This window comes from Meiothermus luteus, from assembly GCF_003574085.1.
In the GTDB taxonomy this organism is placed as follows: Bacteria; Deinococcota; Deinococci; order Deinococcales; family Thermaceae; genus Meiothermus; species Meiothermus luteus.
In genome coordinates this window covers 1-48,352 of sequence record NZ_QWKZ01000005.1, presented here as the reverse complement: position 1 = coordinate 48,352, position 48,352 = coordinate 1, and the positions used below count along the sequence as shown (strand labels likewise).

The window sequence follows — 48,352 nt, the reverse complement described above, 5'->3', positions numbered from 1 at the left end:
GAGGAAATCCGCAAGGCCCTGGAGACCCTGGCCTCTTCCAGCCCTACCCCGCGTAGAAAACCCCGCTATTAGGAGGTAAAACATGCCCACCACCCCCAGACCCCGCATTGAGTTCATCCCCCGCAAGCCTGCCGTGCAAAGCGACGCCCCGACCCGCCTCGAGGCCCTGCTGCGCCTGCATGCCCCCGAGGCCTCCCTGCCCGAGCGGCCCCGCCTGAACCTGGGCCTGGCCCTCGACCGCTCGGGCAGCATGGCCGGCGATAAGATTCGCAAAGCCCGCGAGGCCGCCATCTTTGTCGTCAAGCAGCTCACCCCGCAGGACCGCGTCGCCATCGTGGCCTACGACAGCGAGGTGGAACTGGTGCTGCCCTCCACCCCTGCCACCGACAAAACTGCCATCATCGCGGCCATCGAGCGCATCCACGATCGCGGCAGCACCCACCTCTTCGGGGGCTGGAGCGAGGCTGCCCATCAGGTCGCGCAGCACCTTGACCCCGCCGCCCTCAACCGGGTCCTCCTGCTCACCGACGGCCTGGCCAACCAGGGCCTCACCGACCCCCAGGAGATCGGCCGCCACGTGGGCGAGCTGGCCCGGCGGGGGGTCTCCACCAGCACCCTGGGCATCGGGCGGGACTTCAACGAGGACCTGCTGGCCTTGATGGCCGACCGGGGCGAGGGCAACTTCTACTTCATTGAGAGCAGTGCCGACCTGCCGCGCATCTTTGCGCTTGAACTCTCGGGCCTCTTGGCCACCTTCGCCAAGCAGGTGCGCCTGGAGCTCGAGGGCGCCGGATGGCAAGTAGAGATGCACAACGAGTTCAACCGCGACCCCCACGGGGCCTACCGGCTGCCCGACCTGACCCACGGGCTGCCCCTCGAGCTGGCCGTTACCCTCAGCGTTCCGCCCGGCCCCCTGCAGGGCAAGCTCAAGCTGAGCTGGGAGGACAGCGCCGGCAAGCGCCGGCAGATGAGCCTACCGCTGCGTTTAGAGGCTGTGGATGCCGCCACTTTCGCGCAGTTGCCCGAGCGCAAGGAGGTGATGGCCTACCTGGCCAAGCTCGAGGCCACCCAGGCCCGGCGGGAGGCGATGGCCTACTTGGATAGGGGAGAGCTGAAACGGGCCGGGGAGGTGCTTATGGCTGCTGCGCCCATGATGCTCAAGTTCGAGGACATCTACCCCGAGGAAACCCAGGAACTCCAAGAGCTGAGAAAGCTCATAGAGGAAGACTACTCCACCGCCCGCAAGCGGATGTCGGCTCAAAGCCTGCGCAACCTCAAAGGCAAGCGCTGACCCTTTGTTCAGTAAGCTACGGTGGTGGAGGGTCTTCTCCGCCTGGATCGCAAGGCCTTTGGGGCTTTTGCCGAGGCCCTTGGGCTTGATCCCAAGTACCTCTGTACGACCTGCTTCCCATAACAAAACTGCCCGAGGTTTTGCGAAAAGCCTTGCGCCAGGGGCTTCCCCTAAGGGAGGCGCATAGGCTCTACCGTCCTCTCCGTCGAGGTATCTTGACCCTGGCAGACCTCCAGGGTAAACCACCCAGCGCCCTGGCTGCCCTTCCCTATATTCAGGGGCAGGCTTTTCCACATATGCAAGCGGTCTCCATTCCCAGTCCACTACCCTATCTAGCCCAGATACCCGACCCCCGCGAGCCCTTGAGGACCCAACATCAATGGCAAGACCTGCTGCTCATCTGCTTGATGGCGGTGGGTTCGGGACGGCACAACATCCTGGCCATCCGCCAGTGGGTGAAAGACCACCGTGCTTTCCTGCTCAACCAGGTGGGTATCCGTACCCGTCTGAACCAGCGCAAGCCACCATCTACCGCTTCTTTTGGTTTTTGAGCGAGCAGTTGGAGCCCCTACAAGTGGCCCGTGTTGCGCTCGGTCAGGAGGTTCTCGGCTAATCCTCACCCCCTGCTCAAGCTAATTCGAGGGTCGTGATAAAAGCCTGTATGCGAGCTTGACCTATCTGGAAGCCCCGGCTATACTCGTTTCGCTGCGGGGGCGGTTAGCTCAGCTGGTTAGAGCGCACGCCTGATAAGCGTGAGGTCGGTGGTTCAAGTCCACTACCGCCCACCAGCGCCAGGACGCAAAAGCTCCGGGGCCAACTTACCCCGGAGTTGTGCTTTTGACACCTTACTGACACCTTATGTTCTCAGCTCGGTGTACCCGTTGGCCCAGTTGATGATTTTCTCGACGTAGGCGTTGTTGCGGCGGCCTTGCTGATAAGCGGTTGGCCCTACGTTGTGGGCGTGAAGCGCTGCACGCCAGGTACCAAACCGATTACGCTGCTTGGTCAGGTAGCGTGCTCCGGCCTCCACCGCATCGCGCAACCGGGCTGGGTGTTTCCAAGGCACAGGGTCACCTGGCCAACGGGCCGGGCTGGCCAAGCCTACCTCGGTGAACACAAAGGGTTTGACCTGGAGCGGCCCCACAGACCACTGGTTTTGCACCGCTTTGCGGATTGCGTCGTCTGTCCAGCCAATGGCCTCGTAACGATTGGTGGTCACGGTGGGGACAAAAGCGCTTTCTGCCCGGGTCAGCGCTACCAACAAATCCAGCGGCACTTTGTTTTTCAGGGCGGATTCCACCAGATACTCTGCCAGATATTTGGCGTAGGTCTTGCCTATTACATCCGGCACAAAGCCCATCGCGTTGGCGGTGTCGTTGATTTTGCCGTTGTAGTCTAGGATGATTCGCCAGACGCGGTTTTGCAACTCCCCAACCGTCTTAGCCGGCGCGGGCGGCAGGTTTGCAGCAGGATACCCGCATCCTGCGCCGGTTGTAGGTGTGGGACCCACGGTCTTTGATTCCCGGCAACCCACCCGACAACTCAAGGACATCAGCATGAACCTGCAACAAAGCAACTACCGTGAGGAAGGTATCCCCACGGTAGCGGTAATACAGCTTGGCCATGGGTTACAGCTTAGCCAGGGTTTTCAAAGCTTTGGCGTTTTCCTTGAGCACTTCGGCAAGCATTTTTTTGGCCTGAGCATCGCTGGTCACCTTGTCGATAACCCGACCGATACGGGCAGCGCGGGTCTTCCGGTTTTTCACGGTAGTGCGCATATTCGTTCTTCCCCTCGAGCTAAGGGTATCACATCACGTAAGAGGAGTTAACATGCCCCGACGCGGCAAAGGCGAAGGCAGCATCTTCCAGCGCAAGGATGGTCGGTGGGCGGCTTTTGTCACGGTGGGCTATGGCCCGGATGGCAAGCAGCGCAAGAAGTGGGTCTATGGCTCAACCCGGCGGGAGGTAGCCGAGAAGCTGGCCCGGCTACTGCCCAAGGCGGGGTACGCGGTGCTGCCGGCCACGCCGCGCTTTACCCTGGGCCAGTGGCTGGCCCACTGGTCTGAGGAACGGGCCCGCTCCAAGGGGTTGCGCCCGGCTACGGTAGCCAACTATCGCCAGTACATGCGGCACCTGGAACCGCTGGCCCACCTGCCTCTGGCGCGCCTGACCCCGCTTGCCTTGCGCCAACGCTTTGCCGAGCTGGCCCACCTGTACCCCTCGGTGCGGGGGCACTTGTACCAGTTCTTGCGCGCCGCCCTCCGCGACGCCCTGCGGCTGGGGCTGATAGAGAGCAATCCCATGGACGCGGTAGACCCCCCCAAGGGCAGCAGGGTGCGCCCCGCCCGGGCGTGGCGGCCCGAGCAGGCAGCCCGCTTCCTGGAGGTTGCCCGGTCCCACCGCCTATACCCCATGTTCCACCTCATGCTCACCACACATTCGCGTCAACCTCCCAGCATTTGGGCCAGACTATTCGGCCTGCTTGGGCCTGCTTTTGCAAAAAGGCCCAGGGGTCTGTGTAGTGTTTCAGCAACCGGGCTCGGTCGTGCCCAGGCCAGTCGTCCCAGCGGTCGAGCCGCTTTTTGAGAATGTCCAAGTGCAAATGCGCCAGCCACCGGCGGTTGTGGCCTTTCCCTACAGTGCCTACAGGCTGGCCCGCATTTCAGTAGTACTCAAGGGAAATGGGGTTGTGGCTTAGGTAGCCAAGTCTTGGGGGCAAACCCTCAGGTGTGTGGGTAAGCAGGATAAAGAAGCTGTGTTGGAAGCAACAGGATTTCGCCTTTTTTGATGTCCGTGTCCATCAGGTCACCTCAGGTCCAAGGGAGGACAGCCATCAAGCTGCACCGCTGTGGCCGGGCCGGGGGTGCGCACCCGGTACTCCCCAGCGCTGCCGGCCTCGGTGGTGGAGGCGGTCACGGTGCCCTGGTCGGTGTAGACCAGGATGGTGTTGGCCGAACCCGAAATGCGCAGCCGCACCTCGTAGGTGCTTATGCCCACCTGCTCAACCCTGGCCGAGCAGGCCGAGGGTTCAGGCTGGCTCTGGCTGGTGGGCCTCGAGGCCGGCGCGGGTGGAGCCTTTTGGGCCTCCGTCTGCGGGCTGGGCTGGACAAAGAGCCAACCAAAGTAACCCAGGATGCCCACCGCGATAAGCAGCCGCAAGGGGTTCAGCTTCCTATCGTCCATAGCGAATCTCCTCCAGGGTAGCAAACGCTTCGGGGGCAGCGGGTCAGGTGGCAGTAGGAGCAGCCGCAGACGTAGGGATTGTCGCCTTTGCGATAGCCTCTCAGGGTAGGGCGTACCCCTGCCCTTTGAAATGTGAGCCAGTTCCCCCCTCGAGCCCGAGGCTGTTTTAGGGTTTGGGTATGCTGCGCTGGTTGGTGGGCTTTCTTTGGGTCTCTTCCCTAGGCCTGTCCCAAACCCTCACCATAGACCAGCTCTCCCGGCAGCACTACGGTGGCGGAACCCTGAGCGTGGAGAGGGTTTTGGAGCGGACCCAGGGATTTACCCGCTACCTGGTGCGCTACCCCTCGCAAGGGCTCCGGATGTACGGCTTTATGAACGTTCCCAACGGAGCCGGTCGGTTCCCGGTGATCATCCTGATTCACGGCTACGTGAACCCTTCTACCTACCGCACGCTCACCTACACCACCCGCTACGCCGACCATTTGGCCCGCTCCGGGTTCGTTGTTTTGCACCCCAACCTGCGGGGGCACGGCCTCTCCGAGGGTCAGCCCGAGGGGAGCCCCTGGCGCATCCTTTATGCGCAGGAAATCCTGGATTTGGCAGCCATCGTGCGGGCGCAGGCGGGCCGTGGAGCGCTGGAGAAAGCCCTTCCTCGAATCGGCCTGATGGGCCACAGCATGGGGGGCGGCGTGGCCCAGCGGGTGGCGGTGGTGGACAACCAGATACGGGCGGTGCTTTTGTACAGCAGCATGCACGGGGACGACCTGAAAAACGCCCAGCAAATCTGCTACGTCTTTACCAATGGGGCTCGAGGCTGCGAGGAGGCCCGCAACCCCCCTCCCAACCTGGCCCAAATCTCGCCCATATACCACTATCACCGCCTGCGGGCTCAGGTTCAGGTCCACCATGGCACCCGCGACGCCCAGACCCCTCATGCCTGGGCCGAAGAGATATGCACTGCGCTTCGGAGGAACCGGGTGCCCCACCGGTGCTTTAGCTACCCGGGGGCGGGCCACACCTTTCGCGGCCAAGACTACGCCCTGCTCATGCAGCGGGCGGTGGCCTTTTTCCGCGCGGCACTAAACTGAAGCCGGTGGAACACCTCTACGTTCACGTACCCTTCTGCCCCACCCTCTGCCCCTACTGCGACTTCCACGTGCTCCGGCGGCACCCAGGTAGTGTGGAAGCCTACCTGGAGCGATTGAAGGAGGAGGCGCGGGCCCTATACGAGCGTTGCCCCACCCCCCTCAAGACCCTCTACCTGGGCGGCGGCACCCCGAGCTTTCTTCGGGAGCCTGAGCTGGAAGCCCTTTTTGAGGCCCTGCCTTGGTCCCTGACCGAAGGGGCTGAGGTGACGCTCGAGGCCAACCCCGGCACCCTTAGCCCAGCCCGCCTGCGGCTCTTACGGGAACTGGGGGTGAACCGGCTCTCGCTAGGGGTGCAGAGCTTTCAGGAGGGGGTGCTTAGGCTCCTGGGCCGAGCCCATGGGCGGAAAGGGGCCTTTCGGGCGGTGGAGATGAGCCTGGAGGCGGGCTTCCGCACCTCCATAGACCTGATTTTAGGGCTTCCTAGCCAGGACGTGGAGGCCGACCTTCGGGAGGCTGCCGCCCTCGGGGTGGGGCACATCTCGGCCTACACCCTGCAGATAGAGCCGGGCACACCTTTTGCCCTCTCGGGCTACAGCCCCGACCCCGACGCCGAGGCCCTGGCCATGGAGCGGGCTGTGGTGATGCTGGGCGCTGCTGGGTTTTACCGCTACGAGGTCTCCAACTTTGCCCGCCCCGGCCAGGAGAGCCAGCACAACCAGGCCTACTGGAAGAACGCCTTCTGGGGAGCCCTGGGCCCCAGCGCGGTCGGGCACTACCAGGCCCAGGGACAGGCCTACGCCCTTCGCACAAGGCAGCCTCCCCTGCCCCGGTGGTTGGCGGGCGAGCCCCCCGCTGTGGAGGAGGTGGGCCCCCTCGAGCACGCCAAGGAGTCCCTCATGCTGGGCCTCCGGCTGGCCCAAGGGGTGGATGTGGAGGGTATTGAGCGGCGCACGAACCTGCCCCTATGGGCCCTTCTGGAGCCCAAGGTGCGGGCCTTTGCTGCGGAGGGACGGCTCGAGGTGGAAGGAAAGCGCATCCGGGCCACCGACCTCAATACCCTCCACCCCCTCATCCTGGGCCTCTGGGAAGCCTTAGAAAAGGAAACCGGCCCCTCCTGGGAGGGGCCGGTCGCAAAGGGGTGTTAGAAGTCCATGTCGCCGCCCATGTTGCTGCTCGGGCTGGAGGCAGCCTTCTTCTCCTCGGGCTTCTCGGCCACCACCGCCTCGGTCATGAGGATCAGCGAGCCGATGGAGGCGGCGTTCTGCAGGGCGGTGCGGGTCACCTTGGCAGGGTCCACGATACCGAACTCCATCATGTCGCCGTACTCGCCGGTGGCCGCGTTGAAGCCGTAGTTCTTCTCCTTCTTGCTCAGGATGTTGTTGACCACCACACTGCCCTCATACCCGGCGTTGGCAGCAATCTGCCGGGCAGGCTCTTCCAGGGCCCGCAGCACGATCTTGGCCCCGGTAGCCTCGTCGCCCTCGAGCTCCTTGATGAGGTCCTTCACCGCAGGAACCGCCCGCAGCAAGGCCACCCCACCCCCAGGCACGATGCCCTCTTCCACCGCAGCCCGGGCCGTGGAGAGCGCGTCCTCATAGCGGTGCTTCTTCTCCTTGAGCTCGGTCTCGGTAGCAGCACCCACGCGGATCACCGCCACCCCGCCGGCCAGCTTAGCCAGCCGCTCCTGCAGCTTCTCCTTGGAGTACTCCGAATCGGTGGTCTCCAGCTCCTTCTTGATGCCGTTGATACGGGCCTCAATGTCCTCCTTCTTGCCCTTGCCACCCACGATGGTGGTCTCGTCCTTGTTGATGCGCACCCGCTCGGCGCGGCCCAGCATGGAGAGGGTAGCGTTCTCCAGCTTGAAGCCAAGCTCCTCGGAGATGACGGTGCCGCCGGTGATGGCCGCGATGTCCTTGAGCATCTCCTTGCGGCGGTCGCCGAAGCCCGGGGCCTTCACCGCGGCGATGTTCAGGGTGCCGCGCAGCTTGTTGACCACCAGGGTCGCCAGGGCCTCGCCTTCCACATCCTCGGCGATGAGCAGAAGGGGCTTACCGGTCTGGGCCACCTGCTCCAGGATGGGGAGGAGTTCGCGGACGTTGGAGACCTTCTTCTCGGTAATGAGGATGTAGGGGTCGTCGAGCTGCACCTCCATGGTCTCGGGGTTGTTGACGAAGTAGGGGGAGATGTAGCCCTTGTCAAACTGGTACCCCTCCACGAAGTTCAGCTCGGTCTCCAGGCTCTTGGACTCCTCTACGGTGATGACCCCCTCGCGGCCCACCTTCTCCATGGCGTCGGCAATCAGGTTGCCGATTTCGGCGTCGTTGTTGGCCGAAACGCTCGCCACTTCAAAGATGGCCTTGCGGTCATTGACGGGCACGGCCAGCTCCTGGATGCTCTTGACCGCCACCTCCACGGCCTTCTCAATGCCCCGCTTGAGGGCCAGAGGGTTGGCCCCAGCGGCCACATTGCGCAGGCCCTCCCGCACGATGGCCTGGCCCAGCACGGTAGCGGTGGTGGTGCCATCGCCGGTGATGTCGTTGGTCTTGGAGGCGATCTCGATCATCAGCTTGGCGCCGATGTTCTCCAGGTGGTCCTCCAGCTCCACCTCCTTGGCTACGCTAACCCCGTCTTTGGTGATGGTGGGGCTGCCAAACTTCTTCTCCAAGACCACGTTGCGGCCCCGGGGGCCCAGGGTCACCTTCACCGCGTTGGCCACAGCGTTCATGCCGCGCTCGAGGCTACGGCGTGCAGCTTCGTCAAAGACCAGCATTTTAGCCATAGTGTTGCCCTCCTTATGGATTACAGGACAGCCAGAAGATCGCGCTCGGAGAGGATGATGTACTCTTCGCCGTCAATCTCAATCTCGGTCCCGCCGTACTTGGCAAAGACCACCACATCACCCTCCTTGACCTCCAGGGGCACCTTAGTGCCGTTGTCTAGAGTACGACCACTGCCCACCGCGATCACCTTGCCCTTTTGGGGCTTCTCCTTGGCGGTGTCGGGCAGCACAATGCCCCCCTTGGTCTTGGGCTCCTCTTCAATCCGCTTGACCACCACACGATCGCCGAGGGGTCGGAGCACGGTTGCCGTTGCCATTGTGTTCCTCCTGTAAAAGGCCTTTGACAATCTTGGGTTTAGAGTGTCAACCCGAGGCTATATTATTCCGCCCTGCCCGCAAGATTGTCAAGAGGGCTGGGTCACAGGACCTAAGACAGTTGAGTGCGGTTTTGTCAAGACGGGCTACCTGCGCCGATAGCGCAGCACGTAGCCCTCGAGCCCAGCCACCAAGGCGTACAGGGCGATGCCCAGGCCCACCGTGACCATCACCGCAGCGAAGGCGTTGGCATAGCGGAAATTGAGCCGCTCGGTGTTGGCCATGTACCCAAGCCCCGCCCCCCCGAACACGAACTCCGCCACCACCGCCCCAATGAGGGCCAAGGAGAGGGTGAGCCGCAGCCCTCCCAGCACCACCGGGAGGGCCCCAGGAAACTCCAGCTTGCTGAACACCCCCCAGGCCGTGGCCCCCATGGTCTGAAAGACCTCGCGGTAAACCCGGTCCACCTCCCGCACCCCCACCATGGCGCTCACCATTACGGGAAAGACCGATATGAGGGTTACCGTGATGACCTTGGAGACCAGGCCATAGCCGAACCAGATGATGAGCAGGGGGGCGATGATGATGGTGGGCACCGCCTGCAGGGCTACGATGAAAGGCGAGAAGAGCCGCTCCAAGGCCCGGCTGCGGCCCATGGCGTACCCTAGAGGGAGCCCGACCGCCAGCGAAACCAAGGTGCCCAGCAGGGCAGCCTCGAGGGTGGCCAGGGCGCTTTGGGCCAGTAGAGGGGCGTTGTCCACCATGGCCCTCCAGACCTGGGCTGGGGAGGGCATGAAGAGCGGAACCCGAGCGGCCAGAAGGCTCCACAGCAAAAAGAACACCCCCCCTAGGCCCAGAACCCCGAAGACTTCCCAAGGGGGGCGCATGGGAGGGGGTGGGGGCTCAATAAAGGTGGAGTCGGCCACCCCCAGGCGCTCCCGCAGCTCGGCCTCAATGCCGTCGGTGAAAGCGGTCAGGCGGCCCTCCCCTTTCGTCTCCAGCACAGCCTCAACCCGGCCTCCGGTGAGCACCACCACCCGGTCGGCCAGGTAGACCGCCTCCCGGATGCTGTGGGTCACGAAGAGGATGGTCTTTCCAGTGCGCTCGTGCAGGCGTTTGAGCTCGAGGTTGAAGCGCTCCCGCACCAAGGCGTCCAGGGCAGCAAAGGGCTCGTCCATCAACAGCACCTCGGCGTCTTGGGCGAGGGCCCGGGCAATGGCCACCCGGGCTTTCATGCCCCCCGAGAGCTGGTGCGGGTAGAGCCCCGAGTAGGGCTTCATGCCCAGATAGGTCTCCACCTTGCCCCGCCCGGTGAGCTCAATCGGCAGCCGTATGTTCTGCTCCACGTTGCGCCAGGGCAAAAGCCGGTAGTCCTGGAAGACCATGGCGGGTCGGCCCAGCACCTCTACTGTGCCGGCCTGGGCTTTTAGGAGCCCCGCGATCACCCTCAGGAGGGTGCTCTTCCCGCCCCCCGAGGGCCCGATGATGGCCACGAACTCCCCTTTGCGAACCTCCAGGTCCACGCCTTTGAGTACCTCCCGTCCCTCAAAGGCCACGGCGATGCCCGAAAGACGGATGGCGGGGGTGGTGGGGAGGGCCTGAGGCTCGGGAAGGACCGGCGGATTCATGCCCCTAGCATACCCCCTGGGCCAAAGCCGCAAAAGCGAGTCAGGCCAAACACGCCGGGGCATCCTGAAAGCACCGGCTAGAGGGAGAAGCGCCCCCATTCCCCAGCAAAGCTCAGGGGGTCTGCTTCCCACCCATTCTGGAACCCTGGAACCGGACCCGGCAGGAGGCGGCCTAGGCTTCTTCACCGATCGACCGGTGGAGGGGTGGAGGCGCAAAGCGGCTGCGGCAGCCGCAAGGTTGCCCTCGGTAGGCTTAGGGAAAAGCTGCTTAGAAGTGCCTGAGGCAAGGGATCGGATCACCCATATTTCTCGGCTAGGGGTATGATGTAGGGCGTGTTTGCCTACACCGTTCGCCGTTTGCTGCAGATGATTCCGCTGTTGTTCGCGGCCTCCGTGGTCATCTTCACCCTGCTGGCCCTCCAGCCGGGCGACCCATTGGACGAGCTGCGCCAACAGAACCCCCGCATCACCGCGGAGCAGCTCGAGCAGCTCCGCCGCGCCTACGGCTTAGACCAGCCCATCTATGTGCGCTACTTCAAGTGGCTGGGCAGGGCCCTGCAAGGCGACTTCGGTCAGTCTCGCACCTACGCCACCCCCGCGGCCCAGATCATCTTCGCCGAGCGCCTGCCCCGCACACTGGTCCTCTCAGGGGCCGCCCTTCTGCTGGCCCTCTTGGTGGCCATCCCAGTGGGCATCTTCTCAGCGGTGCGCCAGTACAGCGCCGCCGACTACATCATCACCTTTCTCTCCTTCGTGGGCTTCTCCATGCCCATCTTCTTCCTGGGCATCCTCCTTCTGTTCCTTTTTGCCTTCTGGCTCCCCGAACAAATTCCCGGGTTTCCTAAGTTCCCCGTCCAAAGCGTCTCCGACCTGCAGTGGTACCAGGTACAAACCGGCGAGGTGAGCTTCTTCCAGTACATCGGTGACTGGGCCTTTAAGCTCATCCTTCCGGTGCTGGCCCTCTCCACCATCCAGATGGCCTCCTGGACCCGCTACATGCGGGCCAGCCTGCTGGAGGTATTGAACCAGGACTACATCCGCACCGCCAGGGCCAAGGGCTTAGGTGAACGGGTGGTGCTCTACAAGCACGCCCTGCGCAACGCCCTCATCCCCATCATCACCCTGGTGGGGCTGGCCATTCCCGGGGTGTTCGGCGGGGCAGTCATCACCGAAACCATCTTCTCTTACCCAGGCATGGGCCGGGCCATCTTGGACTCCCTTATTGACAAGGACTACAACGTGGCCATGGCCGCGCTGGCTTTTCTGGCCATGCTCACCGCCCTGTTCAACCTCCTGGCCGACCTCATGTACGCGGTGGTAGACCCGCGCATCCGCTATAGTTAGGGGGCTTTATGGCTGCCGTTGCGAGCGCATCCCGAAACAAATCCCAGTCCACCTGGGCCCTGGCCTGGCGTCGTTTTAAGAAGCACAAGGCCGCTATGGTCTCCTTGTGGGTGGTGGTGGCCCTGGTGCTCATGGCCCTGCTGGCCCCCTGGATCGCCCCCTACAGCCCCACCGCCCAACCCACAGGCGAAGACCTGGCCACCAAGTACTTCCAGGGGCCAAGCCGCGAACACCTCCTGGGCACCGATGACTTGGGGCGTGACGTGCTCTCCCGCATTATTTACGGGGCCCGCATCTCGCTTCTGGTGGGCTTCGTCGCGGCCTTCGCCGCCGCCCTGATTGGGACCACCCTGGGGGTCATCGCGGGGTATTTCTCAGGCCGCCCCCTGCGCTTCTACCTAGGGCCGCTGGCTCGAGCCGCCGACGGCTGGAAGCCCTGGCCGTTCGCCCTCTGGCGGGTGACCTCCTGGGTCATCCTCTACGGGCTCCTCCTCTTCCTGGCCGACCTGGCCTGGCGTCTGGCCGGCCCCAACGTACAGGCCCTTTTCTCCGGCGCAACCTCGGTGAACAACATCCTCTCCCTTCTGGGGCTGGTGGCCGCCTGGGGAGCCTTGCTGGCGGTGGGCGTCTGGGGGCTTTTCGGACAGGGCAAGGTGGACCTGGATGTGGTTATCTCGCGCTTCATGGACTTCATGCTGACCATCCCCGAGCTGCCCCTGCTGCTGGTGCTCTCGGCCCTCCTGCGGGACACCCAAGGGGCCGCCGGCCGCTGGGCCCAGGCGGTCTTTGGGGAAGCGGCCTCGGTCTTCATCATCATCGCCATCATCGTCCTGTTCGGCTGGGTGGGCACCGCCCGGCTCATCCGAGGGGCGGTGCTGAGCCTACGGGAACAGGAGTTCACCACCGCCGCCCAGGCCCTGGGGGCCAGCGACGCCCGCATTATGTTCCGGCACCTGGTGCCCAACGCCCTGGCCCCCCTTATCGTGAACGCCACCCTGGCCATCGGTGGGGCCATCATCACCGAGGCCACCCTCTCCTTCCTGGGCTTTGGCATTCAACCCCCGGTAGCCACCTGGGGCAACATGCTCAACAACGCCCAGGTCTACGTCTTTGACGCGCCCTGGCTGGCCCTGGCCCCCGGCTTCATGATTTTCATCACCGTGCTGGCCTTCAACTACCTGGGCGACGGGCTGCGGGACGCCCTTGACCCGCGCAGCCGGCTCTAAGGCTTTTAGCGGTGGCATGAAGCCATGCGGTTGTTGCTCATCGCCGCAGCCCTTTTGCTCGCCCCCTCGCCGGCCCAGGAAGCCCCGCGGCTCGAGCCGGCCTGCCCGACCCCAGAAATCTGCCTCGAGCCCTCCTTTCGCCTCCAGCTCGGCCTGGCCCAGGCCTTTGCCCCACCCTGGGCGGCGGGGGCCCTCCTCACCCTGCGGGCCCTGGAGGGTGGCGTCCACTACCAGCTAGGGCTCGGCCTATGGTACGAGGGGGGGTTGCAGTGGGGCCTGCTGGAGGCCTACGGGGCAACCCGGCTGGGCGTCCTCGAGCTCGCCTACGGCAAGCGCACCGAGCTTGCCGGCCCTTGGAGCGAAACCTTCATGGGGCAGGACGGGCGCTGGGGGGTGTGGGCCCGCTACCAGGACCTGGAGGCCGCCTACCTGCCCCACCCGGCCCTGGCCGGGGGGCAGCTCTACGTGGGGGCCAGCAGCGGTGGCCTTCGGGCGGGCGCCTTCGTAGAGGCCGCGCGGGGAACCCTCGAGCTAACTCCCCGGCTGGGCTGGCGGGGAACCCTGGGCGAGGCCTTCTGGCAGCCCGACCAAGGCCTTTGGGGCCGAGTGCGCCTCCCGCTGCCGGCCCCAAACGGCCACCTGGAGGGTTGGGCTTGGTGGAACCCGGAGTGGGCCTACTTAGGGCCAAGCAGCCCTCTTTCCCCCCAGGAGGGCCTGCAGGCCTGGCTGCTCAGGCCTAAGAAGCTCATCCTCGGCATCGCCTACGCCCAGGAGGGGTGGCAGCTCGGCGCAGAGGTTTCACGGGCTCCGGTAGAGGCCGCGCGGGTCTACATGCGGCTTCACCTGCGGTAAGGCTCGTAGCCCGCCCGTACAAAGTAGAGGCCCTGGGGAGGAGCGGTGGGGCCCGCCTCCTTGCGGCTGCCCCCCCGGAGCAGGGCCCGAACGGAGTCGGAGTCCCGCTTCCCCAGCCCCACCTCAACCAAGGTGCCCACCATGCTGCGCACCTGGCCCCGCAGGAAGCCGGAGCCGACGAACTCCAGCCACACCTCCTGCCCCCCCTCCACCGGCCAGACTTCCAGGTGCGCTCGGTATATCTCCCGCACGGTGTTCCGTTCCTCCTTTACCGCAAAGGCCCTGAAGTCGTGAAGGCCCACCAGGTGCTCCAAGGCGTGCCGGATGGGGATTAGGTTGAGGGAATGGGGCATCCACCAGACCCGGTGCCGCTCCAGGGCGGGCGGCATCCGCCGCAGCAGAATCCGGTAGCGGTACTCCCGCCAAAGGCAGCTCTTTCGGGCGTGAAAGGAAAGGGGCACCTCCCGAGCCCGCAAGGCCCGAATATCGGAGGGCAGCAGGCTGTTTAGGGCGTGGGGAATCCTCTCCACTGGAATGCGGTCTTGGGTATCGTAGTGCACCGGCATCTCTAAGGCGTGCACCCCGGCGTCGGTGCGGCCGCAAGGCCAGACCTTGGGCCGGGCTCCGGGAATCCGGGCTAGGGCCGCCTCGAGCTCCTGCTGCACGGTGCGCTCCCCCTGGGCCTGGGTCTGAAGGCCCGCAAAGTGGGTGCCGTCGTACTCAACGAAGAGCAGAATACGCCGTAAACCCAGATTTTCCTCCAGCGCCCCCAATTCGGCTGCCATTCTAAGGAGCCCTCGGCGGGTTTTCCAAATTTCCCGCTCAGGTGCCCTCCTGGCGCCCTTGGCCCACCACCACCGCCTTGGCCCGCACCAGCACCCGCACCCTATCCCCAGCCCGAAAGGGGCTTTCGGGCCCCTCCTGCACGGTGAGCTCGCGGCTGCCCAGCCGCACCCGGTAGGTCAGGTCGTGGCCCTTGAATTCCCGCGCAACCACCACCCCCTCGAGCTGCCGCTCGCCCAGGTGGCCCAGCGGCGCCGCCAGCCCCAGCCCCTCAGGCCGCAGCGAGAGCAGCACCGGGCCGTGGGCCTCCTCCACCAGGGAAAGGCGGCCCAGTGGGGTTTCAGCCCAGCCGCCCCGGCCCTCTCCCGGGATCAGGTTGGTGCGGCCCAGGAACTGGGCCACAAAGGGGGTTCTGGGGCGAAGGTAGACCTCCTCGGGGGTTCCGGTCTGCTCGAGCCGCCCCCCCCGCATCACCGCCAGGCGGTCGGCAAAAGAAAGGGCCTCCTCTTGGTCGTGGGTGACCAGCACCGCCCCGATTCCGGCCTGCTTCAGCATGGCCCGCACCTCGTCGCGGGTGGTCTGGCGCAAGGCCGCGTCCAGGCTGCTGAAGGGCTCATCCAACAGGACCAGCCGAGGACCTGGGGCGATGGCCCGGGCCAGGGCCACCCGCTGCTGCTGCCCCCCCGAGAGCTCACCGGGCTTGCGGTCCTTGAAGACGGTGAGCCCCACCAAGCCCAACACCTCCTCCACCCGGGCCCACCGCTCCCTCCCCTTCAGGTGGCGCAGCCCAAAGGCCACGTTTTCCCACACGCTCAGATGGGGGAAAAGCGCGTAGTCCTGAAAGACAAAGCCTATCCCCCGCCGCTCCGGGGGCCAGCGGGTCACCTCCTGGCCCATCAGCCAAACCCTCCCCTCATCGGCCCGCTCAAACCCGGCGATAAGGCGCAGGGTGGTGGTCTTCCCACAGCCCGAGGGGCCCAGCAGGGCGAAGATCTCCGCCGGAGCGACCTCAAAGCTCACCCCGTCCACCACCGGGGGGCCTCCTTTGAGGTAGCGCTTGGTCAGCCCCTCCACCCGAAGGAGGGGGATTTCCCCTTTTGTAAAAGCCGTCTCCATCATCGTTCTTGGGTCAACAGAAGCCCCACAAAACCCGCCGAGAGCAGCACGACCAGCAGGGCGTAGGGGGCAGCCTCCGCGAACAGGGCCTCCGAGGTGTAACCCCAGATGCGGGTGGCCAGGGTGGAGTAGCCCACCGGGGCCAGCAGGAAGGTGAGGGGCAGCTCCTTCATGGCCGATAGGAAGACCAAGGCCATGCTGGCCAGCATCCCCCGCCGCAGCAAGGGAAAGGTGGCCCTAAAGAAGGCCTGAAAGGGGCCAAAGCCCAGGCTGCGGGCGGCCTCCTCGAGCCGGGGCGGGGCCTGGTAGAGCGCGCTGCGCACAGGCCCGATGGCCTCGGCCAAAAAGTGCAGGGCGTAGGCCAGCACCAAAAGGGCCAGGGTCTGGTAGAGGAAGGGGGCCCCCCGCAGGCTGAAGAAGATGAGGGCCAGGGCGAAGGCCAGGGGAGGCGTGGCGTACCCCAGGTAGGCCACCCGCTCCAGCGCCCGGGCCAGCCGGCTGGGGTAGCGCACCCCCAGGTAGGCCAGGGGCAGGGCCATAAGCGCCGAGAGCAAAGCCGCCGGGGCCGAGGCCCGCGCTGAGTTCTCAAGAGCCTGAACAACCCCTTCCCAGCTCAGGTAGCCGCTGGGGTACTGCAGCACCCAGTAGCCGATGGAGACCAGCGGCACTACCAAGGCCCCCACCACCGGCAGCAGCAAAAAGGCGTAGGCCGGCAGGGCCCCGTAGCCCAGCGGGGTGCGCTGGGGCAGCCTGGAGCTGCCCAGACCCACCCGGCTGAGGGAGAGGTTTTTGAGCAGCCGGGCCTCGAGCCAAAGCAGGCTCCCGGTGAGCAGCAGAAGCATTAAGGAGAGCCAGGCCGCGTACACCCGGTCAAAAGCCGAGGAATACTGTAGGTAGATGGCGTAGCTGAAGGTCTCAAAGCGAACCAGGCTCACCACGCCAAAGTCGCCCAGCACGTGCAGGCCTACCAAAAGCCAGCCTGCGTAGAGGGCCGGCCGGAGCTGGGGGAGCACCACCCGGAAGAAGACCTGGTAACCCCGGTAGCCTAAGCTTCTCGCCGACTCCTCGAGGGCGCTGTCCAGCCCGAGCAAGGCCGCGCGCAGGTTCAAGAACAAGTAGGGATAGGTGAAGAGGGTGAGCACCCCCAAAGCCCCTAGGTAGCCCGTGGGCCTGGGCCAGGTGAACCCCAGCAGCCCGCTCAGCCAGCCGCTGCCCCCCGTGGCCCCAAAAAACCCGAACACCCCCACATACCCCGGCACCGCCAGGGGCAGGGTGAGGAGCAGGGTCCAAAGGCGCCTGCCCCGCAGGTCGGTGCGGCTGGTGAGCCAGGCCAGGGGCAGGGCCAAGAGGGTGGTCAGGGCGATGACCCCCAGCAAGAGGGCCAGGGTGTTGAGCAAAAGCTGCAGGTTGCGGGGCCGCAGCACAATCTCCACAAGCTGGCCCGGCTCGGCCTGGGCCGCCCGCAGCCCGAGGTAGGCCAAGGGGAGCAAGACCCCCAGCCCCACCAGCAGGGCCACCGCCAGCAGGGGTAGGGGAATGGGCCGGAGCGTCTGGGCTGCCATAGGGGCGGGCCGCAGCCCGCAGAGCCTCAAGCTAGCAAGGCTCGGGGAGTAAATCAAGTATTTTTGTCGGAATTTAGGAGTTATCTGCGAATGGTTCCTACTTCCACATAGAGGCGTAACGCAAAGGGGGGCCGGCTGGGTCAAATTTCACATCCTTCCTCCGGCCCGGCGCTATACTAACCCCTGGAGTCGGGAATCGGCCCGCTCCCATGAGGCCCTAAGCCCTCTGCACTACCCCATACCGCGCCAATACCCATATCCCGGCGCGGAACCCTAGGAGAACACCATGAAGAAGTCTGGTTTCACCCTGATTGAGCTTCTCATCGTCATTGCCATCATCGGCATCCTGGCTGCGGTGCTCATCCCCAACCTGCTCAACGCCCGCCGCACCGCCGTCGACCGCGCCGCCCAGGCCTACGGCCAGAACGTCTACAAGGCTGCCCTGGCCTATGTGGCTGAAGACCCCAACAGAAGTTTGATTACGGGTAGCTGTAAGACCGGTTATAGCGCTGGCAGCTACAGCGTCGCTAACCCTGGGACTACGGTTTCTGACTGCAATGTTACTGGCAACGCCAACGCCCCTGTTGTTACCGTCATCAGCGCCAATAATACAGTCTTCACCATCGGCCAGTAAATCCACATAGCCTCACACTTTGTGCCAGGGGATCGGCCAAGCCGAATCCCCTGGTTTCGGTAAGGAGGTGCCGATGCGTGACAAGGGTTTTACGCTTGTTGAGCTCTTGATTGTAATTGCCATCATCGGCATTCTGGCTGCGGTGTTGTTGCCCAACCTGATACAGGCACGCCGGCTCAGTATTGATCGGGCGGCACAAGCCTACGGCCACAACGTATACAAAGCCGCCAATGCATACATTGCAGAAGACCCAAACAATAGCCTGGTTACTGGCGATTGCACCAGCGGCTACTCGGCTGGCAGTTATGTAATCACAAGCCCTGGAGCAAGCACGGTGCAGTCCTGCACGGTTAGCAGTCTGGGCGGCAATATTGTCCAAGTGGTCGTATCCAGTGCTGCTGGCCGAACCTTCACCCTCCCATAAGAGCAATGTTCTGATTAGGGAAGCCCCTCTCGCGAGGGGCATTTTTGTTTTTAGGTTGATGTCAGGAGGGCTATAGTAAATCTAATGAAAACATCGAAACAGCATCGTGCTGCGATTGCTCTAATCGCATTTGCCATCTTGTTTCCAGTGGTCTTAGCTCCTGGGGCTCTGTTTTGGAAACCCGGTCTCATCTTTGATACGGAACTCGCCCAGGCGCTGGAAATGTTTCAGCTTTTTCCAAAGGTGCTTGTTTTGTTGTTGATTGGCCTATTGGGAATGCTTAGTCTCAGGGAAATACGGTGGCGCGAACCCTTTGTTTTTCTGCTATTGACTCACTTACTACTTGTATTGGTAAGCAGCTTCAATGCACGCGACGATTGGAGCTATGTTCTACTTGGGCCGCAGCGACGGCTTGATGGCTTGCTGTACCATGTGGGTTTAGTTCTATACGTCATTGTGGCCTATCAGTTAGTCTTGACGTTGCCAGGACTAGGCAACAAGCTCCTGCTGGCACTGTTCGCTGGTGGCACCCTTCAAGCAGTCCTGGCCCTTCTACAACGCCTGCAGCTTGACCCCATTGGGCCATTGGTGAAGTGGAGCATGTATGCCACCCCAGTTGGCAGCCTCAGCCACCCGGGCATGTTGGCTGGCCTCCTCTTGCCCACCATAATGCTGGGGATATGGCTATTCACTCAGCAAGCCAATAGAAACTACCGCTACTTGCTGATACTTGGGGTTTTTTTATCCGCGTTGGCCCTTGGCGCAACTACCAATCGTGCGGCCTTGATCGCCCTGATTGTTGGCTTGGTGGGCCTGATTCTAGCTTATCGTACCTGGAGTGTGTTCTTTCTTTCTGGGTTTGCTATCGTCTGTGTACTTTGCGTCCAGTTCATTGTGCCAAACCGCCTAGGTTTTACGCGGGAGTATACTGCGACCAATACCCTAGAAATTCGTTTCCAAATCTGGGCACTAGCCTATCAAAGCTTGGGCAAAATTCCAGGTGCACCCTGGATTGGTGGTGGGCCGGATGCCTTCAGGCTAGCCCTGTTGCGAGACCCACCTGTAACCGATTTACTAGACTTGATCAAACTGGAGCTTGCCTGGCCACAGGACGCACGTGTGAGCAAGGTTACGGTTGTGCTGCCCCCAAAAGAGCAGATTCGTAGCAAATATCTTCAGGTGGAGTTTGAGCAATTTGGAGGTCAAACCAACATCAAACAAAGCTACCCTATCATCCTCGACAAGGCCCACAACCTCTGGCTAGATCGCCTGGTGGCTTTTGGTGGTTTGAGCATGATGTTGTGGTTGTTATTGTATTTGTATCCAATATGGAGAAGCTGGAGAAACCGAAGTCTCGCCTGGATTTGGGTATTGACAGCTTTGACGATCTACTACCTTGCCTGGTTTCCGGTCATCGGAACCGAGCCCTTGCATCTGTTAATTGCAGCTATTGCCTGGGCCTCGATTCATTCTGAAGCTTCAAATGTTATCCGTTTTTCGTCCAAGTAGGCTTCCTGTAGCGCAGGCGCCTCCAAGAACAGCCCACAAAGTTCCCTCGATGTGAAAAGGGGCGAACCAAAGGAACAAAAATGCGTGATAGGCAATTAGCCCCATTGCCAGCGGAGGGAATATATGCACGGAACGAAACACATACCAAAACAATGCTAGATAACATAACAAACCCACTAGACCACGCAACAAAGCGATATCCAAAAACTGATTGTGGGCTTTCCAAACAGAAATTCCTTTGATTGCCACTGTGCCATCGGTTTGCTCCACAAGGAGTACCGGCGAGGCTTTGGGGGTTAGAAAAACATCCTTAACGCGTTTGACGCCCCACTCCATCTGAGCATATTTGTCAAGTTCCTCTTTAGACAAAAACCTTGGCCAAATCGTATCAAACTGGCCTGCTCCCCACCCCGTCAGGGGTCGTTCCAAAATACCCCCTATGGCGGCTTTCCAGATGTAATAGCGGGTTTGCGCAGTCGTATTGTTTGTAAGTTGGCGCTCACCTTCGGAATTGAGTGTACGAACCATTAGCCAGCCTATTGAGAGTCCCAAGCAAACTATCAGGGCAGCCACAAGCATCTGCCGCCATTTCCCCGCCAACCACAGTCCACCGATACTCACTGCTAGCAAAGCTGCCCGATTATAGGTCGCGCCCAATGCGATGCTTAAGACGAAAAGAGCAGGTATCACAACTCCACTTGATTGTCGTAAAAAACCGAGCAAAATTCCAACAACCAAAACAAAAAATCCTGCCAGGTGCCCTTTTTGTGGGAAGGTTACCATTGGTAAGCTTGCGGGATGGATCGGATAGAAAACCCCCTGGCGGGTAGCTATTTCGATTATAGCAAGTGACGCCATCAAGACACCCGAGAGCACAACAGACCAGGCCAAGCGCTGTGGAAGCCCCGGATCGCGCAAAGTTTGCAAATAGACCAGCACGAAAACCCCAACCAGAGCTAGTCCAAAGAATGCGCCATCGCCACTACCAAAAAACGAACCTGTAAGCGCTGCTATTGGCTCCAGTGTGAAAAAGGCTGCTATCAAAGACCAGAACCCGTATAGCAAAGCCAGCGCAACGGCCGGGTGTTGACGTAGCGCTTGCGGCAAACGGCGAGCATCGCGAAGCCGCAAATCAGAATGTACCGACCACTCGAGAAGAAAACCGACTCCCAAAAAAAAGACTGTGACATATGCCCTTACCAAATAACCATCGGAGAGCACATTGCCCAGACTGGCGCCTGGGTTTACCAGAAAGGTCGGATAAAACAACAATACATAGATAGCGGCATAAATCGGCCACCACCATTGATGCAAAAAAACGCGACCAGTCATAGCTCGAACTCTACAATAAAGCCGTGCTCGAGGCCGGTTATATTCGTACTTTGTTGGCCGCACTCGCTTTACTTGCAACGCTTTTGTGGGCTTGGCAGCAAGTCTTCTCGCATTACGACCCTCCACCTCTTTGGTTGGTATGCACGGCGATTGGAACTATATTTTTGCTGCCATCGAGAATTCCGCTGGCCCTTTGGGCCTGGTGGGGCCTGGGCCTGCTCACCCTCTTTTGGAGCCTGACCCCGGGCAACACCCTGGTGCTGGGCCTCTGGGAGCTCGCGTACCTGGCCGCCTTCGCCGCGGGGGGATGGCTCCTCGGCCTGGTGGGGCTGGGCCTGCTCCTGCTGGGCCATGGGCTCCTCTCCACGCTGAGCCTGGCTTGGGCGGGGCTGGTCATGTACTTCTCGGGCTCCGTCCACTACGTGACCGGCGCCCAGGCCTTGGGGCTCATCCCCCTGGCCGCGGTGTGGACCCTTCGCTCCAGGTGGCCCCTTCTGGGCGGGCTCCTTCTGGCGGCGGCGCTGTTCGCGGCGCTCCAGTCGGGGGCTCGAGCCGTCTACCTGCCCCTCCTGCTGATGGGGCCCCTGCTGGTGTGGCGGCTTTGGCGCGAGGGGGTAGGGCTGGGGCGGATCGGGATAGGGCTGGGGGCGGTGGTGCTCGCGGTCTTCGCCCTGGACCGCGCGCTCCCCTTCTCCCCCATCCAGAACGCCCTCGGACTGAAGGCCAGCCTGACCAGGCAGCTTCAGGACACCCGCGAGGAGGGCAGCATCGGCAGCCGCTGGCTCATGTGGCGGCAGACGCTGGGCATGGCGCTGGAAGCCCCCCTGGGAACGGGCAACGGCAGCTTCCGGGATGTCCTCCCGGCCTACCAGCGGTACCCTGGGGTCCTCTTCGCCAGCGCGCACAACTACTACCTCGAGACCGCCGCCACCGGGGGCTGGCCGCGCCTGGTCCTGCTGATGGGGGCGCTCGGGGCCATCCTCTGGCGGGGCTGGCGCTCGGCGGCCTGGCCCTGGACCCTGGGGGCCGCCGGGCTCTGGGCCACCCTGGCCTTTGACGCAACCGGGATGTACCCCAGCGTGATGATGCTGGCCTTCGCCGCCCTCGGGGCGGTCCACGCGCAGACCGCCCCATCGGCCAGCCCCCTGGCCCCCCGTCTCCCCGGCCTGGGGCTGGGCCTGGCGCTGGCCGCCTGGTGGTACGCCCCCTGCGGGCAGGACTGCGCCATAGGGCGCCACCTGGGCCACCGCCAGGCGGTCCTGGCTGAGCTGAAGGGGTCCTCAGCCCAGGAGGCCCGGGCCCTCCTGGAGAGGGCCGCCGGGCTCAACCCCAAAAGCCTCTGGGTCTACCGCGCCTGGCTGGGCTACGCCCAGACCCCGGCCGAGCGGGAGCGGCTCCTGGAGAGGATTCTAGAGGTCTTTCCCCTGGCCAACCCCCTGGACTACCTGGAGCTGGCCAGGCTGAAAGCCGCCCGGGGGGAGAAGGAGGCCGCCATCCGCACCCTCCAAACCGGTCTGGCCCGGTTTCCTCCCGGGTTCCAGGGCTACCAGGCGGCCAACTTCTTCGGCCGCCTTAGCGCCATCTACGACACCTGGGAACGGGAGGCCCCGAGGCTCCTGCGCGAGCTGCACCGGGGGCGTTAAGACCGACTTAAGGGCAGTTTCACTACCCCATCCACTGGAGCATCCAAGCTCCAGGAGGTCAGGATGAACTCTACGCAGAACGTAGCCCTTTCGGCCCTGCTGTTTTTGTACAAGACGGTACTCGAGCACCCCCTACCCAAGAACCTCGAGGCGATTCGGTAAGACCAGCCAAGCGCTCCCCCATCAAGGAAGGAGGTCCAGGCTATATCGGCAACACATGGGGTTCACCATCTGGTTTGTCGCTGCTTTACGGAACCGGAATGCGCCTGATGGAAGGGTTACACTTGCCCGTCGTTGACCTCGATCTGCTGGCCTTGCGCAAAGCGCATACCAGGGCGGTAGCCCAGGGGATGCCAAACAGCCCATCTCGGCCTGCCAATCCTCCAGAAGGGGCCGGTAGGGGGCTTTGAGAAAGGTGGCCGGGCCGGTGAAGGCTAGTTCCGCGCGACGCATGGCCTTCCTGGGAAGCCCTCGAGGGTCGGCACAACGACAACGGGTTTTAGAGCTTTTCGGTCTCCAACGCTTTTTGAATTTTGTGCCCTACCTCGCGTATCAGGTGAATAAGGGCGGCAAAGCGGGCGTCCTGGGTGAGACCCTTCTGGTAGCGGGCATAAATCTGCTGCATAATCACCCCCACCTTGAAAAGACCAAACACGTAGTAGAAGAGTATCCCCGAGACATCCCGACCGGTGCGCCGGGCGTAGGCCTGCACCAGCTCGGCCCGGCGGTAGTTGCCCGGTAGGTGGGTCAGGCCAAAGTCCCTGAGGCCCGGCGGGTCGTTGGCCTCGGCCCAGTAGGCCAGGGTGGTGCCCAGGTCCATCAAGGGGTCGCCTAGGGTGGCCATCTCCCAGTCCAGCACCGCCACTACCCGCCGTAGCCCCGGATCAAACATCAGGTTGTCGTACCTGAAGTCGTTGTGGATGAGGGCCGCAGGCTGGGGCGGGGGCAGATGGGCTGGAAGCCAAGCCATGGCCTGCTCCATGCCGGGGACCTCCTCGGTGCGGGCCTTCAGGTAACGCTCCGTCCAGCCCCGCACCTGCCGCTCCACATAGCCTTCGGGCCTGCCCAAATCGGCTAGGCCTGCTTTGGCGTAGTCCAGGCCGTGCAGTTCAACCAAGGCATCCAGCGCAGCCTCGCAGACCCTCCGCATCTGGGCAGGGGTCAAGCCCTCCGGGGGCTTTGTGCGCAGAATTACCCCATGGAGGCGCTCCATCACGTAAAAAGGCGCCCCCAGCACGCCTTCGTCGTCGCAGTAGAGAAGGGGCCTCGGCACCCTAGGGTAGACCGGCCAGAGGGCCTTGAGAATCCGGTACTCCCGGCCCATGTCGTGGGCGGTCTTGATGTTGGCCCCAAAGGGCGGACGGCGCAGCACCAGCTCCTGTTCCCCCAGGCGCAAAAGGTAGGTGAGGTTGGAGTAGCCGCTAGGAAATTGCAAGACCTCGAGCCGCCCCCCAGCCCCCGGCAGGTGGTCCTTCAGGTAGGCCTCCAGCGCCGCAACATTTAGCTCCTCGCCCTTGCGCACCGGTACAGCCTGGTCCATCGCGCCCTCCCCAAAAGCCTCAGAGCGAGACCTCTACCCCGTGGGCCTTGAGTAAGGCCCGGGCCACCACGGTTTTGTGCACCTCATCGGCCCCGTCGTAGATGCGAGCGGCCCGCTCATGCCGGTAAAAATAGGCCAGGGGGGTGTCGTCGGACAGGCCAAGCCCCCCGTGCACCTGGATGGCGCGGTCCAAAACCCGCTGCAACACCCCGGCCACAAAGAACTTGATCGCCGATATCTCCATCCGGGCCTGCTCCGCTCCCAGTTTTTCCACCTTCTCGGCCGCGTCCAACACCATTAGCCGGGCCGCGTGGACCTCGGCCTGCGACTCGGCAATCAGGTGCTGCACGGCCTGGCGCGAGGCCAGGGGTTTGCCCGGGGCCAGCTCCCGCCGGGCGGCGTAGGCGCAGGTGAGCTCGAGGGCGCGCTGGGCTATGCCCACCCAGCGCATGCAGTGATGGATGCGGCCGGGGCCGAGCCGCTCTTGGGCAATAGCAAAACCCCGCCCCCGCTCCCCCAGCAGGTTCTCCCGCGGCACCCGCACCCCCTCAAAGCGAAGCTCCGCATGGCTGGCCCAGCCCTCCCCCTCCTCCCCCATCACCGCTATCTTGCGCACCTTTTTGAGCCCCGGGGCATCGCTCGGCACGATGATCAAGCTGGCTCGAGCGTAGGGGTTGGGGTGCTCGGGGTCGGTCACGCACATCACAATGCAAAAAGCCGAGCCCTCAAAACCGGTGGTGTACCATTTGTGTCCGTTAATAACCCACTCGTCCCCCTCGAGCACCGCCGTGGTGGAGAGCCAGACCGGGTTAGACCCCGCGTGCTCGGGCTCGGTCATGGCAAAAGCGCTGCGCACCTCCCCGGAAGCCAGCGGCCTCAAGAAGCGCTCCTTCTGCGCCTCGCTGCCATGCCTCAGAAGCACCTCCATGTTGCCAATATCGGGGGCCTGGGTGTTGAAAGCGTAGTGGCCCAGCGGGCTGCGGCCCAGTTCCTCGCTCCAGCGGGCAAACTCGCTCAAGGAAAGGCCCATCCCCCAGGGCTTGGGTAGGGGGGGCAGCCACCAGCCCAAGGCCCTGATTCGCTCACGAAGCGCCCGCAGGGCCGGTTCCACCGCCGCAAAGCCGTCCCGAAAGAAGCGGGGCTCCAGCGGCCGCACCTCCTCCTCCACAAAGGCCCGTACTTCACGGATCAGGTTCGGGGTCATCGGCCTAAGCTTACCGCTTGGGCCAACGGGAGCAAAAGAGCCCCGGGTCATCTACAAACGGAGGAGGACGCGGCTGTTACCCCCGGAGCCAAGGGCGGCAACTGAAAATAGGCCCGCCCCAAGGCGGGCCTCCAAACACCTCCGACGAACAGCCAACCTGCCGAATCCAGCTAGGCCTTGGGCTGGGGGTACCCTTCCGCTTCCAAGACCCTAACGGCAATCCGCCGGCGCAGGGCCACTAGATCCAGCAGCTCGTGTTTGGTCAGGCGGCGGGCCGCGGAGGCCATGAGCCGCATCTCGTCGCCCTCGGCCAGCCGGGGCAGGATGGAGAGGGAGGCGGCCTGGGCCCGGTCAAGCGCCTGGTGCAGGTAAAGCTGGGCCATCTCGGTGTAAACCGGGTCGGCCAGCCTGCGTGCGCGCAGTAGGGCGCTCTCAGCGGCATAGATGTCAATCAGGATGTCGGCTGCTACCGCCAGCACCTCCTGCTCCTCTTCCACCTTCGGGCCAAACCGGAGCGCGGCTAGGCCCAGCACCGCCAGGGCCAGCTTTTTGAGCCCTTGCAGGGCGGCCACTTCTTTGTCCTCGGGATCCTCAAAGGAGGGCTCCAGCAGCTCCTTCTGAAGCTTCGTGGCCGCCTCAAAGAGGGGCAGCTCCCCCTTCATAGCCCGGCGCAACAGCATACCGGGAATCAGCAGGCGGTTAATCTCGTTGGTGCCCTCAAAGATGCGGTTGATGCGGCTGTCGCGGTAGGCCCGCTCAATCTCGTACTCGGCGGAGTAGCCGTAGCCCCCGTGAATCTGCACCCCCTCGTCTACCACGTAGTCCAGCACCTCCGAGCCCAGCACCTTGATGATGCTGGCCTCCACCGCGTATTCCTCAATGCCCCTCAGCACCGCCTCGGCAGCATTGGCCTTATCCAGCCCCGAGAGCGCCTCGTCAATCAAGCCCATGGTGCGGTAAACCGCGCTCTCCCCGGCGAAGATGCGGCTGGCCATCTCGGCCAGCTTCTGCTGGATGAGGCCAAAGTTGGCGATGGGCTGACCAAAGGCCACCCGCTCCTTGGCGTACTTGGCCGAGAGCCCCAAGGCCCCTTTGGCCCCGCCAATGGCGCCCGCCCCCAGCTTGTAGCGGCCCACGTTGAGCACGTTGAACGCAATCTTGTGCCCCTTGCCCAGCTCGCCCAGCACATTCTCCACGGGGACCTTGACGTCCTCCAGGAAAACCTGGCGGGTGCTGCTGGCCTTGATGCCCATCTTCTTCTCCTCGTTGCCAAAGCGCAGCCCCGGCGTGTCGCGCTCCACCAGGAAGGCGGTGAGGCCCTCCTTGGTCTTGGCGAACACGGTGAAGAGGTGGGCAAAGCCGGCGTTGGAGATCCACATCTTGGTGCCGTTGAGGATGTAGTGCTTGCCGTCCTCAGAGAGCTCCGCGCGGGTCTTAGCCCCCATGGCGTCGGAGCCAGACTGCGGCTCGGTGAGGCAGTAGGCTGCGATGAGCTCACCCGAGACCAGCTTGGCCAGGTACTTGTCCTTCTGCTCCTTGGTACCCCAGTAGACCAAAGGCAGGAGCCCGATGCTGGTCTGAACCCCGTAGGTGACGCTGAAACCCCCGGTCCCCGCGAGGGCCTCGGCAATCACCGTGCTGACCGTCTTGGGCAGGTCAAGCCCCCCGTACTCCTCGCCCACTTCTACACCCAAGAGCCCCAGATCACCGCACTTCCGCAGGAGGGGGATGTTGTGCTCCAGGGCCCCGTGCTCCATGGCCTCAGCCACCGGGCGGTACTCCTTCTCCACAAACTGCCGCACGGTCTCCTGGATCATGCGGGTGGTGTCGTCAAAATCCTCGGGGGTGAAGACCTTCTCCGGAGCCTCGAGCAGCCAGCCTCCGCCTTTGCTGTAGAGCTTCCTGTCCGCAACCATCTTCGCACCTCGGGGAAACTTGTACTAAGTCAAAGTTTATCAGCCGCCCACTCCCACGTCAACGCCAGCTATATTAGCCTGGCATGAGAGGCGCGGCGTTGTATCTGCTTGGGGTGATTCGCAGTCTAGGGTGGCAGGTCTTGGTCCTGGCGTGGTACCTGATTCAAGTGCTGGTGGGCATTCCCGCGTTTTTACTCTCCTTGCTGGGGCTCATCTACCTGGGGCTGCGGGTGGTCCCCGGTGGGGTGGAGTTCCTCAACTCCCTTCAGGCCACGCCCCTCTCCCTTTCTCAAGCCCTGATGCTGGCCTACCTGCCGATGGGGCTAATCACCCTCTTCCGCTACGGGGTGGATAAGTGGCGGGCGGTGCAAAACGAAAAGCTGCGGCTACGGGGTTGGGCGGAGGTCTACTGGAGGGTGCCGGAGAAGCAGCTCCACCTGATGGAATTTTTCGGGGGCTGGCTGGGAGGGCTCTTGGCCCAGCAGCTCTTCCGCCACAAAAGCCGCAAGGAGAGTTTCCAAACCGACTTTTGGCTCATCGGATTCTTCCACCTGGCCCTGGTGGGCAGCGCGCAGTACCTCCAGAATAGCTGGGTAGGGGTCGGCCTGGTGGGCTTTCTGGGAGCCGTGGCCTGGTTCAAGGCCTGCCAATAGGGCTAAACTTAGTTCATGCGCCTTTCCAAAACCGATATTTACGCCCTAAAGACCCTGGGCTACCTGGGCGCCCAACCCCCAGGGCGTTTTGTGGGCAGCGAGGAGTTGAGCCGGGCCACCGGGGTTAAGCACACCTACCTGGTGCGCATCCTGGCGGCGCTGGTGGGGCACAACCTGGTGGTCTCCAAAAAGGGGCAGGGTGGGGGGTATGCCCTACCCCGCCCACCCGAGGAGATTAACCTGCGCGACGTCATCCGGGCGGTGGACGGTCCCATCGCTCCCCTGGCCTGTGTCAGCCTCAACTGGCCCAAGCCCTGTGTGGAGGAAGGGCGTTGCTGGGCCCGTGGGCGGGTTTGGCTCAAGGTGCGGGACGCCGTGCTGGAAAGCCTGAGCCGGGTCAGCGTGGCCGACCTGGCCGCCGACTTTATGCAGGGCATAGACTACACCGAGTGCCTAGGACACCTGCTCCCTGCGAGCGAGCTGCTCACCCGACCCAGCCAGCGGCGGAAGGAAAGCCAGGCCCGGCCTACTCGAGCCCCCGCTGGCCCCTAAGCCAGTCCACCACCACCCGCGACCAGCCCTCGAGCCGCTCGTAGGCCGCGCAAACCTCCTCCAGGCTGGCCAGCCGGCCCTCCAGTTTTTCGGTCTCCACTACCCGGGGTTCGTCCTCGGCCTCCACCAGGAACACCACCCCGGCGTGCACCCGGCTCACCGGCGTATCGGACATCACAATCAGGCCCACCGGCTCGGCGGTGTAACGCCTTATCCCCACCTCTTCCAGCAGCTCGCGGCGCAGGCCATCCAGCAGAGGGTTGGCCTCCGGGCCGCGGTGGTCTTGGGGGTTGATATGCCCCCCCACCCCCAGGGTGTAGAGGTTGTGCAGCCGGGCCTCGCCCCCTCCCTTGGTGCGCCGCATCAGCAAGTAGCGGCCCCCGTGGCGCACCAAAGCGTAGGGGATAACTTGGCGATGGGTGGGGTCTTCTTCGGCCTGGGCGCGTTCTAGGAAGAAGCCCTCGAGCCCTATTTTCCTGAGCAATGGGGCTTCGAGGGGCATCAGCTTTGCCTGCGCGGGCGGAAAGGCCGAGGCGGGAAGCACATAGACCCGTTCCACGCGGCCCAAGATACCATCAGTCCAGGGGCGCTTCCCGCCCGTCCAGCCAGACCTTTTGCACCTTGGCCTCGCCGTGCAGGGTAAAAAGCGAGCCCAGCAAGTCTTCTACCGAGTCCAGGTGGCGGAAGTGCACCTCCAGGGTGCTGCCTGGCTCCGGCTTAATCCAGACCACATCGGCGGCCTTGCCCGGCACCAAACTACCGACTTCCTCACCCAAGCCCAGAATTTCGGCGCCCGCCTGGGTCGCCAGGTAGAGCAGGTGGGCCGGGGTCAGGTTCACCCCGTCCGGGGCGTGGCGCTGGGTCAGGTAGGCCATCAGCCCTTCCTTGAGCAGGCTGAAGCCGGTGCCACCCCCCACATCCGAGCCCAGCCCGAAGCGCACCCCGTGCAAAAGGTGCCGCCGCATGGGGAAAAGGCCGCTGCCGATGAAGGCGTTGGAGCTCGGGCAGTGGGCCACCGCGGCCCTGGTCTCGGCCAGCCGAAGGAGCTCGGCCTCGGTGGGGTGGACGTTGTGGGCGAAGACCGAGCGCTCCCCCACCAGGCCAAAGCGGTCGTAGGTTTGGAGGTAGTGCTCGCTCCAGGGGAAGAGCCCGGCCACGGTGCGGATTTCCTCGAGGTTCTCGTTGAGGTGGGTGGTGAAGTGCAGGTCGGGGTGTTCTTGCAAGAGGGTCTGGCAGACCTCGAGCAGCCCCTCCGAGGCCGAGAGCGAGAAGCGCGGGGTGACCGCGTAGCGCAGCTTGCCCCGGCCATGAAAGCGCTGGATGAGCATCTTCTGCTCGGCGTAGCTCCGCTCGGGGGTGGTGTGGAGCGCGGGGAGCAGGAGCCGGTCTGAACACACCTGCCCGGCGATGATGCGGAGCCCCACGTCCTCGGCGGCCCCGAAGAGGTTGGCGGTGGCCCCCTGGAAGTGCGAGCCGAAGACCAGGGCGGTGGTGGTGCCGTTGCGCAGGAGCAGCTTTACGAACTCCCGGGCCAGCTCGCGGGCCAGCTTGTTGTCGGAAAGCTGGGCTTCTAAGGGCAGGGTGCGCTTTTGCAGCCAGTCCAGCAGGCTGTAGCCCATGGCCCCAATCACCCGGGTCTGGGGGTAGTGCACATGGGTGTCCACCAGCCCCGGCAGCAAGATTCCCTCGCGGCAGTCCTGCACGCTGGCATTGGGAAACTGGGCCCGCACCTCAGCGAAGCTGCCCAAGGCGAGGATGCGCCCTTCTCGAAAGGCCAGGCCCCCATCGGAAAAGGCCTGCAAAGCGCCGGCCTCACGGAAGGGGTTCTTGGGGGTGTGAACGATTAGGCCGCGCAGGATGACCATGCCGACCTATTCTACAAAGAGCCCCACCAAGGCCCCCTGCCGCACGTCCACCAGCCCGTGGTCGGTCAGGCGCAGCTCAGGGATGACCGCCAGCCCCAAAAAGGAAAGCGCCATGTAGGGGTCGGGCAGGCTGACCCCCAGCCTCCGGGCGGCGGCCTCGAGGGCCTGGAGCTTGGCGTCCACCGCCTCCAGGGGCTCGTCGGTAATCAGGCCCGCGATGGGCAGGGCCAGCTCGGCCAGCACCTGGCCGTCGGCCACCGCGATCATGCCGCCCCCCAAGGCCTCGAGCCTCCTGGCAGCCCGCACGATGTCGGCATCCGAGACCCCCACGGCCATCAGGTTGTGGTGGTCATGGCCCACCGTGCAGGCCAGGGCCCCTTTTTGCAGGCCAAAGGCCGTGACCAGCCCCTTGCCGATCCGCCCATTTTTGCCGTGGCGCTCTATGCAGACCAGCTTGGCCAAATCGCGCGTGGGGTCGGCCACCACCTCGCCGTCGCGAACGGTGGGCTCGAGGCGCTCCTCGGCGGTCAGCACCTGGTGGGGGATGGCCCGCACCACCCGAACCCGGCCCCCCTGGGCCGGAATCCGCAGGTCGTGGGGTCGCAGCTCGGGCAGTTTTACGGTGCGGGCCACCGCCGCCGAGACCTTGGTCTTGGGCAGTTCAACCCGGAGCCGCCCCTGTTCGGCCACCAACCGGCCCCGCTGGTAGACCTGGGCCGCCACAAAGGCCTGCAAATCGTCCAGGACGACCAAATCGGCCTGGAACCCCGGGGCCACCGCGCCCCGCCGCCGCAGGCCGAAGTGCCGGGCCACGTTGTAGCTCCCGGCCCGCACCGCGTAGGCCGGGTCTACCCCTAGGGCGATGGCCTTGCGTACCAGGAAGTCCACCCCGCCCTCACGCAGCAAGTCCGAGGGCAGCCGGTCGTCTGTCACCAGGCCGATGCGGTCGGCGTGCTCGGGGCGGAGCAGGGGGGCCAACGCCGCCAGGTTGCGGGTGGTGGAGCCCTCGCGCACCATCAGAAAGCAGCCCGCCTCGAGCTTGGCCCGCCCCTCCTCCAAGGTGGTGCTCTCGTGGTCGGAGGCGATGCCGGTGGCCAGGTAGCCTTGCAGGGACCGGCCGGTCAGGGTGGGGGCGTGGCCCTCGGGCGACTTGCCGAAGCGCTCGGCCCGCCGCACCTTCTCGAGCTCACCCGCCTCGGCGGCCAGAATGGCTGGGAAGCTCATCAGCTCGGCCACCCCCACCACCCGCGGGTGGGCCAGCAGCCGCTCTATCTCCGCCAGGCCCAGCGCCGCTCCACTGGTCTCCAGCGGGGTGGAGGGCACCGAGGAGGGCACCGTGACCCAGACCTCCAGCGGCAGCCCTTCGCTGGCCTCCATCAGCCACTCCACGCCCGCCACCCCGGCTACGTTGGCGATCTCGTGGGGGTCGGTCACCACCCCGGTCACGCCCCGGGGCACCACCCCCCGGGCGTACTCGGCGGGGGTGACCAGGGAGCTTTCCAGGTGCACGTGCCCGTCAATCAGCCCTGGGGCCACCACACGGCCCTCCAAATCCACCACCTCTTGGGCCTCGGCGCCGGCATACTCCAGGCCCACCGCCGCCACCAGGGGGCCGGCCAGCAGGATGTGGGTGGGCTGGAGGGTCAGGCTGAAGACGTTGAGCAGCCGGGCGTTCTTCAAAAGTAGGGTACCAGGCCGGCGGCCTAGGGCCACGTCCACCGCGTACTGGAGATCAGCCGTTGTGGGTTGCATTTTGGCTGCATGCTAACGGGAAAGGCCGCCCGGCCGCAAGCGGCCCCTTTGGTATACCCTGCCCTAGAATAGTCCTTGTGAGCGCAAGGGCACCCCGAGACTTCTTCGCCGAGCAGGGCCTGGAGCCGCTGGACGCCCAGGGCTACCGGCGTGAAGCGCGCGTTGAGGCCTTCCCTTACTTAAAGGCCCTATCGGAGCGGGTCCTGGTCTTCGATGGGGCCATGGGTACCGAGATATTCAAGCACAACCTGACCGAGGCCGACTACGGGGGGGAGGCGTACAGCGGCTGCCCGGAAATCCTAAACCGCACCCGTCCCGACGTCATCGCAGCCATCCACAGGAGCTACCTCGAGGCCGGCGCCGATGTTATAGAGACCAACACCTTCGGCTGCTTACCCCACGTCCTCTCGGAGTACAACCTCGAGGCCGAGGCCGAGGACCTGGCCTTTGAGGCCGCTCGGCTGGCCCGCCAGGTGGCCGATGGCTACAGCCGGCCGCAGAAACCCCGCTTCGTGGCCGGGGCGCTGGGCCCCGGCACCAAGCTCATCTCCCTGGGGCAGATCGGCTGGGCTGAGATGTTCGCCTCCTACCGCACCGCCGCGCGGGGCCTCCTGCGCGGTGGGGTGGACCTGATCCTGCTGGAGACCTGTCAGGACATCCTGCAGGTGCGCTGCGCGGTGCTGGCGGTACGCCAGGCCATGCGGGACGTGGAACGGGAATTGCCGCTGCAGGTGCAGGTCACCGTGGAGTCTACCGGCACCATGCTCGTGGGCACCGACGACGCTGCGGCCCTCACCGTGTTGGAAAACCTCCCTGTAGACGTGGTGGGCATGAACTGCGCGGTGGGCCCTGACCTGATGGACTCCCACATCCGCCACTTCTGCCAGCACACCACCCGCTTTACCGCTTGCCTCCCCAACGCCGGCCTGCCCCGCAACGAGGGGGGTCGGGCGGTCTTTGACCTGACCCCGGCCGAGCTGGTTCGCTGGCAACAGAAGTTCGTGCAGGAGTACGGATTGAACGCGGTGGGAGGGTGCTGCGGCACCGGCCCAGACCACATCAGGGCCCTGGCCGAAGCCCTTTCGGGGGTGAAAAGTGGCCATCCGGCCTGGCCAGGCCGGCGGGAAAACGCCTTTGCCCAGGTGGCGAGTCTCTACCAAAGCGTGCCCCTACGGCAGGAGACCGGCATCCTGCTGGTGGGCGAGCGCACCAACGCCACCGGGAGCAAAAAGTTTCGCGAGCTCCTGTTCGCCGGCGACTTTGACGGAATGGAGGCGCTGGCCCAGGAGCAGGTGGCCGAAGGGGCCCACGTGCTGGACGTCTCGGTGGCCTGGACAGGGCGCGACGAGGTGCGGGACATGCGGGAGGTCATCCGGCGTTTCGCCACCAGCGTGCCCATCCCCATCATGGTGGACACCACCCAGCCGGAGGTGATGGAGGAGGCCCTCAAGCACCTAGGAGGGAGAGCCATCCTGAACTCGGTCAACCTCGAGGACGGCTTGGAAAAGTTTGACCGAATAGCGGCCTTGGCCAAGCAGCACGGGGCCGCCCTGGTGGCCCTGACCATAGACGAGGACAAAGAGGCCGGGATGGCCAAGACCCCTGAGCGCAAGGTGGAGATCGCCCTAAGGATGTACGAGCGGCTCACCCAGGTCCACGGCATCCCTGGCAGCTCCATCCTCTTTGACCTGCTCACCTTCCCCATCACCCAAGGCGACGAAGACACCCGCAAGCTGGCCATGTGGACGATTGAGGGCATCCGACGGGTACGGGCCCTGTTGCCCGAGGTGGGCTTCATCCTAGGCATCTCCAACGTCTCCTTCGGCCTCTCGGCCCAGGCCCGGGTGGTGCTCAACTCGGTCTTTCTGGACGAGTGCGTGAAGGCTGGCCTGACCGCAGCCATCCTGAACGCGGGCAAGATTCTGCCCATCTCTCAGATTCCCGAGGAGGCCTACCGGCTGGCCCTTGACCTCATCTACGACCGGCGGGTCTTCAGCCCCGAGGGGGAGGTGCTGCACGACCCCCTTTTCGCCTATGTGGACTACTTCGCCAAGCACAAGGCCGAAAAGGGCAGAAGCCAAGACCCCCTGGGCGGGCTACCGGTGGAGGAGCGGCTCAAAAAGCGTATCATTGAGGGGCGCAAGGTGGGCCTCGAGGCCGACCTCGAGGAGGCCCTGCAACGCTACAGCCCGGTGGACATCATCAACAAAATCCTGCTGGAGGGGATGAAGGTGGTAGGGGACCTCTTCGGCGAGGGCAAGATGCAGCTCCCTTTCGTGCTGCAGGCCGCCGAGACCATGAAAGCCGCGGTGCGCTTCCTCGAGCCGCGCATGGAGCGGCTGGAGGGGGTGCACAAGGGCACCATGGTCCTGGCCACGGTCAAGGGGGACGTGCACGATATAGGGAAAAACCTGGTGGACATCATCCTCTCCAACAACGGCTACAAGGTGGTCAACCTGGGCATCAAAAAGCCCATTGAGGAGATTCTGGCCGCGGTGGATGAGCACAAACCCGACGCGGTGGGCATGAGCGGGCTTCTGGTCAAGAGCACCGTGGTGATGAAGGAAAACCTAGAGTACATGGCCGCGCGCGGCTACAGCATCCCGGTAGTGCTGGGCGGGGCCGCCTTGAACCGGCACTACGTGGAAAACGACCTGCGCCAGACCTACACCACCGGCCCGGTCTACTACGCCTCCGACGCCTTTGACGGCCTGCAGATTATGGAGGAGCTGACCGGTCATGCCCCGCCGCGCCTCACCAGCCGGGAAGTAAGCGGGCACAAGTACAAGACCGCCTACGAAATTTTGCAGGAGAAGCTTATGGCTGGTTCCGAATACATCCCCTCCAACACCCCGCCCGCCCCCCGCATCCCTAGGCCGCCCTTCTGGGGACGCCGGGTGGTGGACAAAAGCGAGCTGGAGATCGGGGTTATCTCTCGCTACGTGAACAAGAACGCCCTCTTCCGGGGCCAGTGGGGGTTCCGCCGGGGGGAGATGAGCCCGGAGGAGTACCAGGCCTACCTCGAGCGCCTGGCCGAACCCATGTTTGAGGAGATGGTGCTGCAAGCCATCGGAGAGGGCTGGCTCGAGCCCGCGGTGGTCTACGGCTACTGGCCGGTGGCCTCGGACAAGAACGACCTGATCGTGTTTGACCCCGAGTCCGGTCAGGAGCTTTTCCGCTTCAACTTCCCCCGGCAGATGGGCGCGAACTCCCGCCATCTGTGCATCGCCGACTTCTTCCGCCCCCGCTTTGCCGAGCCCATCGGCGACGAGCAGGCCTGGTTCCCCCCGGCGGCCTGGGAGAACGGCGCGCGCGATGTGCTGGCCGCCCAGGTGGTGACCATGGGCCGCAAGGTCTCAGAGGTGGCGCAAAAGCTCTTCCAGTCCGACGCCTACCAGGACTACCTCTACCTGCACGGGTTCTCGGTGGAGATGGCCGAGGCCCTGGCCGAGTACTGGCATAAGCGCATCCGGCAGCAGCTAGACATCGCCCAGGACGACGCCACCAGCCTGGAGGAACTCTTCCGGCAGGGCTACCAGGGCAGCCGCTACAGCTTCGGCTACCCGGCCTGCCCCCGGCTGGAGGACCAGAAGTACCTCCAGGAGCTTCTAAAGTGGCAGGAGGTGGGCATAGAGCTGAGCGAGGAGTACCAGCTCATACCGGAGCAGTCCACCAGCGCCATCATCGTGCACCACCCCAAGGCCAAGTACTTCAACCTGTAGCCCCCTCGAGCCTCAGTTCGAGGCCCTCCTGAGCCGGTCCATAATGGCCCGGCCCAGGCCTACCTCTGGCACCGGCTCAGCGTAAATGGCCTTCAAGCTGAGGCGGTCAAGCTGGTGCAAGGCCTCAAACAGGTGCGCCGCGGCCTCCCGCAGGTCGCCGGTGGGGGAAAGCACCTTGACCACCTTGAAGCCCTTGGGCACATCGCGAAAGGCCAGGTAGCCGGCCTCCTTGCGCTCCTCCGGGGCGACCTCATGGGGGTAGGCCAGGCGGATTGGGGTGCGAGGGGCGTAGTGCTGGGGAAGCTGGCCCGGTACCAAGGGGCGCTGCTTCGGCCCCACCTGTAGTTCCACCGGCCCCAGCACCTCCTCCAGCGCTTCCAGCGGCACCGCGCCGTGCCGCAGCAGCAGCGGCCGTTCACCCAGCCAAAGGATGGTGGACTCCACCCCAAACTGGGTGCGCCCCCCATCCACAATCAGGTCCACCCGGCCGCCCAAGGTCCGCTCTACGTGCTCCGCTCGGGTGGGGCTCAGATACCCGAAGGGGTTGGCGCTGGGCGCGGCCACCGGCACCCCCGCCCGACGGATGAGCTCCAGCGCTACCGGGTGGGCCGGCATCCGCACCGCCACGGTGGGCAGGCCCGCAGTGACCAGGCTGGGAACCCGTCCGGACTTGGGCAGCACCAGGGTCAGGGGGCCAGGCCAGAAGCGATCCATGAGTTCCTCTGCCAGAGGGGGCACCGCCTCCACTACCTGGGGCAGCATCCCCCTCTCCGCCACGTGAACAATCAGAGGGTCAAAGGTAGGGCGGCCTTTGGTCTCAAAAATCCGGGCCACCGCCTGCGCGTCCAGTGCGCTGGCCCCTAGGCCGTAAACCGTCTCGGTGGGAAAAGCCACCAGCCCGCCCAAGCGCAGTAGGGCCGCAGCACGCTGGAGGTTTTCCTCGGTTGGAAGCACCACCATACAACCCGGCCATCATAGCAAACCCCCTTCGCAGACCAACCCTGGGGGCCGCTCGAGCCCCTGGAAAACCCGGCGGGCCTCCTCGCCAAGGGCCTGGGCCACCGGCCGTCTCAAGGCTCCCTCCCGACAAACCAAATAGACCGTGCGGCCCGCCCCCGGCGGAGCCAGGGGGCGCAAGCGGGTCCATCTGGCCTCTCCCAGCGTCCAAAGGGCCACCTCGGGCAGGAGGGTCAGCCCCCCCACCTCCTCCACCAGGTGCACCAGGGTCTCCAGGTCGCCGCTTTGGAACTCCACCCGCCGCCGGGGCAGGCCAGGCCGGCAGACCGCGAGAATCTGCTCGCGAAAGCAGTGCCCCTCGGAGAGGACCCAGGTGTCCTCGAGGGGTATCTCCAAAGGGTGGAGCGCCGGCTGGGCGTAGAGCGGGTGGCCCGGGGCCACATAGGCGACAAAACCCTCCTCAAAAAGCGGGGTGAACTCGAGGCCCGGTAGGCGCTCTGGGGTGCCGATCAGGCCGCCGTCCAGCCGCCCTTCCAAAAGGGCCTGCAGAATTCCCGGGGTCAGCTCCTCCCGCACCGAGAGCTCGAGCCCGGGCCACCGCTCGGCGAGCCGGGGCAGCAGGCGGGGCAGAAGGTAAGGGGCCAGGGTGGGAATAACCCCCAGCCGGAACGGCCCCTCAAAAAGCGCGGCCTGTCCTTCGGCCAAGGCGCGTATTTTTTCCACCTCCTCCAGCACCCGCCGGGCCTGGGCCACCACTGCCCGGCCCACCTCGGTAGGCTCCAAGGGCCGCTTGGCCCGGTCAAAAAGCCGCACCCCAAGCTCCTCCTCGAGCCGCCGTACCTGCACGCTTAGGGCGGGCTGGGTCAGGTAGACCCGCTCCGCTGCCCGGGTAAAGCTACCCTCCTCGGCCAGGGCCACCAGATACCGGAGCTGCTCCAATGTCATAAATCTAGTTTATACTGGGAAGGCCAACAATCTATTGGACTTATTCCACAGGCCCCTTTAGGGTAGAAACTGCTCGGTTTTGCCGGGCAGGAGGTTGGAGATGTTCCTGAGAATAGACCGGTTGCAGATTGAGTTGCCCATGCCCAAGGAGCAGGACCCCAACGCCGCCGCGGCGGTGCAGGCCCTTCTGGGTGGGCGCTTTGGGGAGATGTCCACCCTGATGAACTACATGTACCAGTCCTTCAACTTCCGGGGGAAGAAGGCGCTCAAGCCCTACTACGACCTCATCGCCAACATCGCCACGGAGGAGCTCGGGCACATTGAACTGGTTTCCGCCACCGTCAATAGCCTCCTGGCCAAGAACCCCGGTAAGGACCTGGAAGGAGGGGTGGACCCCGTAAGCGCCCCCTTGGGCTTCGCCAAGGACGCCCGCAACGCCGCCCACTTCATCGCCGGAGGGGCCAACACCCTGGTGATGGGGGCCATGGGGGAGCACTGGAACGGGGAGTACGTCTTCACCAGCGGCAACCTCATCCTGGACCTCCTCCACAACTTCTTCCTGGAGGTAGCGGCCCGCACCCACAAGCTCCGGGTCTACGAGATGACGGACAACCCCGTGGCCCGGGAGATGATCGGCTACCTCCTGGTGCGGGGCGGGGTCCACGCCGCCGCCTACGGCAAGGCCTTGGAGAGCCTCACCGGGGTGGAGATGACCAAACTCCTCCCCATCCCCCGCATCGACAACAGCAAGTTCCCCGAGGCCAAGAAGTACATGGAGCAGGGCTTCCACCGCAACCTCTACCGCTTTAGCCCCTCCGATTATCAAGACCTGGGCCTCATCTGGAAGGGCGCTTCCCCTGAGGACGGGACTGAGGTGGTGGTGGTGGACGGCCCCCCCACGGGCGGCCCGGTGTTTGACGCCGGACACGACGCCGCGGAGTTCGCCCCCGAGTTCCACCCGGGCGAGCTCTACGAGATTGCCAAGAAGCTCTACGAGAAGGCCAAGTAGCCCGTGGCCCCGCCCACCCCGGCCGGTGCCCGGCCGGGGTGGGCCCCTTACCGGTAAACTGGGGCCGTATGAGCTGGTTGCAGCGCCTCCGCGAGGGGCTCAGCAAAACCCGCGACAGCCTGGTGAGAGCGATACCCTGGAGCAAAAACCCCGAAGAGGTGCTGGAGGAGCTGGAGTTTGCCTTGATCGCCGCCGACGTGGGCGTAGAGGCCAGCCAGGAAGTGCTGGAAGAGGTGCGGCGGTCGGGCAAGAAGGACCTCCGCGAGGCCCTAAAGCAAGCCCTCACGGTGCAGCTCGAGCCCGACGCCTTCCGGGCTAAAATCCGCAAAGCCGGCTTCAGCCCAGACGCCAAAAAGAGCGTGGTGGAACCCAAAGGTAAGGTAATCCTGATGGTGGGGGTCAACGGGGTAGGCAAAACCACCACCATCGCCAAGCTGGGGCAGTACTACCAAAAGCAGGGCAAGCGGGTGATGTTCTGCGCCGGGGACACCTTCCGGGCCGCCGGGGGGGCCCAGCTCGGGGTCTGGGGCGAGCGGCTGGGCATCCCCGTCGTCCAGGGCCCCGAGGGAACCGACCCCGCCGCGCTGGCCTTTGACGCCGCCTCAGCCCGCAAGGCCCGGGGCTTCGACCTCTTGTTGGTGGATACCGCTGGGCGTCTGCACACCAAGCACAACCTGATGGAGGAGCTGGCCAAGGTCAAGCGCTCCATCGGCAAAGCCGACCCCGGCGAACCCGGGGAGGTCTGGCTGGTGCTGGACGCCATCACCGGCCAAAACGGGCTGGAACAGGCCAGGAAGTTTCACCAAACCGTGGGCCTCACCGGGGTCGTCGTGACCAAGCTTGACGGCACCGCCAAAGGGGGCGTGCTGGTGCCCATCGTGCGCACCCTGGGGGTGCCCATCAAGTTCATCGGGGTAGGAGAAAAGGCCGAGGACCTGCAGCCCTTTGACGCCGCGGAGTTTGTGGAGGCGCTTTTGGGTTAGGCGGATGCTGGACCTGTGCGCGCTGTACCGGCCCTTGGCCTCGAGGGAACACTCCGGCCAAGCCGGAGGCCTCCCCTACCTGCTCCAGCCCCAGTTTCCCCTGCTTTTGACCAACACCGCCTTTGGCCACAAAGCGGCCGCGCAGAGGGAAATCGAGGCCCGCTTCCTAGCCCTAGGCGCACCCCCCGCCTTCACCCTTTGGGAGGAGGCCGACGCTTCTGCGCTCCTGGCTGCCGGCTACCGCCCTGGGGGCACCTTTGAGCTTTGCGTTGCAGAGGCCCACCCCACCCCCCACCGGGTGGTGCGGGTTCCCTGGTCGGAGGCCTGGAAGGTAGCCCGCATCCTCACTGAGGCCTACGGGGCCTCGGCGTGGCGGCTGGCCTTTGCCCAGGCGGTGGGCCGATGGCTGCAAAACCCCAGCCACACAGCCCTCATCGCCTACGCCCAAGGACACGCCCTTGGGGCCGCGCTGGTGGCGGAACCGGCCGGACTTATGCTCGGGGTGCTGCCAGATGGTTTGGGGCAGGAGGCGGGCCGGGCCCTACTGAGCCGCATCCACCCCAGGCCCTTCATCCGGGCAGCAGGTACCGAGCTCGAGCTGCCCGGGCGGGTGGTCGGCCGCCTGGTCCGTTACGAGCTTCCCGTAGAATGACCCCTGTGAGGAACCTAAATCCCTCTGAGCGCAACACCCTGCTGCTGGCCCTGGCCTGGCTGGTGGCCTTGGTGGCCACCCTAGGCAGCCTCTACTACTCCGAGGTGCGCAACTTCATCCCCTGCACCCTCTGCTGGTACCAGCGCATCGCCATGTACCCGCTGGCCCTCCTGCTGGGCATCGCCCTGTGGCGGGGGGACGCTGGCGTGAAACCTTACGCCATCACCCTCTCCCTACTGGGCCTTTTCTGGAGCAGCTACCACCTTCTGGAGCTTTGGGTCCCGGGCCTGGCCCCCAACGTCTGCAAGGGTCCCATCCCCTGCAACGTGGAGTACTTACCCCAGTTCCCCATCCCCCTGCAGGCCTGGCTGGCCTTCGCCCTCATCACCCTGGCCCTGCTGGGGGTAAGCCCGCGCCGGGACTGAGCTTGCGTGAGGCCCGGGAAACCCAATAAATTGGGGCTACCGAGCCATACCAGGAAGCCGGCTTGGAACGCTGGGAGGTCGTATGTGCGCACCCCACGTGATGAGTCTGGTAGAAAGAAGCCTCAGCAGGCGGGAGCTTTTGGGCTTGGCCACAGGCCTGGCCGCGCTGGCCGCCGTCAGCGCCAAAGCCCAAGGCCAGGTTTCTGGAAAAGCCTTTAGCAACGTGGCCGACCTGACCCATGTGGCCTCACCCAGCTTCCCTATGTTCCCCGGGGCCAGGCCCATGAAGATCACCGAGGTGGTCACGGTCAGGAAGGATGGCTACTACGGCAACATCCTAGAGGTCTGGGAGCACACCGGGACCCACATGGACGCCCCAGCCCACTTTGTGGAGGGCGGCCTCACCGCCGAGAGCCTACCGGTAAACCGGCTCATCGCACCGCTGGCCGTCGTCAACATCAAGGACAAGGCCGACCGCAACCCCGACGCCGAGGTCACCATAGACGACCTTTTGGCCTGGGAGCGCCGCCACGGGCGCCTGCCGGCCGGGGCTTTCGTGGCCATGTACTCGGGCTGGGAAAGCCGGGTTGGCGACCCCAAGGCCTACGTCAACCAAGACGGCGCCGGGGTGCAGCACTACCCGGGGTTCAGCCCGGCCGCCGCCGAGTTTCTGGTGCGGGAACGGAACATCGTGGGGGTGGGGGTGGACACCCTCTCGCTCGACTTCGGGGCCTCCAAGGACTTTAAAAGCCACGTCACCTTGCTGGGGGCGGGCAAGTACGGCCTGGAGAACCTAGCCAACCTGGCCAGCGTGCCGCCTAGCGGGGCCATGGTCATCGTGGGCGGGCCCAAACACAAAGGGGCCTCCGGCGGCCCCACCCGGGTCATGGCCATCTGGTAGCTCAGGCCCGGACCAGGGCGGCTCGAGCCCGGTCGGCCATCTGGAAGAGCCGCTCCTTGGTCAGGGGAAGTTTCCCCTCCAACACCAGCCCCCTTCCTTCCTCCCAGTGGGCGTGGTGGTGGATGTGCCCTCCTGGAACGCGGAAGGCAATGTGCTTGAGCTTGGCGTGTCGGGGCGATACCGAGGCGAAGAGGAAGGGCTCCCCCCGCTCGTCGGAAAGGGAGACCGCCATCATGGTGGTGGGGAGGTCGTAGGGCCGCTCCATGCGGTAGATGAAGTCGGGAAAGTCGGACTCCTTGCTAAAGGCCACGCCCTTTTCGACGGCGTACTCCTTCATCCAATCGATGACCTGGACCCAGGCTTTGTAGAGCATCTCGTCGCGGCCGGTGCTCATAGGCCCCAGTCTATCAGGAGGACAAGTCACACAGAAGGTATACCCCCGCGCTTAGGATGGGCCTCAATGCGACCGGAAGACCTTCCCCCCTTGCCCGAAGCCCCAGGGGTCTACCTATGGAAGGACGGGGTGCGCATCCTGTACGTGGGAAAGGCCAAAAACCTAAAGGCGCGGGTCAATAGCTACTTCCACAGCGAGGGCAAGAGCCTGCGCATCGCCCAGGAAGCCACCAGCTTGGAGTTCATTCTGGCCCGCGACGAGGTAGAGGCCCTCCTCCTAGAGGCCAACCTCATCAAGCACCATCGCCCTCACTACAACGTTTTATTGAAGGACGACAAGCATTACCCCTTCTTGAAACTGACCAAGGAGGAGTGGCCTATGCTCCTGGTGGTGCGGCGGGTACAAGACGACGGGGCCCGTTACTGGGGGCCCTTTCCCGAAGCCAGCGCAGTGCGGCGCATCAAGCGCTTGATAGACCGCTACTTTCTCCTGCGCAAGAACTCCGGCTACCCCTTTAGAAGAAGGCGCTATCCCTGCCTCAACCACGCCATGGGCCGCTGCCTGGCCCCCTGCGTGGGCCAGGCCGATCCAGAGAGCTACCACACCGCTGTGAAGCAGGTAGAGGACTTGTTGGACGGGAAAATTGAGACCCTCTACGCGAGCCTAGAGGCCCAGATGCGGGAAGCCGCGCGGCAGCAGGATTTCGAGCGGGCCGCCGAGATTCGCGACCAAATCGCGGCCATCCGGAGTTTTTTCGGCACCGCCCAGCAGGCCTACGACCCGGAGATGGGCGATCTGGATTTCATAGGCTTCGCTCGAGCCGGCGAGTATGCCATGCTGCAGCACTATCAGGTACGGGGAGGACAGATGCTGGGGCGGATCAGCCGCTTTATAGAGGGGATTGGAGACGCCAGCGACGCAGAGCTCCTGGAGGCCTTCCTACGGGACTACTACCTCGAGGCCACCCCCCTGCCCCCCCTGGTGCTGCTCCCCTTCGCCCTGGAGGTCCAGGAGGCCTTTGCGGCCTTCCTAAGCGCCAAGGGGCGCAAGGTAGAGGTGCGCGTACCCCAGCGGGGCGAGAAGACCCGCCTCATTGAGCTGGCCCAGAAAAATGCCCAGGCCGCGCTCGAGACCGAGCTCAAGCTCCTGGAGCGCAAGGGCGACCACCCCGCGCTCAAAGGGCTGATGGAGCTGCTGGGCCTCTCCCGCCGACCCCACCGCATCGAGGGGTACGACGTCTCCAACCTCCTGGGGGAAAGCCCGGTGGGCTCCATCGTGGTGTTTGAAGGGGGAAGGCCCAAAAGGTCCGAGTACCGCCGCCTCAAAATCCGCGGCCTGCAGGGCCGCCCCGACGATTACAAAGCCCTGGAGGAGACCCTCGCCCGCCGCTTCAGCGGCAGCCTTTCCCGGCAGATGCCCATCCCCGACCTAATCCTGATTGACGGGGGGTTAGGCCAGGTGCGGGCCGCCGAGCGGGGCCTCCAGCAAGCCGGTCTGAGGCTCCCGCTGGTGGGCTTAGCCAAGCGCGAGGAAACCCTGGTGCTCCCCGATGGCCGCACCCTCGCGCTTCCCCTGACCCACCCCGCCTTGCAGCTCCTCATCCACATCCGAGACGAAACCCACCGCAACGGGCTGACCTTCCACCGCAAGGAGCGTAGCCGAAAGGCCCTGAAGAGCATCTTTGACGACATCCGAGGCATAGGCCCAGCCCGCAAGCGGGTCCTCCTGCAGCACTTCTCCAGCCTGGAGGAACTCCGGGCTGCCAGCCTAGAGGAGCTGGCCCGGCTTCCCGGTATGGATAGGCGCAGCGCCCAGGCGGTGGTGCGGGCCTTACAGGAACTGCCAAACCACCCAGCCAGCCCCTAGTATCCTTCCTGCACCACGTTCAGGAGGGGCTCTCCACGGACATACCGGCCCACCTGCTCCCGCACCAGCTGGAAGCCCCGCTCAAAGAGCTTAGGGGTGGAGCCAGCGATATGGGGGGTGAGGAAGACCTCCGGGAGTGACCAGAGGGGGTGGCCCTCCGGCAGGGGTTCTGGATCGGCCACGTCGGTGTAGAAACGAATCCTACCCAATCGAACTGCTTCCACCAGAGCCTCCTGGTCTACAGTCTTGCCCCGTCCCGCGTTCACAAAGAGGGCCCCCGGTTTCATCCGGGCAAAATGCTCATGGCCCAGGAGCCGCTCGGTGGCCGGCGTGAGGGGCAGCAGGTTCACCACAATATCCGCTTGGGGCAGCAGCTCCGGCAGCTCGGCCAGGGTATGCACCCCTTCGCGGGCGGTGCGGGCCACCCTCAGGAAGGACACCCCAAAAGGAGCCAGGCGGGCCTCGGTGGCCCGGGCGATGGAGCCGTAGCCCAGGAAGAGCAGCCTGGCCCCCTCGAGGTCCTCCACCCATCGGTAGGCCCACCGCCCCTCCCGCTGGGCATCGCGAAACTCGGGGAAGCGCTTGTAGGCCGCCAGAATAGCCCCCACAATCCACTCGGCCACCGGCGCATCGTGCACCCCCGCCGCATCGCAGAGCACCACCCCCGCCGGAAGCTTAGGCAGAATCCAGTCCACCCCGGCGGTGAGGGTCTGCACCACCTTGAGCCGCTTCAGGTTGGGCAGCTCGGCGAAAAAGCGCCGGGCTCGAGCGCTCCCGTAAGGGGCCACAGCGAACTCGGCCTCCAGGGCCTCCTCGGACAAGGGATCTTCTCGGGGTAAAAAGGCCACCTTTACCCCTTTGGGAAGGCCCTCTAGATGTTCTGGGCGTGTGGAGTCAGGCACCAAAAGGACCACTGGGTTACTATACCCGGTCTGCCCCAAAGGCCCACCACGAGGGTGGGCTAGGCCCACAAACCCCCACCACCGGCTGGGTAGAATCGCCCAAGGCTGTGGACGAGGTTCAGGACATCCAGACCCGCAAGCGCAAGCACCTCGAGGTCTGCTTGAGCGAACCCGTTGAATTCACCCGCCTCACCACCGGTTTTGAGCGCTACCGCCTGCGCTACCAAGCTTTTCCAGAGCTAGCCCTGGCCGAGGTGGACCTTACTACTTTCTTTCTAGGCAAGCGCTTGCGGGCCCCTTTCTTAATCGGCGCTATGACCGGAGGAGAAGCCAACGGGGCCCGGATTAACCGCGCCTTGGCCCAGGCCGCCGAACGGCTGGGCGTGGGGATGATGCTGGGCAGCCAACGGGTGATGCTCGAGCGCCCGGAAACCCGGCTTAGCTTCCAGGTACGCGACGTGGCCCCCACAACCTTGCTGGTGGGCAACCTGGGCCTGGTCCAGCTCAACAAGGGGTACGGCCCGGAGGAACTCCAGCAGGCGGTCTCTTTGGTAGGGGCCGACGCCCTGGCCCTACACACCAACCCCTTGCAAGAAGCCCTGCAACCAGGGGGCGACACCGACTTCCGTGGGCTCTTAGCCAAGCTAGAAGCTCTTCTCCCCAGGCTTCCCTTCCCGGTACTGCTGAAGGAGGTGGGCCACGGCATCGGGAAGGAGGCCGCTAGGCTGCTCAAAGGTCTTCCCGTCGCTGCCCTGGATGTGGCCGGAGCAGGAGGGACCAACTGGGCCAAGGTGGAGGAGCTGGTTCACTACGGACGCGTCCTGCACCCCGAGCTGGTGGAAACGGGGATTCCCACCGCAAAGGCCCTGGTGGAGTGCCGGGAAGTTCTTCCCCACACTCCCCTGGTGGCCTCTGGAGGCATCCGCAGCGGCACCGACGCGGCCAAGGCCCTGGCGTTAGGGGCCGACGTGGTGGCCGTGGCCCGCCCCTTGCTCCAACCTGCCCTGGAAGGCCCTGAAGCGGTGGTGGCCTGGATTGAGAGCTTTCTAAACGAGCTGCGGGTGGCCCTCTACGCCATCGGGGCCCGCACCCCCCGGGAGGCCAGGGGGCGCATCGCGCGGATATAAAAAGGCCCGGGTGGCCCGGGCTTGCTTCTGGTTGCGGGGGTAGGATTTGAACCTACGACCTTCGGGTTATGAGCCCGACGAGCTACCAGACTGCTCCACCCCGCGTCGTGCGGCAGCTTTTTATGTTACCGAAAAAGCCATCTGCGGTCAAGGGCTTGTCGCCGTGGAAGAAGGAGAGGAGCAGGGCGGGGAACCGACCCCGCTTCGCCAGGGTGACCAGGTCCAGGACCACCAGGAGCCTGGGCTTGGGGCCTCGCTTCCTCCCCACGGGCGAGGCGGATGAGGGCTCGGGTGGGCCAGGGGTAGCGGTTGAGGAAGCGGGAGAGGGCGGCGGGGAACTTGGTGGGGCTGTGCTGGGGCCTGGCTTTGCCGTGGCTTTGGAGGAGAAGGAGGAGGAGAGCTTTGAGGGTTGCATATCCTTGAGGGGAACTGGATGAGTGCAAGTTTTGAGCGGATAACTATACACCAGGCTTTGCCTTTCGGGCGGACCGGAAGTCCGGGGGGCAGAAGGGGCGTGACACCGCACTTTCTGGGCTTGCCTAGTCCAATCGCCCCGTACTCCGGAGGGGGGCAAGGGAACGCCTCAAGGCCGTAGGCCAGAAGCCTCTAGAGTGTACATACCTTCGCGGCTCCTGTCTTCCGCTTCCCTGTGGTGCCTAGAGGATGTGGGTGTAGCGCCAGGGTTTCTTCCTCCTGCCCGTGAGGGTGGGAGGGCTAACCTCTTCTTGGGCTGGGTTTAGACGTGACTTTCACCTTGCCTTTCGGCGTCACACGAAGAAGGTTTCACGCAGAGAAGGCTCTGAAAAAAGTCCATGGGTGAAGATGGATTGGCACGTTTCCGGATTGCTTCCAGAGCTTCTCTTTTGACCTCCTCCACATGGTCTCGCACCGACAAGAGAACCAACGCCTCAGGTGGGGCGTTCGGGTTTCCTGCCACTGCCAAGCGCACTACCCAGTCCTCATCCTCTGCCAGGTTTCTGAGGACTTGGGCTGGAGCATTGGGGTTCCCAGCTACGGCTTGGCGTACCGCTTTTGCCCTGTCCTCCGCTAGCCTCTTGAGGGCTTGAGCCGGGGTGTTCGGATTCTCCGCTACTACCCGGCGTGTCAGCCAGTCTTCTTCCTTCGCTAGCTCCTCGAGGACACGAGCCGAGGTATTCGGGTTCCCCGCTACGGCTCGGCGCACGAACCCGTCCTCATCCCTCGCCAACTTCTCAAGGACTTGGGGCGGGGCACTGGGGTTCCAGGCTACTTCCCGGCGCACTTCCTCGCCCTTATCCCCCGCTAACCTTTCCAGGGCATGGGCCGGCGTGTTTGGGTTACCGGCGGCTGCCTGGCGTACAGCCTTTGCCTTGTCCCCCGCCAACCTCCTGAGGACTTGGGCCGGAGCGTTCGGGTTCTCCGCTACAGCTCGGCGCACTATCCAGTCCCCGTCCTCCGCTAGGGCCCTGAGGACGGCTTCCGGCGTGCTCGGGTTTCCTGCCACCCCCTCCCGCACATCCCGTTCCCTATCCCTCGCCAGGACCTTGAGGGTTTCCGGCGGGCTATTTGGATTCCGTGCCGCCGCCCTGCGCACCTCCGCATTCTTATCCCCTGCTAGGGCCTCAAGGACCTCCCTCGGTGCGTTCGGGTTTTCTGCTGCCGCTAGGCGTACCTCCCAGCTTTCATCCTGCGCCAGGGCCTCGAGGATGTGCGCCGGGGTGTTCGGGTTGGTCGCCACTCTCCAGCGAACCGTCCACTCCTTGTCTTTCGCCAAGGCCTCGAGGGCCTCTACGGGGGTGTTGGGATCCCTGGCCAGATCCAACTTTTTCCGATAGTCCATCCCTTCCTCCCTTTATCTTCTCAACTCGTGACGACTCTTCACCATGGGATGGAGGTTGGGGTGCTCCTGGACCGCCTCCTGCACGTTCTCTTCGGGACCAAGGGCCAAGGAATACACAACCTTCGCCGGAGCATTTGGATTTTGGGCCACCATAAAGCGCGCCCCCGTCTCTCATATCCCGTCAGAACCTTGAGGACCTCTGGCCGGGTGAAGGTGTCCCCTGCTACATCCTAGCGCACCTGCGGGGGGGTAGCGTAGCGTATTTTGTGGGTTAATCTGGAGGTGTCCGATGACCCAAGATGAGCTCCGGCGGTTGACCAAGGAGGAGATCAGCCGGCGCATCCGGGAAGGGGTGAAGGCGGTCCTTGAGCGGGTGCTGGAGGAGGAGATGACCGAGCACCTGGCCGCCGGCTACCGGGAGCGCACACCCAGCCGGCGGGGGGAGCGCAACGGCCACTA

At 64.4% G+C, this 48,352-nt stretch carries 44 protein-coding genes, 2 tRNA genes and 1 pseudogene; 24 read left to right on the top strand and 23 right to left on the bottom strand.

Features of this window, described 5'->3' with window-relative positions:
- Positions 1-82 precede the first annotated feature (82 nt).
- From Mlute_RS01625 to Mlute_RS01615, 3 genes are all read left to right on the top strand, one after another.
- Positions 83-1,291 carry a vWA domain-containing protein gene (locus tag Mlute_RS01625; protein ID WP_119359025.1) on the top strand — a complete coding sequence of 403 codons (1,209 nt, stop codon included), beginning with the start codon at positions 83-85 and terminating at the stop codon, positions 1,289-1,291.
- A 296-nt stretch (positions 1,292-1,587) separates the two neighbouring features.
- A complete protein-coding gene (locus tag Mlute_RS01620) occupies positions 1,588-1,842 on the top strand; it encodes a transposase family protein (protein WP_245958804.1) in 255 nt (84 codons plus the stop codon).
- Positions 1,843-2,002: 160 nt separating this feature from the next.
- Positions 2,003-2,079 (top strand) — tRNA-Ile (locus tag Mlute_RS01615).
- Positions 2,080-2,147: 68 nt separating this feature from the next.
- Here the strand turns inward: Mlute_RS01615 and Mlute_RS01610 are convergent.
- On the bottom strand, positions 2,148-2,717 hold the full coding sequence (locus Mlute_RS01610) for a lytic transglycosylase domain-containing protein (protein WP_182482446.1): 570 nt from the start codon (positions 2,715-2,717) through the stop codon (positions 2,148-2,150).
- A gap of 202 nt (positions 2,718-2,919) precedes the next feature.
- Positions 2,920-3,069, bottom strand: a complete 150-nt coding sequence (locus Mlute_RS15540; RefSeq protein ID WP_220452050.1) for a hypothetical protein — start codon at positions 3,067-3,069, stop codon at positions 2,920-2,922.
- A 52-nt stretch (positions 3,070-3,121) separates the two neighbouring features.
- Here Mlute_RS15540 and Mlute_RS01605 point away from each other — a divergent pair, with 52 nt between their 5' ends.
- Positions 3,122-3,877, top strand: a complete 756-nt coding sequence (locus Mlute_RS01605; RefSeq protein ID WP_245958803.1) for a tyrosine-type recombinase/integrase — start codon at positions 3,122-3,124, stop codon at positions 3,875-3,877.
- Between the two features lie 219 nt (positions 3,878-4,096).
- Here Mlute_RS01605 and Mlute_RS01600 read toward each other — a convergent pair whose 3' ends face one another.
- Positions 4,097-4,474, bottom strand: a complete 378-nt coding sequence (locus Mlute_RS01600; protein WP_119359023.1) for a hypothetical protein — start codon at positions 4,472-4,474, stop codon at positions 4,097-4,099.
- 179 nt (positions 4,475-4,653) lie between these two features.
- On the opposite strand from Mlute_RS01600, the gene Mlute_RS01595 reads away from it, so the two are divergent.
- Together Mlute_RS01595 and hemW are read left to right on the top strand one after the other, a co-directional pair.
- Positions 4,654-5,562 carry an alpha/beta hydrolase family protein gene (locus tag Mlute_RS01595; protein WP_119359022.1) on the top strand — a complete coding sequence of 303 codons (909 nt, stop codon included), beginning with the start codon at positions 4,654-4,656 and terminating at the stop codon, positions 5,560-5,562.
- Between the two features lie 5 nt (positions 5,563-5,567).
- The gene (gene hemW, locus Mlute_RS01590; RefSeq protein WP_119359021.1) at positions 5,568-6,707 is read left to right on the top strand and encodes a radical SAM family heme chaperone HemW; all 1,140 of its coding nucleotides are present in this window, start codon (positions 5,568-5,570) and stop codon (positions 6,705-6,707) included.
- Here the strand turns inward: hemW and groL are convergent.
- The 3 genes from groL to Mlute_RS01575 form a co-directional block, all read right to left on the bottom strand.
- A complete protein-coding gene (gene groL / locus Mlute_RS01585; protein WP_119359020.1) occupies positions 6,704-8,341 on the bottom strand; it encodes a chaperonin GroEL in 1,638 nt (545 codons plus the stop codon). The two genes, hemW and groL, sit on opposite strands and share 4 nt — an antisense overlap.
- Before the next feature lie 20 nt (positions 8,342-8,361).
- Complete coding sequence (groES, locus tag Mlute_RS01580) at positions 8,362-8,658, bottom strand: co-chaperone GroES (RefSeq protein WP_119359019.1); 297 nt, start codon at positions 8,656-8,658, stop codon at positions 8,362-8,364.
- 144 nt (positions 8,659-8,802) lie between these two features.
- Positions 8,803-10,284, bottom strand: a complete 1,482-nt coding sequence (locus Mlute_RS01575) for an ABC transporter permease subunit (protein ID WP_119359018.1) — start codon at positions 10,282-10,284, stop codon at positions 8,803-8,805.
- Positions 10,285-10,617: 333 nt separating this feature from the next.
- On the opposite strand from Mlute_RS01575, the gene Mlute_RS01570 reads away from it, so the two are divergent.
- From Mlute_RS01570 to Mlute_RS01560, 3 genes are read left to right on the top strand one after another with little or no spacing between them, the layout of a single operon-like run.
- Complete coding sequence (locus tag Mlute_RS01570) at positions 10,618-11,628, top strand: ABC transporter permease (RefSeq protein ID WP_119359017.1); 1,011 nt, start codon at positions 10,618-10,620, stop codon at positions 11,626-11,628.
- An 8-nt stretch (positions 11,629-11,636) separates the two neighbouring features.
- Positions 11,637-12,854, top strand: a complete 1,218-nt coding sequence (locus Mlute_RS01565) for an ABC transporter permease (protein WP_119359016.1) — start codon at positions 11,637-11,639, stop codon at positions 12,852-12,854.
- Positions 12,855-12,878: 24 nt separating this feature from the next.
- Complete coding sequence (locus tag Mlute_RS01560; RefSeq protein WP_119359015.1) at positions 12,879-13,706, top strand: hypothetical protein; 828 nt, start codon at positions 12,879-12,881, stop codon at positions 13,704-13,706.
- On the opposite strand, the gene truA is transcribed toward Mlute_RS01560, so the two are convergent.
- The 3 genes from truA to Mlute_RS01545 are packed head-to-tail and all read right to left on the bottom strand — an operon-like array spanning position 13,694 to position 17,167.
- The gene (truA, locus tag Mlute_RS01555) at positions 13,694-14,491 is read right to left on the bottom strand and encodes a tRNA pseudouridine(38-40) synthase TruA (protein WP_119359014.1); all 798 of its coding nucleotides are present in this window, start codon (positions 14,489-14,491) and stop codon (positions 13,694-13,696) included. The two genes, Mlute_RS01560 and truA, sit on opposite strands and share 13 nt — an antisense overlap.
- Positions 14,492-14,528: 37 nt before the next feature.
- The gene (locus Mlute_RS01550) at positions 14,529-15,608 is read right to left on the bottom strand and encodes an ABC transporter ATP-binding protein (protein WP_119359013.1); all 1,080 of its coding nucleotides are present in this window, start codon (positions 15,606-15,608) and stop codon (positions 14,529-14,531) included.
- Complete coding sequence (locus Mlute_RS01545) at positions 15,605-17,167, bottom strand: ABC transporter permease (protein ID WP_119359012.1); 1,563 nt, start codon at positions 17,165-17,167, stop codon at positions 15,605-15,607. Before Mlute_RS01545 ends, Mlute_RS01550 begins: the two co-directional genes overlap by 4 nt.
- Before the next feature lie 286 nt (positions 17,168-17,453).
- Between Mlute_RS01545 and Mlute_RS01540 the strand changes: the two genes are divergently transcribed.
- From Mlute_RS01540 to Mlute_RS01530, 3 genes are all read left to right on the top strand, one after another.
- Positions 17,454-17,801 (top strand): type II secretion system protein, encoded by a 348-nt coding sequence (locus tag Mlute_RS01540; RefSeq protein ID WP_119359011.1) that lies wholly within the window; start codon positions 17,454-17,456, stop codon positions 17,799-17,801.
- A 73-nt stretch (positions 17,802-17,874) separates the two neighbouring features.
- Positions 17,875-18,225 (top strand): type II secretion system protein, encoded by a 351-nt coding sequence (locus tag Mlute_RS16375; RefSeq protein WP_119359027.1) that lies wholly within the window; start codon positions 17,875-17,877, stop codon positions 18,223-18,225.
- Between the two features lie 84 nt (positions 18,226-18,309).
- Entirely contained in the window at positions 18,310-19,734 is a 1,425-nt protein-coding gene (locus tag Mlute_RS01530) for an O-antigen ligase family protein (RefSeq protein ID WP_119359010.1), read from the top strand.
- On the opposite strand, the gene Mlute_RS01525 is transcribed toward Mlute_RS01530, so the two are convergent.
- On the bottom strand, positions 19,705-21,066 hold the full coding sequence (locus Mlute_RS01525) for an O-antigen ligase family protein (RefSeq protein WP_119359009.1): 1,362 nt from the start codon (positions 21,064-21,066) through the stop codon (positions 19,705-19,707). The genes Mlute_RS01530 and Mlute_RS01525 overlap by 30 nt on opposite strands.
- 164 nt (positions 21,067-21,230) lie before the next feature.
- On the opposite strand from Mlute_RS01525, the gene Mlute_RS16370 reads away from it, so the two are divergent.
- Positions 21,231-22,709 (top strand): O-antigen ligase family protein, encoded by a 1,479-nt coding sequence (locus tag Mlute_RS16370; RefSeq protein WP_281270816.1) that lies wholly within the window; start codon positions 21,231-21,233, stop codon positions 22,707-22,709.
- 499 nt (positions 22,710-23,208) lie between these two features.
- Here Mlute_RS16370 and Mlute_RS01510 read toward each other — a convergent pair whose 3' ends face one another.
- The 3 genes from Mlute_RS01510 to Mlute_RS01500 form a co-directional block, all read right to left on the bottom strand.
- Positions 23,209-24,249 (bottom strand): phosphotransferase family protein, encoded by a 1,041-nt coding sequence (locus Mlute_RS01510; protein ID WP_119359007.1) that lies wholly within the window; start codon positions 24,247-24,249, stop codon positions 23,209-23,211.
- Between the two features lie 19 nt (positions 24,250-24,268).
- Positions 24,269-25,453 carry an acyl-CoA dehydrogenase family protein gene (locus Mlute_RS01505; protein WP_182482444.1) on the bottom strand — a complete coding sequence of 395 codons (1,185 nt, stop codon included), beginning with the start codon at positions 25,451-25,453 and terminating at the stop codon, positions 24,269-24,271.
- 170 nt (positions 25,454-25,623) lie between these two features.
- A complete protein-coding gene (locus Mlute_RS01500) occupies positions 25,624-27,369 on the bottom strand; it encodes an acyl-CoA dehydrogenase family protein (protein WP_119359005.1) in 1,746 nt (581 codons plus the stop codon).
- An 83-nt stretch (positions 27,370-27,452) separates the two neighbouring features.
- Here Mlute_RS01500 and Mlute_RS15815 point away from each other — a divergent pair, with 83 nt between their 5' ends.
- Together Mlute_RS15815 and Mlute_RS01490 are read left to right on the top strand one after the other, a co-directional pair.
- Positions 27,453-28,022: a DUF1294 domain-containing protein gene (locus Mlute_RS15815; protein WP_220452049.1), complete on the top strand. Its 570-nt coding sequence runs from the start codon at positions 27,453-27,455 to the stop codon at positions 28,020-28,022.
- 15 nt (positions 28,023-28,037) lie between these two features.
- On the top strand, positions 28,038-28,574 hold the full coding sequence (locus Mlute_RS01490) for an RrF2 family transcriptional regulator (RefSeq protein ID WP_119359004.1): 537 nt from the start codon (positions 28,038-28,040) through the stop codon (positions 28,572-28,574).
- Here Mlute_RS01490 and Mlute_RS01485 read toward each other — a convergent pair.
- Genes Mlute_RS01485 through ade form a run of 3 tightly spaced genes read right to left on the bottom strand, consistent with a single transcriptional unit; the run spans position 28,549 to position 32,191 of the window.
- The gene (locus tag Mlute_RS01485; protein WP_119359003.1) at positions 28,549-29,133 is read right to left on the bottom strand and encodes an NUDIX domain-containing protein; all 585 of its coding nucleotides are present in this window, start codon (positions 29,131-29,133) and stop codon (positions 28,549-28,551) included. The two genes, Mlute_RS01490 and Mlute_RS01485, sit on opposite strands and share 26 nt — an antisense overlap.
- Positions 29,134-29,149: 16 nt before the next feature.
- Positions 29,150-30,439 carry a guanine deaminase gene (gene guaD / locus Mlute_RS01480; protein WP_119359002.1) on the bottom strand — a complete coding sequence of 430 codons (1,290 nt, stop codon included), beginning with the start codon at positions 30,437-30,439 and terminating at the stop codon, positions 29,150-29,152.
- A 6-nt stretch (positions 30,440-30,445) separates the two neighbouring features.
- Positions 30,446-32,191 carry an adenine deaminase gene (ade, locus tag Mlute_RS01475; protein WP_119359001.1) on the bottom strand — a complete coding sequence of 582 codons (1,746 nt, stop codon included), beginning with the start codon at positions 32,189-32,191 and terminating at the stop codon, positions 30,446-30,448.
- Between the two features lie 77 nt (positions 32,192-32,268).
- Here ade and metH point away from each other — a divergent pair, with 77 nt between their 5' ends.
- The gene (gene metH / locus Mlute_RS01470) at positions 32,269-35,913 is read left to right on the top strand and encodes a methionine synthase (RefSeq protein WP_119359000.1); all 3,645 of its coding nucleotides are present in this window, start codon (positions 32,269-32,271) and stop codon (positions 35,911-35,913) included.
- Positions 35,914-35,925: 12 nt separating this feature from the next.
- On the opposite strand, the gene Mlute_RS01465 is transcribed toward metH, so the two are convergent.
- Together Mlute_RS01465 and Mlute_RS01460 are read right to left on the bottom strand one after the other, a co-directional pair.
- The gene (locus Mlute_RS01465; RefSeq protein ID WP_119358999.1) at positions 35,926-36,873 is read right to left on the bottom strand and encodes an L-threonylcarbamoyladenylate synthase; all 948 of its coding nucleotides are present in this window, start codon (positions 36,871-36,873) and stop codon (positions 35,926-35,928) included.
- Positions 36,874-36,885: 12 nt separating this feature from the next.
- Positions 36,886-37,815, bottom strand: a complete 930-nt coding sequence (locus Mlute_RS01460; protein WP_119358998.1) for a LysR family transcriptional regulator — start codon at positions 37,813-37,815, stop codon at positions 36,886-36,888.
- A 100-nt stretch (positions 37,816-37,915) separates the two neighbouring features.
- Between Mlute_RS01460 and Mlute_RS01455 the strand changes: the two genes are divergently transcribed.
- The 5 genes from Mlute_RS01455 (at position 37,916) to Mlute_RS01435 (ending at position 41,785) form a co-directional block, all read left to right on the top strand.
- Positions 37,916-38,824, top strand: coding sequence for a manganese catalase family protein (locus Mlute_RS01455; protein WP_119358997.1), 909 nt, complete (start codon positions 37,916-37,918; stop codon positions 38,822-38,824).
- A 68-nt stretch (positions 38,825-38,892) separates the two neighbouring features.
- Positions 38,893-39,807 carry a signal recognition particle-docking protein FtsY gene (gene ftsY, locus Mlute_RS01450; RefSeq protein WP_119358996.1) on the top strand — a complete coding sequence of 305 codons (915 nt, stop codon included), beginning with the start codon at positions 38,893-38,895 and terminating at the stop codon, positions 39,805-39,807.
- Positions 39,808-39,811: 4 nt separating this feature from the next.
- Positions 39,812-40,459: a hypothetical protein gene (locus Mlute_RS01445; RefSeq protein ID WP_119358995.1), complete on the top strand. Its 648-nt coding sequence runs from the start codon at positions 39,812-39,814 to the stop codon at positions 40,457-40,459.
- Positions 40,460-40,464: 5 nt separating this feature from the next.
- On the top strand, positions 40,465-40,884 hold the full coding sequence (locus Mlute_RS01440; RefSeq protein WP_407942633.1) for a disulfide bond formation protein B: 420 nt from the start codon (positions 40,465-40,467) through the stop codon (positions 40,882-40,884).
- Between the two features lie 82 nt (positions 40,885-40,966).
- On the top strand, positions 40,967-41,785 hold the full coding sequence (locus Mlute_RS01435) for a cyclase family protein (protein WP_119358993.1): 819 nt from the start codon (positions 40,967-40,969) through the stop codon (positions 41,783-41,785).
- 1 nt (position 41,786) lies between these two features.
- Here the strand turns inward: Mlute_RS01435 and Mlute_RS01430 are convergent, their stop codons facing one another.
- Positions 41,787-42,179 carry an NADH-quinone oxidoreductase subunit 15 gene (locus tag Mlute_RS01430; RefSeq protein WP_119358992.1) on the bottom strand — a complete coding sequence of 131 codons (393 nt, stop codon included), beginning with the start codon at positions 42,177-42,179 and terminating at the stop codon, positions 41,787-41,789.
- A gap of 66 nt (positions 42,180-42,245) precedes the next feature.
- Here Mlute_RS01430 and uvrC point away from each other — a divergent pair, with 66 nt between their 5' ends.
- Positions 42,246-44,045: an excinuclease ABC subunit UvrC gene (gene uvrC, locus Mlute_RS01425; protein WP_119358991.1), complete on the top strand. Its 1,800-nt coding sequence runs from the start codon at positions 42,246-42,248 to the stop codon at positions 44,043-44,045.
- Here the strand turns inward: uvrC and Mlute_RS01420 are convergent.
- Positions 44,042-44,959, bottom strand: coding sequence for a 2-hydroxyacid dehydrogenase (locus Mlute_RS01420; RefSeq protein ID WP_119358990.1), 918 nt, complete (start codon positions 44,957-44,959; stop codon positions 44,042-44,044). The genes uvrC and Mlute_RS01420 overlap by 4 nt on opposite strands.
- A 95-nt stretch (positions 44,960-45,054) precedes the next feature.
- Here Mlute_RS01420 and fni point away from each other — a divergent pair, with 95 nt between their 5' ends.
- Positions 45,055-46,074, top strand: a complete 1,020-nt coding sequence (gene fni, locus Mlute_RS01415) for a type 2 isopentenyl-diphosphate Delta-isomerase (RefSeq protein ID WP_119358989.1) — start codon at positions 45,055-45,057, stop codon at positions 46,072-46,074.
- Positions 46,075-46,102: 28 nt separating this feature from the next.
- Here fni and Mlute_RS01410 read toward each other — a convergent pair.
- From Mlute_RS01410 to Mlute_RS01400, 3 genes and pseudogenes are all read right to left on the bottom strand, one after another.
- Positions 46,103-46,179: transfer RNA gene (locus Mlute_RS01410), tRNA-Met, on the bottom strand.
- A gap of 55 nt (positions 46,180-46,234) precedes the next feature.
- Positions 46,235-46,517 (bottom strand): annotated as a pseudogene (locus Mlute_RS15910) (transposase); the annotation flags it as partial.
- 293 nt (positions 46,518-46,810) lie between these two features.
- Positions 46,811-47,893: a variant leucine-rich repeat-containing protein gene (locus tag Mlute_RS01400; RefSeq protein WP_119358988.1), complete on the bottom strand. Its 1,083-nt coding sequence runs from the start codon at positions 47,891-47,893 to the stop codon at positions 46,811-46,813.
- A 289-nt stretch (positions 47,894-48,182) separates the two neighbouring features.
- Here Mlute_RS01400 and Mlute_RS16580 point away from each other — a divergent pair.
- Positions 48,183-48,352 (top strand): transposase (locus Mlute_RS16580; protein ID WP_182482443.1); only part of this gene is annotated, 170 nt, incomplete at its 3' end.

Coding starts and splice junctions, on each gene's coding strand:
- Mlute_RS01605 (WP_245958803.1), top strand. CDS start 3,122: ATGCCCCGACGCGGCAAAGGCGAAGGCAGCATCTTCCAGCGCAAGGAT.
- Mlute_RS01545 (WP_119359012.1), bottom strand. CDS start 17,167: ATGGCAGCCCAGACGCTCCGGCCCATTCCCCTACCCCTGCTGGCGGTG.
- Mlute_RS01625 (WP_119359025.1), top strand. CDS start 83: ATGCCCACCACCCCCAGACCCCGCATTGAGTTCATCCCCCGCAAGCCT.
- Mlute_RS01565 (WP_119359016.1), top strand. CDS start 11,637: ATGGCTGCCGTTGCGAGCGCATCCCGAAACAAATCCCAGTCCACCTGG.
- Mlute_RS01540 (WP_119359011.1), top strand. CDS start 17,454: ATGAAGAAGTCTGGTTTCACCCTGATTGAGCTTCTCATCGTCATTGCC.
- Mlute_RS01455 (WP_119358997.1), top strand. CDS start 37,916: ATGTTCCTGAGAATAGACCGGTTGCAGATTGAGTTGCCCATGCCCAAG.
- uvrC (WP_119358991.1), top strand. CDS start 42,246: ATGCGACCGGAAGACCTTCCCCCCTTGCCCGAAGCCCCAGGGGTCTAC.
- Mlute_RS01400 (WP_119358988.1), bottom strand. CDS start 47,893: ATGGACTATCGGAAAAAGTTGGATCTGGCCAGGGATCCCAACACCCCC.
- ftsY (WP_119358996.1), top strand. CDS start 38,893: ATGAGCTGGTTGCAGCGCCTCCGCGAGGGGCTCAGCAAAACCCGCGAC.
- Mlute_RS01530 (WP_119359010.1), top strand. CDS start 18,310: ATGAAAACATCGAAACAGCATCGTGCTGCGATTGCTCTAATCGCATTT.
- Mlute_RS01500 (WP_119359005.1), bottom strand. CDS start 27,369: ATGGTTGCGGACAGGAAGCTCTACAGCAAAGGCGGAGGCTGGCTGCTC.
- guaD (WP_119359002.1), bottom strand. CDS start 30,439: ATGGTCATCCTGCGCGGCCTAATCGTTCACACCCCCAAGAACCCCTTC.
- Mlute_RS01550 (WP_119359013.1), bottom strand. CDS start 15,608: ATGATGGAGACGGCTTTTACAAAAGGGGAAATCCCCCTCCTTCGGGTG.
- Mlute_RS01525 (WP_119359009.1), bottom strand. CDS start 21,066: ATGACTGGTCGCGTTTTTTTGCATCAATGGTGGTGGCCGATTTATGCC.
- ade (WP_119359001.1), bottom strand. CDS start 32,191: ATGCAACCCACAACGGCTGATCTCCAGTACGCGGTGGACGTGGCCCTA.
- Mlute_RS01600 (WP_119359023.1), bottom strand. CDS start 4,474: ATGGACGATAGGAAGCTGAACCCCTTGCGGCTGCTTATCGCGGTGGGC.
- truA (WP_119359014.1), bottom strand. CDS start 14,491: ATGGCAGCCGAATTGGGGGCGCTGGAGGAAAATCTGGGTTTACGGCGT.
- Mlute_RS01430 (WP_119358992.1), bottom strand. CDS start 42,179: ATGAGCACCGGCCGCGACGAGATGCTCTACAAAGCCTGGGTCCAGGTC.
- Mlute_RS01490 (WP_119359004.1), top strand. CDS start 28,038: ATGCGCCTTTCCAAAACCGATATTTACGCCCTAAAGACCCTGGGCTAC.
- Mlute_RS01575 (WP_119359018.1), bottom strand. CDS start 10,284: ATGAATCCGCCGGTCCTTCCCGAGCCTCAGGCCCTCCCCACCACCCCC.
- groES (WP_119359019.1), bottom strand. CDS start 8,658: ATGGCAACGGCAACCGTGCTCCGACCCCTCGGCGATCGTGTGGTGGTC.
- Mlute_RS01505 (WP_182482444.1), bottom strand. CDS start 25,453: ATGACCCCGAACCTGATCCGTGAAGTACGGGCCTTTGTGGAGGAGGAG.
- Mlute_RS01460 (WP_119358998.1), bottom strand. CDS start 37,815: ATGACATTGGAGCAGCTCCGGTATCTGGTGGCCCTGGCCGAGGAGGGT.
- Mlute_RS01465 (WP_119358999.1), bottom strand. CDS start 36,873: ATGGTGGTGCTTCCAACCGAGGAAAACCTCCAGCGTGCTGCGGCCCTA.
- Mlute_RS15540 (WP_220452050.1), bottom strand. CDS start 3,069: ATGCGCACTACCGTGAAAAACCGGAAGACCCGCGCTGCCCGTATCGGT.
- groL (WP_119359020.1), bottom strand. CDS start 8,341: ATGGCTAAAATGCTGGTCTTTGACGAAGCTGCACGCCGTAGCCTCGAG.
- Mlute_RS01620 (WP_245958804.1), top strand. CDS start 1,588: ATGCAAGCGGTCTCCATTCCCAGTCCACTACCCTATCTAGCCCAGATA.
- Mlute_RS01435 (WP_119358993.1), top strand. CDS start 40,967: ATGTGCGCACCCCACGTGATGAGTCTGGTAGAAAGAAGCCTCAGCAGG.
- Mlute_RS01595 (WP_119359022.1), top strand. CDS start 4,654: ATGCTGCGCTGGTTGGTGGGCTTTCTTTGGGTCTCTTCCCTAGGCCTG.
- Mlute_RS16375 (WP_119359027.1), top strand. CDS start 17,875: ATGCGTGACAAGGGTTTTACGCTTGTTGAGCTCTTGATTGTAATTGCC.
- Mlute_RS01445 (WP_119358995.1), top strand. CDS start 39,812: ATGCTGGACCTGTGCGCGCTGTACCGGCCCTTGGCCTCGAGGGAACAC.
- Mlute_RS15815 (WP_220452049.1), top strand. CDS start 27,453: ATGAGAGGCGCGGCGTTGTATCTGCTTGGGGTGATTCGCAGTCTAGGG.
- Mlute_RS01560 (WP_119359015.1), top strand. CDS start 12,879: ATGCGGTTGTTGCTCATCGCCGCAGCCCTTTTGCTCGCCCCCTCGCCG.
- Mlute_RS01510 (WP_119359007.1), bottom strand. CDS start 24,249: ATGGACCAGGCTGTACCGGTGCGCAAGGGCGAGGAGCTAAATGTTGCG.